Genomic DNA, 54,682 nt, shown 5'->3' on the forward strand with positions numbered 1-54,682 from the left:
CCCCCCACTCCCGCTCCAGGGAATCGACCTTGCTCTCCGCCGCGGCGCGGGCCTGGCGGTTGGTCCACCAGAGCTGGTGGACGACGAGGAGGAGCAGGACGAGGCCGAGGGTGAGGGTGGCTTCGGCGGCGTACCAGAGGAGGCGGGTGAGGGGGCGGCGGCGGGTGGGGCGCCCGTGGGCGAGGACGGGGACGCGTGTCCGGGCTGGACGCGCGCGTGGACGTAGCGCTGGACGTACCACTGGACCGCCTCCCTCCGGGCCGGGCAGCGGCAAGATAAGGGCGCGGCCCTCAACAGACCAGACACGCGCAGGAGGGGACCCGCGTCGGAGGGGGCCCGTGCCGGAGGGGACCCGCCCCGAAGGGGACCCGCACCGAAGGGACCCACGCCGAAGGGGACCCGCACCGAAGGGACCCACGCCGAAGGGGACCCGCACCGAAGGGACCCACGCCGAAGGGGACCCGCGCCGAAGGGGACCCGCGCCGAACCGGAGGCGCGATGACGCGACCGGGCCGCACCCCATACACCCCACCCCGGGAACGGCAGTACGGTGTCACCCATGCGCCCCGACACGCCTGCCGACCACGTCGACCACATCGCCGAAGCGGAGCGCCTGGAGCGCACCGCGGGCCTCTACCCGGAGGACGCGGAACACCTGCTGCTGCAGGCCGCGGCCCACCTGGAGCTGGCCGACGCCCGCGACCGCGCGACGACGCTCTACGACAGCCTGCTCTCACCGTCGGCGTCGCACCCGCCGGAGAACCCGACCCTGATCCGCGCGCTGAAGGCGGCGAACCTCTGGGAGTACGGCCACGAGGCGGAGGCGCGGGCGATCATCGACGGCGTGCGCGGCACGGCGCCGGCGGACGCGGCGCCCTGGGTGATCGTCGCGGAGGCGCTGGAGGCGCACGACGAGCTGGACCAGGCGCACGAGACGTTCACGCAGGCGCTGACGCGGCTGCTGCGCGCGACGCCGGACGCGGAGGCCCCCGCCGAGCCCCCCTACCCGACCCACCCCCTCCTCTTCGGCCGCCACCGCGTACGCCGCCTGCTCGGCGCGGAGCACGACGGCTGGGACGGCCTGGCGGACCGGGTCCACCGCACGCGCGCGTCGGCGTCGGGCCGCACGCCGGTGCCGCTGGACGAACTCCACGACCCGAAGCGCGTCTGGGCCCTCGGCTCCGAGAACCCCGAGGACCTGCGAGCCGAAATCGCCCGCCTCCAGTCGGAGTTGGGCTCCTACCGCGAAGCCCTCTCCCGCCCCTTCCCGGTGGCGGTCCTGCACTGGCCGTCCACAGAACTCACCGAACTCCTCACGGCGTACCCGTCCCTCTCGACGGAATACCCCTCCCACGAGGCCCACTTGGCGACCATAGAGTCCTCCCTCCGCGAACTCTCCACCTCCGGCACCCCGAACCTGGGCATCGTGACGGGAACGGTCCCCTCCTACGAGGCCTTCGCAGCCTCAGAGGGCACCTCCGCGGACGACCCGTCCCTGCTCCCGCAGTACGCGACGACGCTGGCCGCGCGGGGGCGGGCGGAGGGGTGGCCGCCGGAGGCGGGAGCCGCATGCTGGTGTGGGACAGGAAGGCCGTACGCGGAGTGTCATGGCGCGGGTTAGCGCTGAGTTCGCAAAGCTCACGCTCCATTTCGTCGAGCCCCCGTGCGCGCTCGCTGTAGAACGGTCAAAATCGGTTGGTTGACCCACATGGCTGTGGTTCTCACCACGGCCATGTCCGCATATGACCGAGGATGTTCATGCGCAGCAGCACACTCACCGGCATAGGCTTCACCCCGTTTCCTCACCAGAAGGACATGCTGGAGCGCTTGGAGGTCGAGCGCGCAGTCCGTGGCCGTCGCCACAACCTTCTCGTCGCTGCGACAGGGACAGGCAAGACGGTGATGGCTGCGCTCGACTACGAGCAGTTGTCGCGCAAGGCAGGCCGCAAGCTGCGGCTACTCTTCGTCGCGCATCGCAGGGAGATCCTGGATCAGTCACGGAACACCTACCGACGCGTCCTGAACGACACGGCCTTCGGCGAGGCATTCCACAGCAGCGAACGTCCCAAGCAGTGGGACCACGTCTTCGCCAGCGTGCAGGCGCTCACTTCCCGCACGCTGGAGCAGTTCTCTCCTGACCACTTCGACGTCATCGTCATCGACGAATTTCATCACGGTACGTCCCCTACGTACCGAAAAATTCTTGACCACTTCACACCCACGGAACTCCTCGCGCTCACCGCGACACCCGAGCGCATGGACGGAAAGAACATCCAGGACGAGTTCTTCGAGGGGCACATCACCGCAGAGATGCGCCTGTGGGAGGCCCTGGAGAACGAACTACTCAGCCCCTTTCGGTACTTCGGGATCAGCGACGAGACCGACTTGAGCACGGTGGAGTGGAAGCGCGGAGCATACGACTCCGGGCAGCTCAGCAATGTACTCACCGGAAACGACGCACGCGCCCGACTGATCGTGAAGTCTGTACGCGACAAGGTCACGCATCCGAGGTCCATGCGGGCACTCGGGTTCTGTGTGTCCGTATCGCATGCCCACTTCATGGCAGAGCGCTTCACCAGAGACGAGATCGCCGCCGTCGCCCTCTCCGGCGAGAATCGCCGCGATGAGCGCAAGCAAGCCCTCGACGATCTCAGGGACGGGAAGATCCAAGTCATCTTCTCTGTCGATCTGTTCAACGAGGGACTCGACATCCCCGACGTCGATACGCTGCTCCTACTCCGCCCCACCGAGAGTGCCACGCTCTTCTTGCAGCAGCTCGGCCGAGGCCTGCGACGAACACCGGACAAGGACGTACTCACAGTCCTCGACTTCATCGGCCAGCACCGCAAGGAGTTCCGCTTCGAGAATCAGTTCCGGGCGCTGACGAACCTGACGAGGAAACGCCTGCTGAACAGCCTTGAGCAGGGGTTCCCCATGTTGCCGTCCCGCTGTCAGATCATCTTGGAGCCCAAGGCCAAGCAGGCCATCATCGGCAATATCAAGGCGCAGCTCAAGGTCAACTCAACCGCTCTCGTCCGCGAAGTTTCCACGTACGGCGAGTCGCGGCTGGCTACCTACCTGGAAGAGAGCGGTCGGGAGATCAAGGAGATCTACCGCGGCAATGGCAACTCGTGGACCAAGCTCCTACGTGGCGCCAAGCTCCTCAAAGGCACTGCACCTGAAGGTGAGTTGGACCTGCTGAAGCGCGTCCCTTCCTTTCTTCACGTCGATGACAAGGAACGCATCGAGGCCTACCAGCGGCTGCTCACTGACGATGCTCCCGCGTACGACGCCTTGCCCCCGCGGGAGCAGGCTTACGCCCGCATGCTCTTCTTCAACCTCTGGGACAAGGCCGGTGGCCACTCCACCTACCAGGCGGGGCTCTCCTACCTTCTCAAGCACAAGCCCGTTCGCGAAGAACTCCGCCAGGTCCTTGAGCACTGCCTCGCCCACGCGGATCACTTCCCCTTGCCTCTTGCGGGGGCGCACAGCGACCTCCCCTTGAAGGTGCACAGCTCGTACAACCGATCCGAAATCCTCGCCGCCCTCGGCGTGGCGCGCTTCGGCGGCCAGATGCCAGGCTCCTTCGCCCAAGGGGTAGTTGAGGTGAAGGACATCAGCACCGACGCCTTGCTCATCACCTTGGAGAAGGACGAGAAGGAGTTCTCGCCCACGACGCGATATCAGGACTACGCGATGAGTCCGACCCGGTTCCACTGGGAATCGCAGAACGCGACCGCCGAAGACTCCGCCCCGGGGCGCCGCTACCGCGAGCACGTCCAGCGCGGAAGCCACATTCTGCTCTTCGTCCGCCGCTACAAGAACACCGACATCGGCGGCGCCGAGCCGTGGATGCTCTTGGGACCCGCGCGCTACGTCGCACATGAGGGCAGCAAGCCCATGGCGATCACTTGGGAACTTGAGCACGAGATGCCCGCGGACGTCTGGACGTACTCGTCGATCCCATCGAGCTGACCAGCCGGAGTGGCCACTCCGTCAGCTCTCCGCCTCCAGTTCCGCCTCGAAGTGCATCTGTGCTCGATCTAGCGCTTCGTCGGGGTCACAGCCATGAGCTTGGAGCCAGTGGAGGAGGTCGGCGATCAGATCGATCGCCGCTTCCTCCGCCACGGCTACGCCGAGACGCCCTGAGCGGAAAACCAGCCCAGAGCGTTCTGCGCCATACAGCGCAAGATGCCCTTCCACCCGCGCCCCCCGAGGACCTGCGGGGTCGCTAGCCGAGGGGACAAGGTCCGTCGCCAGCTCGCACCACACCACCTTGGATGCGTCACGAAGGACGACGCCCCAGCGATGGTCAGTCATCGCATCGACGAGGGCCATGCCTCGCCCCGATTCCGCATCGCACTCAGGGGCGAGGAGCGTCGGTAGGGCCCGTGCATCAGGGTCGAGCATCTCGATGCGGACGAAGGTGCCAGCCATGGAGAGCGTGAGCGTTACTGGCGTACCGAGACCCACATGCTTGATGACGTTCGAGGTCAATTCCGTGACACACATTTGAGCTGCCTCAACGGCTTCCGGCAGCCCCCACAGAGTCAGCTTCATCCACACCGCTCGGCGCAGGACTGCAACTTCAGATGGGTCTGCAGTGAAGGACCGACCCCAGGGGTCCCGCCTGCCGAATTCGCTGGCATTGATCATCGCCTCTACCTCCTGCGCACCACATCGTGCACTGCGTGACCATCGATCACTCCTAGTGACAGATTCGCAGCGCCCATCCCGCCATGCAACATGCATAAAGAGATTCCCCCGATGGGGTGATTGGCCTTTCACGCCACTTCCGATGGGATGGAACACCCGCTACAGCACCAGGAGTTGACATGGCAGGCTCCCCCACCGCACGCCGCCGCCGATTGGCCATCGAGCTCAAGAGGCTCCGCGAAGAGAACGGCTTCACCTGCAGCCAGGTGGGCAAGGAGCTGGACTGGAGCAGCTCGAAGGTCAACCGCATGGAGACGGGGCAGGGCCGGGTCCAACCGTCCGACGTCGAAGCCCTATGCCGCTTCTACGCCACCTCCGACGAACTGCGCGATCTCCTCAAGTCCTTGGCTAAGGAGTCAAAGACGAAGGGATGGTGGCACGCCCACGGGGACGCCGTACCCTCCTGGTTCTCCGTCTACGTAGGCCTGGAACAGGCAGCATCAAGCCTGCGCACCTACCAAGGCGAGTTCATCCCGGGGCTACTCCAGACGCCCGCGTACGCATCGGAGCTGAGCCGCGCCTGGGTCGACCACACGCCTGAAGACGTACAGCGCATGGTCGATGTACGGATGCGACGTCAGGAGCTACTCCTGAGCGACAACGCGCCGGACCTGTGGATCGTCGTGCACCAGAGCGCGCTCATGCACATCATCGGCTCCCGTCAGGTCATGGCCGGCCAACTCGAACGTATGCTGGAAATGGCGGAGCTGAGGACAGTTACGGTCCAGGTCCTGCCGTTCGACGCGGGCGCTTACCCCACCGCGGGATCGTTCACGGTCCTCGGCTTCCCAGAGCAGGAGGACCCGGACGTGGTGTATCGGGAAGGGCTGACAGACTCCGTGTACCTCGAACAACCTCAAGACGTAGGCCTCTACGCGAAGGCGTTCGACCACCTCAGGGCGCTGGCCCTGAGTCCACAACGGTCAGCCCTGCTGACCAAGAGAACTCTGGAGGATCACTCCCGATGACGCTGCCTCCAACTATCCGCTGGCGCAGGAGTAGTTACAGCAATGGCATGGGCGGAGAGTGCGTGGAGGTCGCTTCGCTCCTTGGCGACATAGCCGTGCGGGACTCCAAAGCTGCGCTGGGGCCCTGGTTCACGGTTGGCACTGGCGCCTGGAAATCCTTCGTGGGCGCCCTCCGAGAGGAGAACCCCACAGGAAGCACGACCGAGTAGCGAGTCGCAACTTCTAGACGACAGGCTGGTTGGGGTCACGAAGCACCTCGCCCGCCCGGTCAAGGAACTGCGTACGCACGTCAGTTACGTGCTCACTCTTTTCCAACCAGTCCCGCCATCGGGCCTCCGCTTCCGCAGCCCTTTGGCTCGCACCCTGCTCCGCGAGCTTCAGCGCTTGTGCCGCATCAGCCGTCGCCGCCCTCAGCACCTGAGCCAAGAGCACTACGGCTTCCGGCCCCCAGAGGGCGAGTTGGCTCGTACACGACTGCATGGCGGAGACCTGGCCTCGGAAGGCATCCCGTTCAGCAACAGGGAACTCCTCACCTCGGCGTATGGCAACGGCCGCCCGCTTTAGAGTGTCCTCGGCCGCCGAGTGAACATCGAGTAGCTTGGCACAAGCCTGCTGCCGCTGCTCCTTGACCCACTGCTGGTGTCCCGTTGCAGCTTGCCGATCCACTTGAGCTAGCGCCGCTTCCACACCCTTCTCACCGCCGATGCGCGCACCTCGCACACTAGCGAGCCCGCCTACCGCCGCTCCGCCCAGCGCACCGGCCACCCCGATAGCTGCGGCAACTATCGCCGCCGTTCCTCCATCCATGCAGCCATCATCCCGCAGGCCCTGCTGCTTCACGGGCAACCGCTGAAGAGTCTCAGGCGCTTCAGGCGAGTTGAGGTGCTACGTGTCAACGCCGCCTACTAGCCTGTGCACATGTCAACTGTTGCTCCTTCCTTCCAACCTGGTGACATCCTCACGCGAGCGGACATCCGCAAGGAGTTGGGAGGAAGCCCGCAGGGCGGCATCTGCCCATCTGTGGAGAAGAAGACGGTGGTCCTCTACTCCGACATCAAGTCAGGTGAGCAGTACGGCTACCGCGACGGATGGCTTCGAGAAGAGGATCGGCTGGGTCCCATCTTCGAGTACACCGGAGCCGGGACCGAGGGGAACCAGACGTTCACCGGGGCCACCGGTACGGGAAACGCCGCGATACTCCAGCACGCCCTTGACGACCGCACTCTCCATGTTTTCATCGGGCACGGGAAAGTACCTGGCACGGACACTAGGACGCATCGATATATCGGCGCGTTCGAGGTAGATCAAGAACGCCCCTACGTCATAAGGCAAGCACGCGACAAGTCCCAGCAGGATCGCGACGTCATCGTCTTTCGACTGCGCCCACTCGGAATATACGAGCGGGCTGACAGTGACGTGATACCGCCGGTCACCCAGTCCAGAGTCAAGTTTGTTCGGACGGGAACCAGACGGCGCCCGGAGGCCCCACCCCGCCTCCGGGAAGCCTGGGAACGAGATCGGTCGGCGGCAAGGGCGACCTACCAGCGCGAGAAGATAGCTACCGAGTTCAGCGACGTCCTCATCAACCGCCAACACCGTGTCGGACGACTGGAAGTGCACGTCAGAGGCGTAGAGGAGGCGATGGAAGCCACCCTCTTCGACGAGAACGAACGCACCATCTATGAGCCAGCAGACAGCAACTCGCGGCAAGCTCTGCGGGACGCCCTGATCCACCTCATGGACCTCAGAATGCACTTGAGCAGGATCGAGAACGGCATGCCGATCCGCTGCATGGTGCTCGCGCCGGGAATACCAAGCGAGGACACACGCCAACTACTGACGGAATACGGCGTGGGCATCGTCTACCGCAATGCGAATGGCGAATTCAGCGAACTGCCAAGCGACGGGCAAATCCCTCCGACAGGCGGTTTTCCGGGCACCTTCCCTTGTGTTGCCTGCCCTACGCGCTCGATCTAACCGAGTAGTCCGACCCCTGTGGAAAACCCTCGATCAGTCGCGGCGTAGCCTCAGACGCGATCGCACTCACGACGGAGGTTTTGACGCCATGGCCCGTACGCGACGCATTCCCAGCGCCCCCCTGGCCGCCGCCGGGCTCGTCGGCGGGTACGCCGTAGCCCGGTTCACCAAGAAGCGGCCCCTCGGCGGAGCCGTCCTCGCCGTGGCCGGGGCCGTCGCCGCGCAGCAGTGGCGGCGGCAGGCCGGGGCGAAGGCCGCCGCCGCGCTGAGTGTCGCGTACGTCGCCGGGTTCGCCGGGTCGCATCCGCTTGCTAAGAAGGTCGGGGCGTGGCCCGCCGTGTTCGGGGTCGCGGGGAGCGTGGCGCTGGCGTCCTGGGTGGTCGTCGACCGGCGCGGTTGATTCCGGTCCCGGGCATCGCTCGGGGGGAGGCGGCCGCCTAGGAGGAGACCCCGTCGCCCCGGAACTGCCGCGCGAACCCCGCCACCGCAAGCACCACACCACTCCCCGCCATCACCATGGCCAGCCACGCCACCGGCCACATCGAGGCGTCCGGTGACTCGTGCGTGGCGAGGGAGACGTAGAGGAGGGCGGCGGGCGGGGCGGCCACCACGGGGAGGGTCCAGCGCATGCGGTCGCGGAAGCCGAAGTAGGCGGCCAGGGCCAGGACGGTGGCCACGACGAGCGTGATGCCCGTGTCCGTCACCGGTGAGGTCTCGTTGATCGCGCCCGGCGTCTCGGCGCGGTTGCGCAGGTCCCAGGGGATGAAGAGGAGGTACGCGGCGGCGGCCAGGCCCGCGCCGAGCAGGCGTGTCGCCCAGCGCTCGGCGAACGGCCGGTCACGCAGCGGGCGAAGGGCGTTTCGCACCGGGCGCGGCGCGTTCCGGAGCGGGCGAAGGGCGTTTCGCACCAGGCGCGGCGCGTTCCGCAGCGGGCGCGGCGCGTTCCGGCGCGCAGTCGGTGTGTTCCGGCGCGCAGTCGGTACGTTCAGGAGCGGGCTCGGTGCGTTCATGTGTACGAGAGTGGCGGTCCTGGCGCGGCCGGGCCTGAGTACGCGTACTCAACTGTCCGCACCCTCGCCTCCGTCCCGCCCCCGAAACGTCGCCCGGTACGTCCCCGGCGACACCCCCACCCCCGCCTGGAAGTGCGCCCGCAGCGACGCCCCCGTCCCGAAGCCGCACTCCGCCGCGATGCGGTCGACCGTGTGGTCGGTCTCCTCCAGGAGTTGGCGGGCGCGGTCCACACGGCGCTGGGTGAGCCACTGGACCGGGGTCAGGCCCGTCTCGTCGCGGAAGCGGCGGCTGAAGGTGCGGACGCTCATCGAGGCCTGGGCGGCCAGTTCGGCGAGGGTCAGGGGTTCGGCGATGCGGGTCAGGGCCCAGGCCCGCGCCGCGCCCGTCGACGTCGACTCGGGCTCGGCGACCGGGCGTTGGATGTACTGGGCCTGGCCGCCCTCCCGGTGCGGCGGCACCACCGTGCGGCGCGCCACGGCCGCCGCCACCGCCGCCCCGTGGTCGCGACGGATCAGGTGCAGGCACAGGTCCACCCCGGCCGCCTCGCCCGCCGAGGTCAGCACGGCGCCCTCGTCGACGTACAGCACATCCGGATCGACCGTGACGGCGGGGAACGCGCGGGCGAAGAGGTCCGCCGACAGCCAGTGCGTCGTCGCCCTGCGCCCGTCCAGGAGGCCTCCGGCGGCCAGGACGAACGCCCCCGTGCAGATCGAGGCGATTCGGCGGGCGGAGGAAGCCAGGGTCAGGGCCTCGGCCAGGGGGGCGGGCAGGGTCCCGGGGCGCAGCGACTCGTCCTCGCGGTGCGACGCCGGCACGATCACCGTGTCCGCGGTCGCCAGGGCCTCCGGGCCGTGCGGCGCGCGGATCGGGAAGTCGGCGTCCGTGTCGACCATTCCGGGGCGCAGGGCGCAGGTCAGGGGCGTGTAGAGGGGGTTGCCCGCCGCGTCGCGCGCGCTGCCGAACAGCTGGTGGACCAGGCCCAGTTCCATCGGCAGGACGCCGTCGCGGACGAGGACGGCGACGGTTCGGCGGCGCCCGTCGTCCGGGCTCGCCGGATCGGTCCCCTGTGTCGTACCTCGCGTCGCCATGGCCAGATCCTTGCACACCCTGGCCATCTGGCCACTCGTCGCGCTCACCCCGCCGGACGGACGCTCGGTTCATGAGTACGTCGTCGAGTACGCCACCACGCAAGTCCAGTACGTCCATGTCCCCGCGCAAGCCGCCCTCCGCCCCCGTCCCGAGCAGTCCCCGCCTCCCCCTCGGCCCCTGGACCATCGCCGCCACCGCCGCCCTCGCCATCGTCACGGCGGGCACCTTCACCACCCTCGCGGGCCTGCTCGTCGGGCCGCTGCACGCCGAACTCGGCTGGTCGCGCGGCGCAATCGGGGTGGGCAGCGCGGTGAACATGGTCGTCTACGGGGCCACCGCGCCCTTCGCCGCCGCGCTGATGGACCGCTACGGGATGCGGTACGTGGCGACGGGCGCCCTCGGCCTCGTCGGCGTCGGGGCCGTGCTCACCGCCACCGCGATGACGGCGGCCTGGCAGTTCGCGCTCTACTGGGGCGTCCTGGTGGGGCTCGGCACCGGCGCCACGGCGATGGCGTTCGCGGCGACCGTCACCGAGCGGTGGTTCGTGGCGCGGCGGGGCCTGGTCACGGGGCTGCTCACGGCGGCCGGCGTGGTGGGGCAGTTCGTCTTCCTGCCGGTGCTTTCGGAGGTGGTGGGGCGGTACGGGTGGCGGGCGGCGGCGCTGGCGCTCGCGGGCGCGGCCGTGCTCGCCGCGCCGCTGGTGTGGCTGACGCTGCGGGACCATCCGGCGGACGTGGGGCTACGGCCTTACGGGGCCGGGGAGTTCGTGCCGCGGCCCGCGCCGGTCCGGGGAGCGGCGCGGCGCGCCGTGCGCGTCCTGGTCCGGTCGGCCCGCACCGGCCCCTTCTGGCTGCTCGCCGGGACCTTCGCGATCTGCGGGGCGTCGACGAACGGCGTGATGTGGACGCACTTCGCGCCCGCCGCGCACGACCACGGCATGCCGATGACGGCCGCCGCCTCGCTCCTGGCTCTGATCGGGATCTTCAACGTGGCGGGCACGGTGGCCTCCGGCTGGCTGACCGACCGCGGGGACGCGCGGCGGCTGCTCGCCGCGTACTTCGCCCTGCGCGGCCTCGCGCTCCTCGCGCTGCCGCTGCTGCTCAGCGCGACCGTGCGGCCGCCGCTGGTCGCCTTCGTGGTCGTGTTCGGGCTGCTCGACGTGGCGACGGTGCCGCCGACGATCGCGCTGTGCCGCGCGTACTTCGGCGCCGACGCGGCCGTCGTGTTCGGCTGGGTCAACTCCGCGCACCAGGTGGGCGCGGGAGCCGTCGCGTTCCTCGGCGGCGCGGCCCGGGACGCGTTCGGGTCGTACGACCTGGTGTGGGTGGGGACGGCGGCGCTGTGCGCGACGGCGGCGCTGCTCGCGCTGGCGAGCCCCCGGGCCGGACGGCCTCAGCCGCCCAGCGCCCGCGACACCGTATAGATCAAGAGCCCCGCCAGCGACCCCACCACCGTGCCGTTGATCCTGATGAACTGCAGGTCGCGGCCGATGTGGGCCTCGATCTTCTTCGAGGTGTGCTCGGCGTCCCAGCTCGCGACGGTGTCCGTGATGAGGGACGTGATCTCGTCGCGGTACGTCGTCACGACGTACACCGCCGCGCCCTCGACCCAGCCGTCGACCTTCTCCTGGAGGCGGGCGTCGGTGGCCATGCGCTGGCCGAGGGAGAGCAGGGCGGCGCGGACGCGCAGGCGCAGTTCGCTGCGCTCGTCCTCGGCTGCGGCCACGATCATCTGGCGGACCGCGGACCAGGCGGAGGCGATCAGGTCCTGCACCTCGTCGCGGGCGAGGACCTCGCGCTTGAGGTGCTCGACGCGGGCGCGGGTGTCCGTGTCGGACTGGAGGTCGGCGGCGAAGTCGGTGAGGAAGCGGTCGAGGGCGCCGCGGGCCGGGTGTCCTGGCATGTCGCGCATCTCGGTGACGAAGCGCAGGAGTTCCTTGTAGACCCGCTCGCCGACCTTCTTGTCGACGAAGCGCGGGGTCCAGCCGGGGGCGCCGCCCTCGACGGCGTCCATCACCGAGTCGGCGTGCGCCACCAGCCAGTCGTGGGCGCGCACGCACACCAGGTCCACGACCCGCTTGTGGCCGCCGTCGGTGACGACCTTCTCCAGCATCTTGCCGATGCCGGGCGCGATCTCCTGGGCGTCGGCGCGGCGCGTGATGGCCTCGCCGACGACGGCCTGCACGTCCGAGTCGCGCAGGACGGTGAGGGCGCCGCGCAGCGCGGTGGCCAGCTCGGCGGTGACGCGGTCGGCGTGCTCCGGCTCGGCGAGCCAGGTGCCGAGACGGCTGCCGATGCCGACGGCGCGCAGGCGCTGGCGCACCACCGTGCGGGAGAGGAAGTTCTCGCCGACGAAGTCTCCGAGGGAGGCGCCGAGCTGGTCCTTCTTCTTCGGGATGATCGCCGTGTGCGGGATGGGGATGCCGAGGGGGTGCCGGAACAGGGCCGTCACCGCGAACCAGTCGGCGAGCGCGCCGACCATGCCCGCCTCGGCGGCCGCCGCGACATATCCGGCCCAGGGCCCGGCGCCCGTGTTCTGCGCCCACTTCGCGAGCACGTACACGACGGCGACGAACAGCAGCAGGCCCGTCGCGGTCAGCTTCATCCGGCGGACGCCGCGCTGCTTCTCCTCGTCGGCCTCGCTGAAGGCGCCCGGCCCGCCGGGTCCCGTGGGTCCGGCGCCCGTGCTTGGGACACGGCCGCCGCGGGCATGCTGTTCCCTGCCCGCCTCGGCCGCTTCCTCCGTGTTCGTACCTTGCATCCCTGGAGCCCCGTTTTCGCGTCGCTGTTCCTGCGCGTGCCTGGTGGTGCGTACGTCAGTGGTGCGTACGTCAGTCGTACGCCGTCGTCGTACCCGTTCGCATTGTTCCTTCCAGTCCGACTCCTGGAACGAACCACAAGTTCCCGGCGTCTGAGTGAGCGGAGGGGGGCAGTGTCGGCCCTCTCGCGACCCATGACGCATCATGGGGTGTTCACACCGGAGCCTCGGGCTCCCCCTGCCCGAGGAGAAACAGCCCGCATGACCAAGCGTCACGGTTATGCACTGCTGGCCGCCGTGCTCACGATCGTCGTGGTCGTGTCGGCGGCCATATACATCGGCGTCACCGGCGCCGACGACGACGCGTCGGACCAGCTCAGCGCCTCCCCGCGCGGGCCGCGCAACTCCGCGGCGCCGGCGTCGGCGGGCACCTGGGTGGGCACCTGGTCCGCCTCCCCCGCGGGCGCCGAACCCGGCACCGAGGCGCGCGGCATGGCCGGTCGTTCGGTACGCAACGTGGTGCACACCAGCGTCGGCGGCGAGAGCGCCCGCATCACCCTGTCGAACCTGTACGGCACCCAGCCGCTCACCGTCACGCACGCCTCCGTCGCCGTGGCCACCGCCTCGAACAACCCGACCGCCGCGGCCGGGACGCTGCGGCGGCTGACCTTCCGCGGTGACACGTCCGTGGTGATCCAGCCCGGGCAGCAGATCGTCAGCGACGCCGTCCGGCTGCGCGTGCCGCACGACTCGGACCTGCTCGTCACGACGTTCTCGCCGACCGCGTCGGGTCCGGTGACGTACCACCCGCACGCGCGTCAGATCTCGTACGTCGCCGACGGTGACCACACCGAGGACCCGAGCGGGTCGGCGTACCACGAGCAGAGCCCGTACTGGCGCTACCTCTCGGCCGTCGACGTGCTCAGCAACGAGACCGACGGCACCGTCGTCGTCATCGGTGACTCCATCACCGACGGCATCACCTCCACCATGGGTGCCAACCGGCGCTGGACCGACGTCCTCGCCGACCGGCTGCGCCAGGAGGCCGGCGCGCCGCGCTACAGCGTCGTGAACCAGGGCATCAGCGGCAACCGTGTCCTGTCGGACGGGAGGCCCGGTGCGCGGGGTGGGCCCGGTGCCAACCCCAGTGGGCTCGCCCGCTTCGGGCGTGACGTCCTCGGGCGCACCGGTGTCAAGGCCGTCGTCATCGCCCTCGGCATCAACGACATCCTGCGCAATCCGCAGGAGACCGATCCTCGGCGCATCACCGACGGGCTGCGGGAGCTGACCCGGCAGGCGCATGCCCGCGGGCTGCGGGTCGTCGGGGCGACGCTCATGCCCTTCGGGGGGCACCGGGGGTACACGCCCGCCCTTGAGGGGGTGCGGCAGGCCGTCAACAAGGAGATCCGCGGCGGGAAGGTGTTCGACGCGGTCGTCGACTTCGACAAGGCGCTGCGGGATCCGTACGACCCCCGGGCTCTGCTCGACCGGTACGACTCCGGGGACAACCTGCACCCCAGCGACGAGGGGTTCCGCCGGATGGGCCAGTCCTTCGACCCTGCCGACCTGAAGGGCTCCTCGGCCGCGGAGCTCTAGCCCGCCGGGGCCCGCACCGGACGGCCCGTGCGGGTGGGCCTGTCCTCCCCCGATCGGCGCTCCGCGCCTCGTCCTCAATCGCCGGACGGGCTCTCTCCCACCCACCCGCCCCCACCAGTACTTCGGCTGAGCAGCAGCCCGGCACCTTCAGCCCCGCAACGGCTCACGCCGCAGCACCTCCCCGGCCCGCTCCACGGCACCCTTCCAGCCCGCCCCGGCTGTATTCCAGCCCGTCCGGCGATTGAGGACGAGGCGCGGAGCGCCGATAGCGGGGGAGGACCGTCCCACCCGCCACGGGACACCCACCCCCCGGGGTCCAGGGGCGCAGCCCCGGTTTCGGAGAAGGGGTGGGACCGGGGCGCCCCGCGAGGGTCAGTCCCGCCGACGTTCCTCCCTGCGCCGCTCATGCAGCGCATGCCGTTCCTCCCGGCGCCGCGCCTGCAGCTCGCGCCGCTCCGCCTTCAGGCGGGCCCGCTCCTGCTTGCGGAGCTTGCGTTCGACGGCGACCCCGCCCATGAGGGCGAAGCCGGTGACGACGACGCGCGGCGACCCCGGCGTGCCGGGCCCCGTGGCGTCGTCCCCGAAGCCGCCCATGATCCCGAACCCCTTGACGGTGACGTTCAGCTCGGGCGGCACGGTGACCTGGATGCCGCCCATGAGGGCGAAGCAGCGGATGACGACGTCCCGCTCGGCGAACCGCGCCTCGCGCAGGTCGATCTCCCCACCACCCCACATCGCGAAGGACGTGAAGAGCCGCCCGATCGTCCACCCGCCCTTGCGGTTGAACCCGCCCCAGAGCGCGAAGGCCCCACTGGACGAGGGCTCACCCCCGACGACCCGCTCGTCCCAGTCGATCTCGCCGCTGTCCTCGCCGCCGCCCCGCTTGACCATGGACACCTTGGGCCCGGGCACGACGGCGGACGGCAGATCCCGGGTGAGGGGGGCGAGTTCGCCGTACGTACGGGCGCGGTAGGCCACGTCGAGGCGTTCGCCGAACTCCTCCATGTCGAGCCGCCCCTCGGCCAGCGCCTCGCGCAGCGCGTCGGCGACCTTCTCCCGGTCGGCGTCGGAGGCCCGCAGCTCGGCGGGGCTCAGCTCTGCGGGGCTCAGCTCTGCGCTGCTCGCCTCGGCGCGCGTCTCCCGGGCAGCCGGCGGCTGAGCGGCAGGAGGTGAAGCGGAAGCATCCCTTCCGGCCGCGGGCGACTCGTCCGGCGATGGCGTGGGCTCGGCGTCCGTCATGCTGAGGTTCACCTCATGATGTCCGTGCCGGTCGATCCGGCCGACCTGCTTGTCCTGCTGAGGGGTCCGGGAGGGCGTCCCCCGGAAGAGTGCAGTACCCCGAAGCCTACGAGGTCCCCCGGTCCGCGTACATCTTGGCGATCACGGCCTCGATGTCGGGCTCGCGCACGGAGAGGTCGACGAGGGGATAGCGGGCCGCCACGGCGGCCACCAGCGGCGCGGCCGACGCGGCGGCCGGGAACGCCAGCCACTGCCGGGGCCCCTCCACCTTCACGACCCGGGCCGACTCGACCTCCAGGGGCGGAAGTTCGCGCTCCAGGTCGACCACGAGGGTGCGCTCGCTCGCGCCCACCTCGTGCAGCCCGGCGAGCGGCCCGTCGTACATCAGACGCCCGTGGTCGATGACCATGACGCGCTTGCACAACTGCTCGATGTCGGTGAGGTCGTGGGTGGTCAGGAGCACGGTGGTGCCGGACTCGGTGTTCAGGTCGCGCAGGAAGGCGCGCACCTTCGCCTTGCTGACGACGTCGAGGCCGATGGTCGGCTCGTCCAGGTAGAGGACCTCGGGGTCGTGCAGGAGCGCCGCCGCGATGTCGCCGCGCATCCGCTGCCCGAGCGAGAGCTGACGCACGGGCACGTCCAGGAGCTCGCCCAGGTCGAGGAGTTGGACGCAGCGGTCGAGGTTCTCGGCGTAGCGTCGGTCGGGGATGCGGTACATGCGGTGCATCAGGCGGTACGAGTCGATGAGCGGCAGGTCCCACCACAGGGTGGTGCGCTGGCCGAAGACCACGCCGATGCGGCGGGCGAGCCGGGTGCGCTCGCGGGCCGGGTCGATGCCCGCGACCCGGAGGCGGCCGCCGCTCGGCGTGAGGATGCCGGTGAGCATCTTGATGGTGGTGGACTTGCCCGCGCCGTTGGGCCCGATGTAGCCGACCATCTCGCCGCGCGGCACCCGGAAGGTGATGCCGTCGACGGCCCGCACCTGGTGTCGCTCGCGGCGCAGGAAGCCGGTCTTGCGGCGGACGTCGAAGATCTTCTCGATCCCGTCGAGCGCGATGAAGTCGGCGTCCGGGTCGCGGTCCGAGGCCGTGTCCATGACGTATCAGCTCCCTGTGCTGCGGTACGAGCGGAGTCCCGCGCGCCACGCGAGGCCCGCGAGCGCGCAGCACGCCGCGGCCACCAGCGGCGGCGTGAAGGCGGCCCAGGAGGGCAGGCCGAGCGGATAGGGGCGGCCGAGGACGTACAGGCCGGGCAGCCAGTTCACGAAGGCGATGGGCACCAGGAAGGTGGCGCCGCGCACCAGGTCCTTGCCGAAGACCGACGGCGGGTACTGCAGGAGCGTGTTGCCGCCGTAGGTGAAGGCGTTCTGCACCTCGGAGGCGTCCTGCGCGACGAACTGGAAGGCCGCGCCCGCCACGAAGACCGCCATGAAGATCCCCGCGCCGCTGACCAGCATCAGCGGGACGAGCAGCACCTTCAGGGGCGTCCAGGCGATGTCGAGGGCGACGCAGGCGTACCCGAGGATCAGCAGCCCCTGCACCACCCGCCCCATCCTGCGCAGCGCGAACTGGTCCGCCGCGACCTGCGCGAGCACCGGCGCGGGCCGCACCAGGAGCGTGTCGAGGGTGCCGTCGCGGACCCGTCTGCCGAGCCGGTCCATGGAGCCGATGGAGAGGTCGGCGAGGCCGAAGGCGCAGGACGCGGCGCCGTAGAGGAAGGCGACCTCGGGGAGCCGGTAGCCGCCGAGCTCGTCGACCTGGGAGAACATCAGCAGGATCGCGGCGAAGTCGAGGGCGGTCGCGGTGAGGTTGCCGAGGGCCGTCATGACGAAGGACGCGCGGTAGGCGAGGGTGGAGCGGATCCACATGGCGGTGATCATCCGGTAGGCGCGCAGCCCGTCCCTGGCCCGGTCGAGCGGCCCGTCGGCGGCGCCGTCCCGCAGCTCGGAGGGCCACTCCTCCCCGCGCCCGACGAGCCCGCCCTGCCGACCCGGCCCGCCCAGGCCGCCCTGCTCGCCCAGCCCGCCCTGCTTGAGCCCCTCAGCCACCCTGCACCACCACCCGCCGCGTCGCCACGGCCTGCAGCAGCCGCCCCGCCGCGAGCAGCGCGACGGCCCACCCGGCCTGGAAGGCGAACGCCGCCGGAAGATCCGCGCCCGAGCGCTCGCCGAGCAGCACGTCGGCGGGCACCTGGATCAGCGCCGACCAGGGCAGCGCGCGGGCGATCTCGCCGAGGGCGCCGGGGAAGACGTTCAGGGGCAGCAGCATCCCGGAGAAGAAGGTACTCGCGAGCCACGCGATCTGGGCGACCCCCGTGCCGTCGAGCAGCCAGAAGGCGCTGAGCGCCACCAAGAAGCGCAGCGCGAAGCTGACCACCACCCCGAGCAGCACGGCGAGCGCCGCGGCGAGCCACGTCAACACGTCGCCCGGAAGAGCCAGTTGAAAGACGAACGCGCCGAACAGCATCGGCGCCACACCGCGCGCGAGCAGCTGGAACAGCGCCCGGCCCAGGTCGCCCGCGAGCCACCAGGCCTGGAGGTCGGCCGGGCGGTACAGGTCGACGGCGATGTCGCCGGTGCGGATGCGCCGCATCAGCTCGTCCTCGAAGCCGCCGCCCATCACCGCGACGGTCGTCAGGAGCGCCTGCCCGAGCCACACGTACGTGAGAGCCTGCGCCTGGTCGTATCCTCCAAGTCCAGGCTTCTCGTCCCACAGGGCAATATAGGTGTAGGTCAGGATCACTCCGAAGACCGTGTTGGTGAAGACACCGGCCATGGTCGCGATCCGGTACGTGGCGAACCGCCGGAAGCTGCCGGCGGCGACGGCCGCGTACAGGCGGAACCGTCCTGATCTCACGAACATCCCTTTCAGAGAGCCTCGTACCGCTCCAGGCCACCGCGCCCGGGCCCGTGCCCGGACCGAAGCGCAGGAGCCTAGTGCGGTCGGGGCCGACCGTGCCAGGCAATTTCGCTCCGCGGAGCGTGCCTGGCCTGAAAGGCATGCGGCGACAGTGTGCAATGGGTCGTACGAGGCGTACTGGATGTATGAGGCGTACGAGATGTACGACGCGAACCGGGAGTTCCGCGAGACATGAGCAGCGACGAGCCACAGCGGCAGCCGGGCGACGGGCCGGAGGAGCCCACCGCCCGGCCGAGCGAACCCGCTGCCCGGCAGGACGGGCCCGCCGAGGGACCGGCCGAGCGGGCCTCCCGGCCGAGCGACCCGGCGCCGGGCGGCGAGCCGGGCGACCGCGCTCCGGGCGGCGCCCCGACACCGCCGAAGGGCACACCCGGCGCTCCCGGTACTCCCGGCGCTCCCGGCGCTCCCGGCGCTCCCGGCCGCGGCACACCCGGCCCCGGCGCTCCCGACGGCGGCCCCTCCACCCAGCAGCTCCGCCCGCTCGGCCGACCCAAGGGCGCCGCGCCGCAGGGCTCGCCGCAAGGTTCGCCGCAGGGCGCCCCTGACCCGTCCACCCAGCAGCTGCGGGCCATCCCCCCGGGACCGGGACCGCGACCGGGCCAGGGGCAGACCCAGGGCCAGCAGCAGCACCAGGGCTGGGCCCCGCGCGAGCCCGAGCAGGGTGCCGCCGGGGCCGCCGCCGCGTCCGTGGCCGCCGCGCCCGGTGACGGCGCCCCCGGCAAGGCCGCCAAGAGCGGCAAGAAGAAGCGGCCCAAGCGCAAGGGCTGGCGGCGCCTCTTCCCGACCTGGCGGATGGTGCTCGCCGGGTTCATCTTCGTGGTCCTGCTGTGCGTGGGCGGCTTCACCGCGGGCTATCTGCTGATCGACATCCCGCCCGCGAACGCCACGGCCACCAAGCAGGCCAACGTCTACCTGTACGCCGACGGCACCGAGCTGGCCCGCGACGACAGCAGGGGCATGAACCGCGAGAACGTCCCGCTGTCCAAGGTCCCCAAGCACGTGCAGCACGCCGTGCTCGCGGCCGAGGACCGGGACTTCTACGGCGAGTCCGCCGTCGACCCGAAGGCGATGCTCCGCGCGGCCTGGAACACGGTCACCGGCAAGGGCAAGCAGTCCGGCTCCACGATCACCCAGCAGTACGTGAAGAACTACTACCTGGGCCAGGAGCAGACGGTCACCCGCAAGGTGAAGGAGTTCTTCATCTCGATCAAGCTGGACCGCGAGGTGAGCAAGGACGACATCCTCCAGGGCTATCTGAACACCAGCTACTTCGGCCGCAACGCGTACGGCGTGCAGGCCGCCGCGCAGGCGTACTACGGCAAGGACGTCGAGGACCTCACCGTCGGCCAGGGCGCGTACCTCGCGACGCTCGTGAACGCCCCGAACGCCTACGACGTGGCGGCGCACCCGGAGAACAAGCCCAACGCGGTGGGCCGCTGGAACTACGTCCTGAACGGCATGGTCAAGGAGGGCTGGCTGTCCTCCGCCGACCGCGAGAAGCAGAAGTTCCCGGCGCCGGAGCAGGCCAGGGGCAACCAGGACCTGTCCGGGCAGCGCGGCTATGTGGTCAAGGCCGTCGAGGACTACCTCATCGAGAACAAGATCGTCGAGGAGGACGCCCTGCACCGGGGCGGCTACCGCATCACGACCACCCTGCAGAAGCCGCGGCAGGACGCGTTCGTGAAGGCCGTCGACGACCAGGTGATGTCGAAGCTCGACAAGAAGGCCCGCAAGATCGACCGGAACGTGCGGGTCGGCGGCGCGTCCGTGGACCCGAAGACCGGCAAGGTCGTCGCGATGTACGGCGGCATCGACTACACCAAGCAGTTCGTCAACAACGCCACCCGACGGGACTACCAGGTCGGTTCGACCTTCAAGCCGTTCGTGTTCACCTCGGCCGTGCAGAACGGCTCGACCACGCAGTCCGGCACCCCGATCACGCCGAACACGGTCTACGACGGCAACAACCGGCGTCCGGTGCAGGGCTGGGACGGCGGCCAGTACGCCCCCGCCAACGAGGACGACGGCCAGTACGGCGACATCACGGTGCGCGAGGCCACGGACAAGTCCGTGAACTCCGTGTACGCGCAGATGGCCGTCGACGTGGGCTCCGACCGGGTCAAGGACACCGCGGTCGCGCTCGGCGTGCCGGAGAAGACCCCGGACCTCACGGCGTCCCCGTCCATCGCGCTGGGCCCGTCCACGGCGTCCGTGCTCGACATGACGGAGGCGTACGCGACGCTCGCGAACCACGGCCAGCACGGCTCGTACACGCTCGTCGAGAAGATCACCAAGGACGGCCAGGACGTCGCGCTGCCGGAGCGGGGCGAGAAGACGGCGGTGAGCCGCGAGGCCGCGGACACCACCACGTCGATCCTGCGCAGCGTCGTCGACTCCGGCACCGGCACGGCGGCGCTCGCCGCGGGCCGTCCGGCGGCGGGCAAGACGGGCACGGCCGAGGAGGACAAGGCGGCCTGGTTCGCGGGCTACACGCCGGACCTGGCGACGGTCGTGGCCGTGATGGGCCAGGACCCGAAGACGGCCGTGCAGACGCCGCTGTACGGCGCGCTCGGCGAGCGGCGCATCAACGGCGGCGGCTATCCGGCGCGGGTCTGGGCGCAGTTCACCAAGGACGCCCTGGAGGGCAAGTCGGTGAAGGAGTTCGACCTGGAGCTGGAGCCGGGCGCGGACGTGCCGGTGCAGCCCGACCCGTCGGAGGGCGCCGGGGAGCCGGACCCGGACGAGGACACGGGCGGCGCGAACGACGGGGCCACCGACGGCGCCACCGGCGGCACGGCCGACGGGGGTGCCGCGGACGGCGGCGGCGACCAGGGCGGCCAGAACCAGGGGCAGAACCAGGGCCAGAACCAGGGGCCGACCGGCGGTCAGGACCAGGGCGGCCAGAACCAGGGCCCGACCGGGGGTCAGGACCAGGGCGGCCAGACGCAGGGCCAGGACCAGGGCCAGACGCAGGGGCAGAACCAGGGGCCGACCGGAGGCGGCGCCGACGGGGGTGCCGCGGACGGCGGCGCCCAGGGCGGCCAGCAGGGCGCCCTGGGCGGGCTCACGCAGGGGACGACCACGGGGCCGCGGGGGCGCGGCGACTGACGCCGCCGGGCCCCCGGGGCCCCACCGGGCCGTGGACCGGGCCGGGCCTCAGTGGCCGCTCGTCGCCTTCAGGCCCACGACGGCGACGAGCAGCAGGCAGACGAAGAAGATCCGGGCGGCGGTGGCGGGCTCGCCGAGCGCGAGCATGCCGACCACCGCGGCTCCGGCGGCCCCGATGCCGACCCACACGCCGTAGGCCGTGCCGATGGGCAGGGTCTTGGCGGCGTAGGACAGCAGGAACATGCTGGCGACGATGCCCGCGCCGGTGAACACACTCGGCCACAGACGGGTGAAACCCTCGGTGAACTTCATGCCGATCGACCAGCCGACCTCGAGCAGACCGGCGACGATGAGCAGGACCCAGGCCATGACGGCACCTCCGAAAAGGGGACTTCAGGGGTGCGTCGTCTTTGCGGATCCCGGTACGGCGCGTCTCGTCGGGGTCCTTCCAAGGTAGCAAAGGGCGCGCAAAAGGGGCTGGTGACGATGGTCACCAGCCCCTTCTCGACTGCGGCGGGCCGGGGCGCCGGGCCCCGGGGTGTTACAGGTACAGGCCGGTGGAGTCCTCGGACCCCTCGAAGCGGTCCGCGGCCACGGCGTGCAGATCGCGCTCGCGCATCAGGACGTACGCCACGCCCCGCACCTCGACCTCGGCGCGGTCCTCGGGGTCGTACAGGACCCGGTCGCCGGGCTCCACCGTGCGCACGTTCTGCCCCACGGCGACGACCTCGGCCCAGGCCAGGCGCTTGCCGACGGCCGCGGTGGCGGGGATCAGGATGCCGCCGCCGGAGCGCCGCTCGCCCTCCGCGGTGTCCTGACGCACGAGCACGCGGTCGTGCAGCATCCGGATCGGCAGCTTGTCGTCGTGGGTGCTTGGTTCAGATGTCTTGGCGCTCACGCCCCGAACCTACCTGCCCCCGCGCGCCTTGTACGCCTCCGGGTCAGCCCTTGCGGCGCCTGGAGCCCGCCGCGAGGAGCCCCACCAGGCCCACCACGACCAGGGCCACCGGCACGATCCGCTCCACGCGGGGAGCGCCGTCCTCCGCGACGAACTGCGCCTTCACGTCGGAGACGAGGCGGTTCGCGCTGACGTAGGCGCGCCCGAGCGACTGGTCGACGCTCGAAGAGATCTTGGCCTTGGCGTCCCCGACGATCGTCTTCGGGTGGACCCGCACCCCGATCTCGTCGAGGGTCTCGGCGAGCTGGTCGCGCCGGCGCTTGATGTCCGCCTCGATCTGCGCAGGGGTCCTGGCATCCGCATCCGACACCGCGCTGCCTCCGTGGGTGTGTGCTGTTTCCGGTCGTTCCGGTCGTTCCACAGTCTGTCAGCTTCGCCCCCGTCGCACCCCATGGCACCCCCATTACGCTCGACTCCGTCACCACCCCTGATGCGTGCGCGCCCGCGCGTGCTGCCCACGAGGAGACCGGAAATGAGCGAGCGACTTCAGCCCGGGGACACCGCCCCCGCCTTCACCCTGCCCGACGCCGACGGCAAGGACGTCTCCCTCGCGGACCACAAGGGCCGCAAGGTCATCGTGTACTTCTACCCGGCCGCCCTGACCCCCGGCTGCACCAAGCAGGCCTGCGACTTCACCGACAACCTGGACGTGCTCGCGGCCGCGGGCTACGACGTCATCGGCGTCTCCCCCGACAAGCCGGAGAAGCTCGCCAAGTTCCGCGAGAAGGAGAACCTGAAGGTCACGCTGGTCGGCGACCCGTCCAAGGAGACCCTGGAGGCGTACGGTGCCTTCGGTGAGAAGAAGCTGTACGGCAAGACGGTGACCGGCGTGATCCGCTCGACGGTCGTCGTGGACGAGGCGGGCAAGGTCGAGCACGCCTTCTACAACGTGAAGGCGACCGGCCACGTCGCCAAGATCATCAGGGACCTGGGGGTCTGATCCCCCTGGCCCGGCGCCGGTCTCCCGGCCACCCGCGCATGTGACGAAGCCCCCCTCACGGGGGGCTTTCGTTTGCGATCGCGGCGTGCGAGCAAGTGATCCCGTGGACCACTGTCAGCGAAAGGATCACTCCATGGCGGCCAGCCAGCACCCGGCCGACCCCGAGGCCGATGTCCTGCCAGGCACCGACCCGGCGGCGGTGAAACGTCACCGCACGCTGTTCCGGGCCATCAGACGGCGCCGGAACCCGCCCCTGCGGCGCACCGACATCACGGTGACCGACGAGGCGGCCGTGCGGCGCGCGGTGAAAGCGGCCTCGCTCGGCAATGCCATGGAGTGGTTCGACTTCGGCATCTACAGCTATCTGGCCGTGACCATCGGGCATGTCTTCTTCCCGTCCGGGAACGACACCGCCCAGCTGATCTCGTCGTTCGCGACCTTCGCCGTGTCGTTCCTGGTGCGGCCGCTCGGCGGCATGGTGTTCGGGCCCATGGGCGACAAGATCGGCCGCAAGAAGGTCCTCGCCCTGACGATGATCCTGATGGCGGTCGGCACCTTCGCCATCGGCCTGATCCCGAGCTACGCCGCCATCGGCTTCTGGGCCCCGGTGCTGCTGATCTTCTTCCGGCTCGTGCAGGGCTTCTCCACGGGCGGCGAGTACGGCGGCGCCTCCACGTTCATCGCCGAGTACGCGCCGGACAAGCGGCGCGGCTACTTCGGCAGCTTCCTGGAGTTCGGCACCCTCGCCGGGTACGTGGGCGCGGCAGGACTGGTCACGATCCTGACCACGACGCTGGACAGCGGCGCCATGGAGGCCTGGGGCTGGCGGATCCCGTTCCTGGTCGCGGGCCCGCTCGGCCTGGTCGGCCTGTACTTGCGGCTGCGCCTGGACGAGACCCCGGCGTTCCAGAAGCTGGAGGACCAGACGTACCACTCGGCGACCGAGGCGGCCTCCGCCGTCGAGACCTCCGCCAAGGGCGACCTCGCGAAGATCTTCCGCCAGTACTGGCCGACGCTGATCCTGTGCGTCGCCCTGGTCGGCGCGTACAACGTCACCGACTACATGCTCCTGTCGTACATGCCGACGTACCTGACCGACGAGCTCGGCTACGACGACACGCACGGGCTGCTGATCCTCATCGCCACGATGGTGGTCCTGATGCTGGTGATCAACCGGATCGGCGTCCTGTCGGACCGCTACGGCCGCAAGCCGCTCCTGATGGCGGGCATGGTGGGCTTCCTCGTCCTGTCGATCCCGGCCTTCCTCCTGATCAAGCAGGGCGCGCTGGTCGCCGTCTCGGCGGGCATGCTGATGCTCGGCCTGTCCCTGGTGTGTCTGCTCGGCACGATGTCGGCGACGCTGCCCGCGCTGTTCCCGACCCCCGTGCGCTACGGCTCCCTGTCGGTGGGCTACAACCTGTCCGCCTCGCTGTTCGGCGGCACCGCGCCGCTGGTGATCACCGCGCTGATCAGCGTCACGGGCACGGACATGATGCCCGCGTACTACGCGATGGCCGCAGCCGTCGTCGGCATCATCGCGGTGGCCTGCATGAAGGAGACCGCGCAGCAGCCCCTCAGCGGCTCGCCGCCGTCGGTGGAGAGCAAGGAGGAGGCCGCCGAGCTGGTCGCCGCGCAGGCCACGGCGCCCAAGTTCTGACTCCCCCGGCAGCTCCGGCCGGGCGGCGATTACGATGGGCGCGGCACGCGGCCGTGGTGGAACTGGCAGTCACGCTGGGTTTAGGTCCCAGTGGGGTAACACCCGTGAGGGTTCGAGTCCCTCCGGCCGCACGCGCACGAAGGGCGCCCCCGACGGGGCGCCCTTCCCCGTGTCCGGTCCGGGTCCGACCGAGTCCAGGACAGGTTCCGTCCTGGTCAGCCGAGCAGTTCGCGCACCACCGGCACCAGCGCGCGGAACGCCTTGCCGCGGTGGCTGATCGCGTTCTTCTCGTCGGCCGTCAGCTCGGCGCAGGTGCGGGTCTCGCCCTCGGGCTGGAGCACCGGGTCGTAGCCGAAGCCGCCCGTGCCCGCCGGGGTGTGCCGCAGGGTGCCGAGCAGCCGCCCCTCGACCACCCGCTCCGTGCCGTCGGGAAGGGCGAGGGCCGCCGCGCACGCGAAGTGGGCGCCGCGGTGCGGGTCGTCGATGTCGCCGAGCTGGGCAAGGAGCAGGTCCAGGTTGGCGCGGTCGTCGCCGTGGCGGCCCGCCCAGCGCGCGGAGAAGATGCCCGGGGCGCCGCCGAGCACGTCGACGCAGAGACCCGAGTCGTCGGCGACGGCGGGCAGGCCGGTGGCCTTGGCCAGGGCGTGCGCCTTCAGGAGGGCGTTCTCGGCGAAGGTGACGCCGGTCTCCTTGACGTCGGGGACGTCCGGGTAGGCGTCCGCGCCGACCAGCTCGTGGTCGAGCCGGGCGGCGGCGAGGATCGCCGTCAGCTCGGTGAGCTTGCCGGCGTTGCGGGTGGCGAGGATGAGGCGGGTCATGGGACCAGTATCGCGGCCCCGTGACCGGCCGCTCCGGCGCGCCCCCGTCCCGTCGGCGTGACACTCGCCGGGTGTCGTCGGGCACGGGGCGCGCCGCCCGCCCAGGTCAGTCGGTGCAGACCTTCGTCAGTTCCTTGGCCGCGTCGACGGCCGGGCTGAGGTCGGGCGACTTGTCGCCGCCGTCCTTGGAGGCGTCGCGGATGTTGTCGACGGCCTTGTCCAGGTGGTCCAGGGCCTTGTCCACGTCGGCGTCGTCGGACTTGTCGCGGATGTCGTCGAGGTTGTCCTCGATGTCGTCCAGGGAGTCGTCGGCCTTGCCGGGGTTCAGCGCGGCGTCCTGGGCGGCCTCCTGCATGTCCTGGACGTTGTCGTGGATCGCGTCGGCCGTCTTCACGCAGTCGACGGCCTTGTCGACGGGGTCGCAGGCCACGAGGCCGGAGACCGCCGGAACTGCGATCAGAGCGGTGATGATGGCGGTAGCGGTACGGCGGTGGCGCGCGGCCATGCGGAATTCCCTCCCCGTTTCGGGCGGGCGTACGGCTTGGCCCGTACGCCCGCATCCGTAAGAACGCCCGTCCGGGCCCCGAGGGTTGCTTCCCACGCCGGGCGGGCCGAACCGCGACCCGCCTTCATCCTTGACGCAACTCGCCCGCACCGCACGCCACTTGGGCCGCGCCCGGCGTTTTGCCCTACTTGACCGCTTCGAGCGCTTCGCGCTGGTACGCGGCGAGGTCGACGCAGCCGCCGACGGCGAGGTCGAGCAGCGCGTTCAGCTCCTCGCGGGCGAACGGCTCGGCCTCCGCGGTGCCCTGGACCTCGACGAAGCGGCCGTCGCCGGTGCACACGACGTTCATGTCGGTGTCGGCCTTCACGTCCTCCTCGTAGCAGAGGTCGAGCAGCGGTACGCCGCCGACGATGCCGACGGAGACCGCGCTGACCGTGCCGGTGAGCGGCTTGCGCCCGGCCTTGATCAGCTTCTTGCCCTGGGCCCAGGCGACGGCGTCGGCGAGGGCGACGTAGGCGCCGGTGATGGCGGCGGTGCGGGTGCCGCCGTCGGCCTGGAGGACGTCGCAGTCCAGGACGATGGTGTTCTCGCCGAGGGCCTTGTAGTCGATGACGGCGCGCAGCGAGCGGCCGATGAGACGGCTGATCTCGTGCGTGCGGCCGCCGATCTTGCCGCGTACGGACTCGCGGTCGCCGCGGGTGTTCGTGGAGCGCGGGAGCATCGAGTACTCGGCGGTGACCCAGCCCTCGCCGCTGCCCTTGCGCCAGCGGGGCACGCCCTCCGTGACGGAGGCCGTGCAGAAGACCTTGGTGTCACCGAAGGAAACGAGGACGGAGCCCTCGGCGTGCTTGCTCCACCCGCGTTCGATGGTGACGGGACGGAGCTGTTCGGGGGTACGGCCGTCGATACGAGACATGGCCCGAGCCTATCGGGACGGGGCACCCCCGATCGGCCTGCGGCCTCGTCCTCAAGCGCCGGACGGGCTTTCTCCCACCCACCCGCCCAAACTTGCATCAGCCGGGCAACAGCCCGGCACCATCAGCCCGTCCGGCACTTGAGGACGAGGCGCGGAGCGCCGACTCGGGGGCACCCCCGCACGCGGCGAGGGCCCGCTCCGGCAAGTGGAACGGACCCTCACCCACGCTCAGCTCAGCGCGAGCGTCACATCATGTCCTCGATGTCGGCGGCGATCGGGTCCGCGTCGGTCCCGATGACGACCTGGACGGCCGTCCCCATCTTCACGACCCCGTGCGCCCCCGCGGCCTTCAGCGCGGCGTCGTCGACGAGACCCGGGTCCTTGACCTCCGTGCGGAGGCGCGTGATGCAGCCCTCGACCTCTTCGATGTTGTCGATGCCGCCGAGCCCGGCAACGATCTTCTCAGCCTTGCTGGCCATGGTGTTCTCCCTGCTCTGAAAAGGACGCGGCCACGACACCGTAGGTCCGCTTTGTCACGGTAACGCACGGTTGGCCCATCTTCGCGGGCGGTCACGGCACTCGTACCCAATCATGACGATCAAGGTGTCACCCCTAGTGGGGGCGGTGCCGACCACCGTCCACAACTGGTCTACACCAGTTTTCAACGACCGCCAAACCTGGCCGGTTCCGGGAGGAACGCCGATGAGTTCCACTGCCGCCGCGATACCCCAGAAGAAGTGGTGGAACGGCCTTTTCCAGGGCCTGCAGAAGATGGGCCGCAGCCTGCAACTGCCCATCGCCGTCCTGCCCGCAGCGGGCATCCTCAACCGGCTCGGCCAGCCGGACGTCTTCGGCGACGACGGCCTCGGCTGGACCAACGTGGCCAAGGTCTTCGCGGCCGCGGGCGGCGCCCTGCTCGACTCCTCGCTCGGCCTGCCCCTCCTCTTCTGCATCGGCGTCGCGATCGGCATGGCGAAGAAGTCGGACGGCTCCACCGCGCTCGCCGCGGTCGCCGGCTTCCTCGTCTACTACGCGGTCCTGCGCGCCTTCCCCGACGACTGCCCGGCGGGCGCCGACTTCGCGGGCGCCGGGATGTGGAGCGGGGTCTGCGTCGCCGAGGACGGCACCTCCGCGCAGGCCGCGTACCAGAATCCAGGGGTGTTCGGCGGCATCGTGATGGGCCTGCTCGCCGCCTGGTTCTGGCAGCGCTACCACCGCGTGAAGCTGGTCGACTGGCTCGGCTTCTTCAACGGCCGCCGCCTGGTCCCGATCATCATGGCGTTCGTCGGCCTGGTCTTCGCGGGCCTGTGCGTCTGGGTCTGGCCGCCCATCGGCGACGGCCTCACCAGCTTCTCCAAGTGGCTGGTCGACCTCGGCTGGCTGGGCTCGGGCATCTTCGGCGTGGCCAACCGCGCGCTGCTCACCGTCGGCCTGCACCAGTTCCTGAACACCTTCGTCTGGTTCCAGTTCGGCGACTACACCAAGGCCGACGGCACGGTCGTCCACGGCGACATCAACCGCTTCCTCGCGGGCGACCCGACCGCGGGCCAGTTCACCTCGGGCTTCTTCCCGATCATGATGTTCGCGCTGCCCGCGGCGGCCCTCGCGATCACGCACGCGGCCCGCCCGGAGCGGCGCAAGGTGGTCGGCGGCATGATGCTCTCGGTCGGCCTGACGTCCTTCGTCACCGGCATCACCGAGCCGATCGAGTACTCCTTCCTGTTCATCGCGCCCGCGCTGTACGCGATCCACGCGCTGCTCACCGGCGTCTCGATGGCAGTCACCTGGGGGCTCGGCGTCAAGGACGGCTTCAGCTTCTCCGCCGGCCTCATCGACTACGTCATCAACTGGAGCCTGGCCACGAAACCCTGGCTGATCATCCCGATCGGACTGTGCTTCGCGGTGGTCTACTACTTCCTGTTCCTCTTCGTGATCAAGAAGTTCGACCTGGCCACTCCGGGACGCGAACCGGAAGAGGAGGCAAAGGCGTTGGACGAGGAGCAGACCAAGGCATAGGCAGGCGTACGCACGGAAGCGGAACCTGCCGCGATACCCTTTGCCAGGCCCTCGGACCCTATGGTCCGGGGGCCTTTCGCCGTGGATGCGGTGTTATGGCCGACCCCACAGGAATCGCGGGTTCCTTATGTCGCCTTGACCGTGTTACAACAGGTCTACACCACTGAGTGGTGTAGACCACCTGGATGCTGTCGCACCCCCTGAACTGTCCCCTGACAGCACCCGCACATGGAGGAAGTCATGAGTACGGCCACCGCGAAGGCGGCGCCCGCGAAGAAGCGGGGCTCAAGTGTGTTGCAGGGTCTGCAGAAGGTGGGTCGCAGCCTGCAGCTGCCCATCGCTGTCCTGCCCGCGGCGGGCATCCTGCTGCGCCTCGGCCAGCCGGACGTGTTCGGCGCCGACGGCCTCGGCTGGGGCAAGGTCGCCACGGTCTTCGCCACCGCCGGTGACGCCGTCTTCGCGAACATGCCGCTGCTGTTCTGCATCGGTGTCGCGATCGGCTTCGCCAAGAAGGCGGACGGCTCGACCGCGCTGGCCGCGCTCGTCGGCTTCCTGGTCTACAAGAACGTCCTGACCGCGTTCCCGGTCACCGAGGCGAAGATCACCAAGGGTGCGGACGTCGCCGCGACGTACAACGACCCGAAGGTCTTCGGCGGCATCATCATGGGCCTCATATCCGCCGTGGTCTGGCAGCGGTTCCACCGCACCAAGCTGGTGGACTGGCTCGGCTTCTTCAACGGCCGCCGCCTGGTCCCGATCCTGATGGCCTTCATCGGCACCGCCCTGGGTGTCGTCTTCGGCCTCGCCTGGGGCCCGGTCGGCGACGCCATCACCAACTTCGGCGAGTGGATGACCGACCTCGGCTCGGTCGGCGCCGGCATCTTCGGCGTGGTCAACCGCGCGCTCCTGCCGGTCGGCATGCACCAGTTCGTGAACACCGTCGCCTGGCAGGAGATCGGCTCCTTCACCGACTCCGCCGGCGCCGTCTGGCACGGCGACATCCAGCGCTTCATGCACGGCGACCCGACCGCGGGTCAGTTCATGTCCGGCTTCTTCCCGATCATGATGTTCGCGCTGCCGGCCGTGGCCCTGGCCATCACCCACACCGCCCGCCCCGAGCGCCGCAAGGTCGTCGGCGGCATGATGATGTCCCTCGCGCTGACCTCGTTCGTCACCGGCATCACCGAGCCGATCGAGTTCGCCTTCATGTTCATCGCGCCGGTCCTGTACGTGATCCACGCGATCCTCACGGCCGTCGCCATGACCGTCACCTGGGCCCTGGGCGTGCACCACGGCTTCACGTTCTCGGCGGGCGCCATCGACTACGTCCTGAACTGGAAGTTCGCCGAGAAGCCCTGGCTGATCATCCCCATCGGCCTCGTGTTCGCGGCGGTCTACTACGTCGTCTTCCGCTTCGCGATCGTCAAGTTCAACCTGCCGACCCCGGGCCGCGAGCCCGAGGAGGAGGTCGAGGACCTCACCAAGGCGTGAGCCTCACCCCGCACCAGGACGTGGGCCCCGGAACCGTACGGTTCCGGGGCCCACGTCGTCGTACTCGCCTGACAACCCTCAGATCTCGTACGTGGCCCCTGCCGCCGCCAGCTCCGTCGGGCCGCCGGTGAAGACCTCCCGGGCGTCGGCGAGGTTCACGGCCGGGTCCGTCCACGGCGGGATGTGGGTGAGCACCAGGCGCCGCGCGCCCGCGCGCAGGGCGGACTCCCCGGCCTCGCGGCCGTTGAGGTGCAGGTCCGGGATGTTCTCCTTGCCGTGCGTGAACGCGGCCTCGCAGAGGAACAGATCGGTGTCGGCCGCGAGTTCGTCGAGGGCCGCGCAGGTGCCGGTGTCCCCGGAGTACGTCAGCGACCGGCCGTCGTGCTCGACCCGGATCGCGTACGCCTCGACGGGGTGGCACACCTTCTCCGTACGCACCGAGAACGGGCCGATCTCGAAGGCCCCGGGCTTGACCGTGTGGAAGTCGAAGACCTCGCTCATCGACGACGCGGAGGGCGTGTCGGCGTACGCCGTGGTCAGGCGCTGCTCGGTGCCCTCGGGGCCGTAGACCGGGATGGGGGCGCAGCGGCCGCCGTCGTGGCGGTAGTAGCGGGCCACGAAGTACGCGCACATGTCAATGCAGTGATCGGCGTGCAGATGACTGAGGAAGATCGCGTCGAGGTCGTACAGACCGATGTGGCGCTGCAGCTCGCCCAGGGCGCCGTTGCCCATGTCGAGCAGCAGCCGGAAGCCGTCGGCCTCGACGAGGTAGCTCGAGCAGGCCGAGTCCGCGGACGGAAACGACCCCGAGCAGCCGACGACGGTGAGCTTCATAGAGCTGGAACCTCCACGCTGGCGATCGGGGGAAACGGGGGCGTGCGGTCCGTCGAGCGTAAAGCGCGAAAGGGCGGCTCGCTCCTCCGTCGTGGGCCGTTGTGGGCGAAGTCACCGGTCACGTCACTCTTCCCCCGTAGTTCCGGGGGTGGGTCCGGCTCCGCGGAGGCGTGCTCCAGAAGCCGCAGAAATACCCCCAGAGGGGGCCCGATACGGGTAAGACAGTGAGTGAGTGGAGGCCTGGCGCTCGGCCTGGGGGGATCCGTGACAAGGGACGACGCAAGTCGGCGGGTGAGGCTGCGGTTGGCGCGACAGCGTCCTCGGCCTGGTGCGGTGCGAGCGCGGGAAGCGCGTGATCTACAGCCCCAGGCGTCGGAGCGCGGACGGTGGCGACGCCTCAACTGGTGGGTCCAGGCCGGCACCGCCCTTGCGGGCGTCGCAGCGGTCGGAGGCATCGTGGTCACCGGCATCGCCACCTATTACAGCGCCCGGACTGCGGAAGACCAGCTCAAACAGTCCCAAGAAGACACTGATGAATCTATACGCGCTCAGGCATCCAAAGTCGCATTTTACTCCGACGTGGAAAACAACTCGAGCAGCCGTCACTACTACCTCGTCAACCGATCGGCAGACCCGATCTCAAGAATGCATGTGATGATTTCGTCCGATGTCGAGCGGAAGAAGAAGGGGACTGAACCGCGTCGGCAGAAAAGCCAGTTGATCCTGTGGATCGGGAGCGTCCCGCCTTGCTCTCGCATCGTCCTGCAGAGCCGGAACATGGCTTTCGACCCGAAGGCGAAGGCGAACAGGAAGATCCCTCACGGCACGGTGATCACTCTCGACCAGTACTTCACGATCGACTCCATATTCTTCAATGACAGTGGAGGGCGACGCTGGAAGCGAACCCTTGATGAACTGACGCACTGGATGCGGCCAGCCGATGAATTCCGCGCTCCGTCACAACCGGTCACGGACGTCTCCATCGTCCAGGTCAGGTTGGCAAAGAGCCAAAAGGTCCTCCTGGAGCCGCTGAAGCCCTGCGGTGGCACTTAGTCCTTGCCCAGCCCTTCCCGCGACACCGGTAGCGGACCCGATGGCGCAACCGAATCGGAGTGACCGCCGTCGGAATCGCTGCGCTTCGTCCATGGGCTTGAGGTGGGCGTAGACGTGCGCCACGACGTCCTGGTCGTCGTCGCCGCCGGTGGCACGGGCCAGGTCCCAGGTGTGGATGAGGACGTCCTCGGGGAGGGCTTCCACGGTGTCGGCGAACGGCATGGGCCCCGCGAAGGTGTGTGGGCGTCCAGGCCGCAGGCTGCTCCGGCGCCCCCGGCTGGCTGCGAGCCGGGCCCCTCTCGGAGGTCGACGCCTGACCGGCCCCCTGCCGGGACTACTGGAGGAAGGCGGCGCCGGAGAGGCGACGCTGGGCAGTACTCCCAACAGCCTGACTGACCTGGGGTGTCACCGGTTCGGAGGCCCCGGAGTGCCGTGGCGGGCCGGTGGGGCGGCGGTACCGTCGTGGCCATGGACACGTCGTGGTGGATCGCGTTGGTCGCCGTGGTGGTGCTCGCTTTCGGCGTTGCCCTCGTGGACGGGTGGGCGCGGTCCGGGCGGCCGGCGCGGCGGCGGGGAGTACGACGGCCTCCCCGGCGGGAGCGGGGTGGGCGGCCGCGGCCCCGGGCCGGGGAGATCTGGTGGGCGCGGGTGCCCTATGAGGGTGGGAGTGGGGGGAAGGACCGGCCCTGTCTCGTGCTGGGCGTCCGCGGGGACAGCGTGCGGGTCGCGAAGATCACCAGTAAGTACCGGGACGAGCGGGCCGGGGTGATTCCGTTGCCGCCCGGGGCCGTCGGGGACGCGCACGGGCGGGCCAGTTTCCTGGAGACCGATGAGTTGCGGGAGGTTCCGGTGTGGGACTTCCGGCGGCGGGCGGGGGTGGTGGATCCGGTCCTTTGGGATCAGGTGCGGCATCTGGCCGGGTAGGCCTTGCGGGGCGCTCCCCAGTCCCGCCCCTTCCCCGAAACCGGGGCGTAGCCCCTGGACCCCAGGGGTGGGTGTCGCGTGGCGAGCGGGACAGGACCCCGCCGAATCGGCGCTTCGCGCCTCGTCCTCAAACGCCGGACGGGCTAGAAAATGTGCCGTGCAGCAAAGTCTCAGCCCCTCCGGCGATTGAGGAGCCGGGTCGGGGAGCTCCCAGCCGGGCTACGCCCACAGTTGCCCCTGCACCGTCGCGATCGCCTCCTCGTCCGTCGGCGCCGTGTAGACGCCGGTGGAGAGGTACTTCCAGCCGCCGTCGGCCACGACGAAGACGATGTCGGCGGGGGTGCCCGCCTTGACGGCCTTGCGGCCGACGCCGATCGCGGCGTGGAGCGCGGCGCCCGTGGAGACGCCGGCGAAGATGCCCTCCTCGCGCAGGAGCTCGCGGGTCCGGGTCACCGCGTCGGCGGAGCCGACGGAGAAGCGGGTGGTCAGGACGGACTCGTCGTACAGCTCGGGGACGAAGCCCTCGTCGAGGTTGCGCAGGCCGTAGACGAGGTCGTCGTAACGGGGCTCCGCTGCGACGATCTTGATGTCGGGCCGCTGCTCGCGGAGGAAGCGGCCGACGCCCATGAGCGTGCCGGTGGTGCCGAGGCCCGCCACGAAGTGGGTGATGGAGGGCAGGTCGGCGAGGATCTCGGGGCCGGTGGTGGCGTAGTGGGCGCCCGCGTTGTCCGGATTGCCGTACTGGTACAGCATCACCCAGTCCGGATGCTCGGCCGCGAGGTCCTTGGCGACGCGTACGGCCGTGTTGGAACCCCCCGCCGCGGGTGAGGAGATGATCTCCGCGCCCCACATCGCCAGCAGGTCGCGCCGCTCCTGGGAGGTGTTCTCCGGCATGACGCACACGATCCGGTAGCCCTTGAGCCGGGCCGCCATGGCCAGGGAGATGCCGGTGTTGCCGGAGGTCGGCTCCAGGATGGTGCAGCCGGGCGTCAACCGGCCGTCCTTCTCGGCCTGTTCGACCATGTGCAGCGCGGGGCGGTCCTTCACGGAGCCGGTCGGGTTGCGGTCCTCCAGCTTGGCCCAGATCCGGACCTCGGCGGACGGCGACAGACGCGGGAGGCGGACCAGCGGCGTGTTGCCGACGGCCGCGAGCGGGGAGTCGTAACGCATCGGGGAGCCGGGGCCCTCAGGCCATGCCGCCGGCGACGGCCGGCAGGATCGTGACGCTGTCGCCGTCGGTGAGCTTGGTGGAGATGCCGTCGAGGAAGCGGACGTCCTCGTCGTTGAGGTAGACGTTCACGAAGCGGCGCAGGCTGTTGCCCTTGTCCTTGTCGATCAGACGGTCCTGGATGCCCGCGTGCCGCGACTCGAGGTCGGCGAAGAGCGCGGCGATGGTGTCGCCGCTGCCCTGGACGGCCTTCTCGCCGTCGGTGTAGGTGCGGAGGATGGTCGGGATGCGGACCTCGATGGCCATGCGGAGGGCTCCTGTCGGGAGTGGATCCGAAGATCGGGAGATCGGGAGATCAGGTGTGGTGCGGGGTGGCTGCGCGGGTGGTTCGGGGTCGTGCCGTGCTGGGTGGGGCGCGCCGCGCGCTGCGGGGCGGCGGGTACGGCGCCGTGGCTCACCGCCGCGCTCGCGGCGGGCGGGGCGGCGCCCGTCAGGGCCGACAGATGGCGCTGGCGAGACGGCACAGGTCGACGTGCAGCCGGCCGACGAGCAGGGCGCCCGGCGTCGTATCGATGCTCACGTCGTTCGAAACCATGCGGTCATCGTAACGATTCCCGGTCCGGGACCCGGAATGTGATCTCGGATGCCGGACGGATCGCGTTCGGTGGCCGGACGGGGTGGGGTGTTCCGGCCGTCGGAGGCGGGGCGTCCGTCGCCAGGGGCGGGGCGTCCGCCGTCGGGGGCACGGCGTTCCGGCCGTCGGGAGGCGGGGTGCCGCGGGCTCAGGCCCGGGGCTCCCCCACCGTCCCGGGCAGGTACGTCACCGTCGGCGCCCCCGTCGCCGGATGCACCGCCACCTCCGCCGCGACCCCGTACACCTTCGCCAGGAGCTCGCCGGTGAGGACGTCCCCGGGCGGCCCGGACGCGACGACCCGGCCCGCGTCGAGGACGTACAGGCGGTCGCAGTAGTACGCGGCGAGGGTCAGGTCGTGCAGGGCGAGCAGGTTGGCCGTGCCGAGGCCGCGGACCAGGCCGAGGATCTCCAGCTGGTAGCGGATGTCCAGGTGGTTCGTGGGCTCGTCGAGGACGAGGACGGCCGGTTCCTGGACCAACGCCCGTGCGGTCAGGACGCGTTGGCGTTCGCCGCCGGAGAGCCGCGCGAAGGCGCGTCCGGCCAGGGCGGCGCCGCCGACCCGCTCCAGGGCGTCGCGGACCAGGTCCTCGTCGGCGGCCGTGTCGCCCTCCCAGAAGCGTTTGTGCGGGGAGCGGCCCATGGCGACGATCTGGCGGACGGTGAGCTCGAAGCCCGTCTGGCCGTCCTGCGGGACCGTGGCGACGCGGCGGGCGCGGGCCTTGACCCCGGCGTCCGCCAGGTCGTCGCCGTCGAGCAGGACCCGGCCGCCGGTGGGCTTGAGCGCCCCGTACACACAGCGGAGCAGTGTCGTCTTGCCGCTGCCGTTGGGGCCGACCAGGCCCACTGTCTCGCCTGCGGAGACGGCGAGTGAGACGGCGTCCACCAGGCGGCGGCCCGACGGGGTCTCGTACGTGAGGTTCTCGGTGCGCAGCAGGGGCCCGGGGCCCGGCGCTTCCGTACGTGGATTCATGCCTCCGCCCCCTCCCGCGTCCGCCCCCGCCGCAGCAGCCACAAGAAGAACGGGCCGCCCGTGAGCGCCGTGAGCACGCCCACCGGGATGTCCTGCGGCGCCGCCACCGTGCGGGCCGCGAGGTCCGCCACCACCAGGAACACCGCCCCCATCAGCGCCGCCACCGGAAGCAGCACCCGGTGCGCCGCGCCCACCAGCATCCGGGCCGCGTGCGGAACCATCAGGCCGACGAAGCCGATGGCCCCGCTGTGCGCGACGAGTACGCCGGTCACCAGCGAGGTCAGGACGAAGACGCCCGCGCGGAACCTGGCCGTGTCCAGGCCGAGGACCGTCGCGCCCTCCTCGCCGACCAGGAGCAGGTCCAGGGGGCGGGCCAGGGCGATCAGCAGCGCCGTGCCGACGGCCAGGACCGTCACCGGCAGCGCGAGCATGTCCCAGCGGGCGCTGCCGAGGCCGCCCAGGGTCCAGTACAGGACTTCCTTCAGGTGGTCGGCGCGGGCCGAGACGACCAGGATCAGGCTGGTCAGGGCCGCCAGGACGTACGAGACGGCCACGCCCGCGAGGATCAGGCGGGTCGTCGTGAAGCCGCCGCCCGGCTCCCTGGCCAGGGCGTACACCACCAGCAGCGCAAGGAACGCGCCCGCGAAGGACGCCGACGGGATCGTCACCGTGGTCGCCATGCCCGCGCCCAGGCCGAGCACGATCACCGAGACCGCCGCCGCGGAGGCGCCCGAGGAGACGCCCAGGAGGAAGGGGTCCGCGAGGGGGTTGCGGACGAGGGCCTGGAGGGTGGTGCCGACCACCGCCAGGCCCGCGCCCACGGCCGCGCCGAGGATGACCCGTGGGAGGCGGACGTCGAGGACGATCGTGCGGAACGGGGAGGGGTCGGCGTTGCCCGTGAGGATCTGGACCACGTCGGCCGTGGGGATTCTGACGGAGCCCAGGGCCAGGGCGGCGAGGCTCGCTGCCGCGAGGGCGAGGGTGAGCGCGGCTATGACGGCGGTGAAGCGGAGGCCGGTGCGTCCCTCGGGTGGGACGGGTGCCCGCCGATCGGCCTTCGGCCTCGTCCTCAAACGCCGGACGGGCTGAAACTCGCCGCCCCGAGACCGCAGCCTGCTCACCGCAACTGCTCCGCCAGCTTCCGCACCGCCCCCGGCGCCCGCACCCCAAGGACCACGTCCGACAGCGGCAGCACCGCGAACCGCTTGTTCTTGATGGCCGGGACGTCCTTGAGGGCCGGGTCGTCCAGGAGGCGCTTCTTCTTCTGGGCGACCGTGGACGCGCCGTAGTCGTAGATGACGATGACGTCGGGGCGGCGCTCGACGACCGTCTCCCAGGAGGCGTCGCCGAAGGACTTGTCGAGGTCGGACATCACGTTGCGGCCGCCCGCGCGCTCGATGATGTCGTTGCCGATGCCGCGGCCGCCCGCGGTGAACGCCGTCTTGTCGCCGCTGTCGTAGACGAAGACGGCGGGCTTCTTGCCGCCGTCGGCGGACTGCTTCGCGGTGGCGGCGAGTTCGGCCTTCGCGTCGCGCACCCACTTGTCCGCCCGGTCCCGGACTCCGAACGTCGCGCCCGCCTCGCGCACCTCGCGGTACACGTCGTCCATCGTGACGGGCTTCTTGGCGCAGCCCTCGATGTTCAGGCGGGACTTGATGCCGGACTTGGCGAGGGCGTCGCGGGAGCGGCCGTCGCCCGCCGCGAAGGCGCTCGCGTAACCGCCGTACACGAAGTCGGGGTTGGCGGCGAGCAGCTTCTCGTAGGAGGGGTACTCCTTGGCGATGACGGGCGTCGCCTCGTACGCCTTCTTGTACTTGGGGAGCACCTTGTCGTCGAGGTAGGCGGTGCCGGCGATGCGGTCCTTGAGGCCCAGTTCGAGGAGGATCTCCGTCACGTGCTGGTTCATGGTGACCGCGCGCTTCGGTGGTGCGTCGAAGGTCGTCTTCGTCCCGCAGTTGGTGACGGTGTACGGGAATCCGGCGGCCTTGCCGTCGGCCTTCCCGGAGTCGTCGTCGCCGGAGGACGAGGCCGACGGGGACGCTGAGCACGCGGTGAGCGGCAGCAGGATCGCCGCCGTGGCGAGCAGGGCGCGGGTACGCATGGGGTGCGGGCCTCCTCCAGGGGATTTCCGCGTCCCCTGAGTGCATGTGGAGGAGGCGGCAGGTCAGTTCCTGACTCCCGGGCGCGCGGGGCGCGGCCGGTCACAGTGGCGGGACCGCGCCGGATTTCCACCGGCTTCCTGGGTCCTGCCGCCTCGAGGGTCGTAAAGCTCGCGCTCAGTATGCCTGGACGACCCTGACGTCCTCCTCCTCGACCTCGCCCTCGACGATCCGGAACGAGCGGAACTGGAAGGGGCCCGCGTCGTCGGTGTCGGCGGTGGAGACGAGGACGTAGTGGGCACCCGGCTCGTTGGCGTACGAGATGTCGGTGCGGGAGGGGTAGGCCTCGGTCGCGGTGTGCGAGTGGTAGATGATCACCGGCTCCTCGTCGCGGTCGTCCAGATCGCGGTAGAGCTTGAGCAGGTCGGTCGAGTCGAACTCGTAGAACGTGGGCGAGCGGGCCGCGTTGAGCATCGGGACGAAGCGCTCGGGGCGGTCGCTGCCCGCCGGGCCCGCGACGACGCCGCACGCCTCGTCGGGGTGGTCCTGGCGCGCGTGCGCGACGATCTGGTCGTGGAGGGCCTGGGTGATGGTCAGCATGTCGGCCAGGATAAGCAGCGGGGCGGCCCCGTACCGAAGTGTGGTACGGGGCCGCCCGCATGCTGGACAGATGGTGTCCGGGGTCAGTCCTTGGTGACCGGTGCGGCATCCGTGGCGCCCTCGACGCCCTGGCCGGTGTGCACGCGCTTCTTGAAGGCCGCGGCCTCCGGGTTGCGGCTCTTGAGGACCAGGTAGGACACGCACAGGATCGCGGCCCAGATGGGGGCGCAGTACAGCGAGATCCGGGCGTCCTTGTCGATGCCCATCATCACGATGACCATGCCGATGAAGGCGAGGGCGAACCAGCTCGTGTACGGGGCGCCCGGCGCGCGGAAGGTGGACTGCGGGACGAGACCGCGGTCGGCCTTGCGGCGGTAGTTGATCTGGGAGACCAGGATCATGATCCAGGCCCACATGCCGGAGATGGTCGCGAAGGAGACGACGTAGTTGAACGCCTCGCCCGGCCACTGGTAGTTGATCCACACGCCGACGAGCATCAGCGCGGCGGAGGCGGTGGTGCCGACCAGCGGCAGGCCGTTCTTGGTGAGCTTGGTGAAGAACTTCGGGCCCTGGCCGTTGAGCGCGAGGTCGCGCAGCATGCGGCCGGTGGAGTACATGCCCGAGTTGCAGGAGGAGAGGGCGGCGGTCAGGACCACGAAGTTCACGATCGCGGCGCCGACGCCGAGGCCCATCTTCTCGAAGGCGGCGACGAACGGCGAGACGCCCGGCTGGAAGTGCGTCCACGGCACGACCGAGAGGATCATGATCAGGGCGCCGACGTAGAAGACGGCGATGCGCCACGGCACGGTGTTGATCGCCTTGGGCAGGGTCTTCTTCGGGTCCTTGGACTCGCCCGCGGTGACGCCGACCAGCTCGACGGCGAGGAAGGCGAACATCACGATCTGCAGCGTCATCAGCGTGTTGCCGATGCCGTTGGGGAAGAAGCCGCCGTTGTCCCACAGGTGCGAGACGGACGCGGAGTCACCGGCGTCGGAGAAGCCGATGGTGAGGATGCCGGCACAGATCAGGATCATGCCGATGATCGCGGTGACCTTGACCATCGAGAACCAGAACTCCAGCTCACCGAAGAGCTTCACGGAGATCAGGTTGGCGCCGTACAGAATGACCGTGAAGATCAGCGCGTACGCCCATTGTGGAATGGAGTCGTGCGTCCAGTACTGCATGTACTGGGCCGCCGCGGTGACTTCCGTGATGCCGGTGACGACCCAGAAGAGCCAGTACGTCCAGCCGGTCACGAACCCGAAGAACGGGCTGACGAACTCACGGGCGTACTCCGAGAACGAGCCCGAGACGGGCCGGTACATCAGGAGCTCGCCGAGCGCGCGCATGATGAAGAAGATGACGAGGCCCGCGATCGCGTACGCGAGGATGAGGCTGGGCCCGGCCTTGTGAATGGCCTTGCCCGCGCCGAGGAACAGGCCGGTGCCGATGGCACCGCCGATCGCGATCATCTGGATCTGCCGGGCGCCGAGCCCGCGCTGATAGCCCTCGTTGTCGCCGGACGCGCCCTCTGTGGCCGCCGCGGCCTCATTGCCGTCGTGGTGTTCTTCGACCTGCACTGAGGTCATGGTGACGCCTTTCTCCATGCTGATCCGCGCCGCGAACTGCGGTTTCGCCGCGGACCAGGTCCTGATCCCCCCGGATGGTGATGGAGTGCCGCCGACGGTCTGCCGGCCTAGAGCGCCCCCGGTGACATGGGTGGCGTCACCGAGCGGTCGTGAAGATTTATCACGACCGTCACAGTGATCGAATGAGCCATATGTGGCATACGGCACAGGAAGAAGCGGACAAAGAAGTCTCGGCGCCCCAAAGGGGGCGCCGAGGTGACAGGATCGTTATCCGGATTTGAGCGTCCGTTGAGCGAACGCCCGCGATCTTCAAACCGACGTCACGTGAGCGTCGGGAAACCGTCACGACTTCGGCGTCGGGCCGTCACGGCGCCGACGTCACAGCATCACGGCTTCACGGCATCAAGGTCTCGACGAGCGTCTCCTGGAGTCCGCCGAGCCAGAGATAGGCCATCACCATCGGCTTGCGCGGGTCGGAGTCCGGCAGCCGGTAGAGGAGGTCGGTGTCCTCCTCGTCGGTCACGTCGAGCCGGGCGCCGATCGCGAGCCGCAGGTCGTTGAGCGCGCCGAGCCAGCTGCGCGACTCCTCCGCGGACAGCTTCAGGACGGCGCCGCCCTCGCCCGCGACGGTGAGCGCGTCCAGGGAGCGGATCACGGCGAGCGCGTCGTCCCGCTTGCGGGCCCGCAGGTCGTTCTCGGTGAAGCGGCGGAACTCGGCGGAGTACGCCCGCAGTTCGTCGGCCTTCTCCAGGGAGGCGGACTCGGTGCCGGGGCCGCCGTACGCGTCCGGGAGCAGCCTTTTGAGGACCGGGTCGGTGGGCGGCTCGCTCGGACCCTCGGCGAACAGCTCCGCGAACGGGTCGCCGTCGGCGCCCGCGGGCTCCTCGCCCGGGCCGATCAGCTCGAGGAGCTGCACCGCGAGCGAGCGGATGATCGAGATCTCGACCTCGTCGAGGGCGACGGCCGCGCCGCCGCCCGGGATCGGTTCGAAGTGTCCAGGCATCAGTCGCGTCGCTACTTCCGGTCCTGCTGGAGCGTTGCCCACAGCCCGTATCCGTGCATCGCCTGCACGTCGCGTTCCATCTCCTCGCGGCTGCCGCTGGAGACGACGGCCCGGCCCTTGTGGTGCACGTCCATCATGAGCTTGGTGGCCTTGTCCTTCGAGTACCCGAAGTACGTCTGGAAGACATAGGTCACATAGCTCATCAGATTGACCGGGTCGTTGTGCACGAGCGTGATCCACGGAACGTCCGGCTCCGGGACCGCGAAGGTCTCCTCTTCCGCGTCCGGGCGTGTGATCTCTACGGGAGCAGCGCTACTCACCTGCCCCATGCTGCCACCCGGGGCGGCCTGCCGCACAAACGGACCCCCGAAATCGTCAGAGTGACGAGATGCGGGGTAGCATCCTTGTCATGAACTCTGGGGAGCATGACCTGGGGCTGCCGGTGGATGTCCCTTCCACCGCGCTCTTCACGGATCACTACGAGTTGACGATGCTGCAGGGCGCGCTGAAGTCGGGCACCGCCGACCGGCGCTCGGTCTTCGAGGTGTTCACCCGCAGACTGCCCGAGGGCCGCCGCTACGGCGTCGTGGCCGGGACCGGGCGGGTCCTGGACGCGGTCGAGAACTTCCGCTTCGACGCCGGTGTGCTCGCCTTCCTGCGCGAGCGCGGCGTCGTGGACGCGCCGACGCTCGACTGGCTGGCCTCGTACCGCTTCAGCGGGGACATCTGGGGCTACCCGGAGGGCGAGACGTACTTCCCGGGCTCCCCGATCCTGCGGGTCGAGGGCTCCTTCGCGGAGTGCGTGCTCCTGGAGACGGTGATCCTCTCCATCCTCAACCACGACTCGGCCATCGCCGCCGCGGCCTCCCGCATGGCCTCCGCCGCGGGCGGCCGGCCGCTGATCGAGATGGGCGCCCGCCGCACCCACGAGCTGGCCGCCGTCGCCGCCGCCCGCGCCGCCTACGTCGGCGGCTTCACCACCACCTCCGACCTCGCGGCCGGGTTCCGCTACGGCATCCCGACCGTCGGCACGTCCGCGCACTCCTTCACCCTCGTCCACGACAGCGAGCGGGACGCCTTCCGCGCCCAGGTCGACGCCCTCGGCCGGGGCACCACGCTGCTCGTCGACACCTACGACGTCGGCGAGGCCGTCCGGATGGCCGTCGAGATCGCCGGGCCCGACCTCGGCGCCGTCCGCATCGACTCCGGCGACCTGCTGCTCGTCGCCCATCGGGTACGGCAGCAGCTCGACGAGCTGGGCGCCACCAACACCAAGATCGTGGTCACCTCCGACCTCGACGAGTACGCCATCGCCTCGCTCGCCGCGGCGCCCGTGGACGCGTACGGCGTGGGCACCCAGCTGGTCACCGGATCCGGGCACCCCACCTGCTCCATGGTCTACAAGCTCGTCGCCCGCGCCCGCTCCGCCGACCCCAAGGCCCCCCTCGAACCCGTCGCCAAGAAGTCCCTCGGCGGGAAGTCGTCCCTCGGCGGCCGCAAGTGGGCCGCACGCCGCGTCGACGCGCAGGGGGTCGCCGAGGCCGAGGTCATCGGGACCGGGCCGGTGCCCGGCGACCTCGCCGACCGGCAGCTTCTCGTCGAGCTGGTCAAGGGCGGGGACGTCGTCGCCCGCGAGCCCCTCGACAGCGTCCGGGAGCGGCACGCGGCCGCGCGGGGGCGGCTGCCGCTCTCCGCCACCCAGCTGTCGCGCGGGGAGGCGGTCATTCCCACCGAGTACCTGGCCTGAGTGCGTCGCCCGCCCTCTCCCGCAACGGAGTGGAAGTCTCTACGCTCGGTTCATCCAGCTAGCCGAAGGAAACCCGCCATGCGTCGCGCCCTGATCGTCGTCGATGTACAGAACGACTTCTGCGAAGGGGGCAGTCTCGCGGTGTCCGGCGGCGCGGACGTGGCTGCCGCCATCACCGAGCTCATCGGGCAGGCCGCCCCCTGCTACCGGCATGTGGTGGCCACCCGTGACCACCACATCGACCCCGGTGACCACTTCTCCGACCGGCCCGACTTCGTCGACTCGTGGCCGCCGCACTGTGTCGCCGGGACGGAGGGGGTGGGGTTCCATCCGAACTTCGCGCCCGCCGTGGCGTCCGGGGCGATCGACGCCGTCTTCGACAAGGGGGCGCACTCGGCCGCCTACAGCGGGTTCGAGGGGGTCGACGAGAACGGGACCTCTCTGGCCCAGTGGCTGCGGGACCGGCAGATCCGGGAGGTCGACGTCGTCGGGATCGCCACGGATCACTGTGTGCGGGCCACGGCTCTCGACGCCGTCCGCGAGGGCTTCCGCACCCACGTCCTCCTCGACCTCACGGCCGGGGTGGCCGAGGAGACCACCCAGCGCGCCCTGGACGACCTCCGCGAAGCGGGCGCGGAACTCACCGGCAAGCCGGTGGTGTGACCTTCGCGGGGCGCCCCAGGCCCGCCCCTTCACCGAACCCGGGGCTCCGCCCCGGACCCCGCTCCTCAAACGCCGGAGGGGCTATTCATAGCCCGCCCCGGCCAGGGGCTACGCAGCCGCGCCCCGCCTCAGCAGCGCCCGGATCGGATGCCACAGCTCCGCCGCCCCGTCCGGCGCCGTGCGCCATATGAGGCCGTCGGGGTGGTGCAGCACCGCGGTGACCTCGTCCGGGGTGGGAGGCTCCGTGTTGCCGCGGAGGTAGACCGCCCGGAGGCCGAGATTGCGGAGCCGGGTCAGGGCCCGCGCCCGGTTCGCCGCGCGGACGAGGACGCGCACGCTGCCACCCCCGGGCCCGGGACTCGGCAGGGTCATCGCCACCACCACACTGCCGTTGGGCAGCTTGCAGAAGCCTCCTGCGGCCATGGTCTGTCACACCCCCGTGAGACGTCGTGTCAATAAGAGAACCACAGCACGCACTCAAACACGATCGGCCGCCGCCCGCTAGAGGGCGACGGCCGATCGGCCAGAAACAGGCGTTTGACCTGCGGAGATGAGATTTACTTGGAGGACTTGCCCACCTGGAGCGTGATCGTCGAGCCGTCCTTGGGCTGCTTGAGGATCTTTATCCGGGTGTTGGTGTCAGTGACCTTGACACTTCCCGTGGGGTTCTCCGCGTACCAGTAGGTGCCCTTGCGGTCGTCGAAGACGGAGACGCCCTTCTTCGACTTGATCTTGAGGGCGACGTCGGCGTTGTGAAGCGTGAACGCGTCCGTGGCGTACTTCGAGAACGGCGCGTCGAACGGCTGGATCTTGTTCCGCAGGAGCGTGCCGTCCTTCCACTTCATCGGCTTGGCGTGGGCGTCGATCGGGAGGATCAGGCCCTTGCCGGGGTGCTGGCTGACGTTGTTGTCCTTCTGGGAGGTGTCCCACTGCCAGATCATCAGGCCGGTCTGGTAGGGGTAGTGCTCGACCCAGTCGGGACGGGACTTGGAGAAGCCGAAGTTGTACGGGCCGACCTTGAGGGTCTTGTCGTACGACACGTACTGGCGGTTCTCCGCGAGGTAGTACTGCTCGTACTCCTTGGTGAAGGACTCGCCGATGCGCGAGAAGCCCTTCGTCTTCCAGCCGTTGTCGTCGCCCTCGGCGCCGTCCTCGACGAGCTTGGCGCCGTCCGCGGTCAGCGTGATCGCGTCGGCCGTGAAGCCCTTGAGCGCGGTGCCGCCGTCGGTGGCGTAGCGGAAGCGGACGTCGATCTTCTTGCCGGCGTAGGCGTCCAGCGGGAAGACCAGCTTCTGGTACTTCTTCGAGGAGCCGGTCAGGGCCGGCTTGTCGCCCGCGTCACGGGTGATCGGCTTGCCGTCGGCGGTGCCGTCGACGGGCGTCCAGTTGGCGCCGGAGTCCGTGGACACCTCGGTGTAGAGGTAGTCGTAGTTGGACTCGATGTCCCACCAACCCTGCAGGGAAAGATCGGCCTTGGACTTGCCGGTGAGGTCGACGCTGCGCGTGAGCGTGTTGCGCAGGTCGTCGTCCTGGCCGCTCCACCACTGCTTGGTGCCCTCGGCGGGCTTCACGACGGTCGTGGTGACCGGCTTCTTGGGCAGGTCGACGAGGAGCGCCTGGCGGTGCCGGGTGTTGTACTCGGACACGCCGAGCTTGTGCTCGGAGGTCGTCGCGGCCTTCGCCCGGTCGTAGTTGAGCCAGCCCAGCTGGAACTTGTCCCAGGCGGTCATGTCGCCGGGCAGGTCGCCGATCGAGCCCTTGCCGGTGCCGAGCCAGGAGCCGGCCGACATCAGCGACCAGAAGCCGACCGAGTTCTCGGCCTTGCCGGTGGTGTCGTACAGGTCGGGCAGACCCAGGTCGTGGCCGTACTCGTGGGCGAAGACGCCGAGGCCGCCGTTCTCGGGCTGCATCGTGTAGTCGCCGACCCAGATGCCGGAGTCGCCGATCTGGGTGCCGCCCGACTTGTTGTCGGCGGGGCCGGTCTTGCCCGCGTCGTTGCCGTACGCGTACCAGCGGTGCGCCCACAGGGCGTTGGGGCCCTCGGCGCCGCCGCCCGCGGACTCGTCCTCGCCCGCGTGCACGATCTGGAAGTGGTCGATGTACCCGTCGGGCTCGTTGAAGTTGCCGTCGCCGTCGAAGTCGTAGCGGTCCCACAGGTCGTACTTGGCGAGGTCCGCCTTGATCTGCGCGTCCGTGCGGCCCTTGGCCTTCTGGTCCTTGACCCAGGCCGTGGTGCCGTCGCGGACGGCGTCCCAGACGTTGGCGCAGTTGGAGTCGCCGCACCAGTTGGAGCCGTAGCGGGCCTCGTTGTAGTCGACCTTGACCCAGTCCGAGACCTCGCCGTCGACCGAGTAGCGGCCGGACGACGTCTTCTCGTAGTAGGTCTTCAGCGAGTGCTTGGGCTTGCCCTTGGCGTCCTTGCCCTCACCGAAGTAGAGGTCCTGGAAGTGCTTCCTGTTGTAATCCGCCTGCCAGGCCGTGCTGTTGTCCTTCGCACGGTCCGGCTTGGCTATCTTGTTGTGCGCGGGGCCGGGTGTGCCGCCGTACTTCTTGATCGGCTTCTCGGGCCCTTCGGGACCGTCGGGGTCGTACATGGTGGTGTCGTCCACCTTGTCCCCGAACTCCACCAGAATCGTGAAGATCTTGTCGGTCTTCTCCCGGCCCAGCTCGACGTACTTCTTGTCGTCGAGCTTCACCACGTTCGACCCGCCGCGCTTCTGCACCTTGGCGTCGCCGGAGACGACCTGCTCCAGGGCCGCCTTGCGCTGCTGGGCCTGCTGCTTGCTGAACGGGCCCTCGAGGTCGTGGTCGACGTGGGCCTTGGCGTCCGCCGGGTCCCGGCGGTCGATGGCTGCTGCCTTGCCGGTCGCGGACGCCTTGTCGCCGCTCCCGCCGTCGTCGGCCGCCGCCACGGAATAAGCGGAGAACGTCGCGGTCGCCGCCGCGAGAGCCACCGCTGCCGCGGTCGCTCTGAACGTTCGTCTCTTGATGGTCACTTGATGCTGTCCTCCCCCGCGCCCGCATCACGGACCGAAATTCCCGGTCGAGGAGGTCCGCGCGCGATATGCGCGTCACAAGTGACGACATTCGACCGGAGAGAGGGAAGAAAAGACAGACCTTGACTTGAACAGGCCAAGTGCTCTATGCAGACCCGACCGACCGTTATCCGAACATGATCAAGCGGGATCGCGGCGGCGCACGCGGGGCATTCCCCGTCCCCTCAACAGGCGCGCCTCGCCGTCCAATTGGCGGGACGCATGAATCCATGCGCCCCCTGTGCACCGGCACCGTGGGTTAGGTCACGCTTACCGCACGTTCCCGTCGGGCATGCAGGCGAATAGAGTCATTTCGACGGTGCGCACGGGTACTCGGCGAAGCTTCCAAGTCGCCACCTTTGAGCACCCTTTGATTCGTATACGTCCACATCGTCTTGATCTATCCCCCGCATCCGCTGTCCCGAGGACGGATCACGCCATGCCTCGCCCCATGCCTCGTCCGACCGTCGCACAGCTCACCTACGGTTCCGCGACCGTCATCTGTTCCGCGCTCGCCATGCTGCTGCTCTCCCAGGCGAGTTCGGTGCCGGGAGTCGCGGTCATCACCTTCGCCGCGCTCGGCCTCGGCCTGCTCGTGGCCATGACGGTGCCCCTGCCCAAGCCCGCCCCGGAGCCGACCGAGGCCCTGGCCGCCACCGCGGTCCCGGTCCCCGCCGCGGTGTCCGTGCCCTCGTCGCCCTCGTCGCCCTCGTCCTTCGAGGAGCGGATCCCGGTGCAGCGCACCGTGCTCGCCACCGACTCCACCGCCCCGCAGCACACCACGCTGCCCGTACGCGAACCAGCGGGCCCCTGAGCGTCACCTGCCCGCGCAGGTGACGCCCACGGACCCGCCGCGGCCACCGCCCGGCGCCGCCGCAGCGCCGGGCCTTCGCTGTGCCCTCGTGCCGCTCAGCCCACGCCGACCACCACGGTCTTGGCCGCCTTGTCGTGCAGCCCCTGCTTGTAGGGCTTGTCGAAGAAGCTCCAGCCGCCGCAGATCGCCGTCCAGATGCAGGCGCAGCAGAACGCGAACGGGATCCACAGCACCGCCGAGCGCACGAGCGCCGTCTGCAGCGTCGGGTTCGCCCCGTCGTTGAGGTTCGCCACCCGCATGCCGAGCCACTTCTTGCCGAGCGTCTGACCCGTCTTCGAGATCAGATAGCTGTCGTACGCCATGTACAGCACGGCGGCGAGCAGCGACTGGCCGAACGACCTGCCTGCGTCCACCTTGTCCGGGTCCCAGTCGTACTCGTTCGTCCCGAAAAGGAGGGACAGCAGGACGGCGACCACGCCGACGAGGACCATGTCGATGATGCGGGCCAGGACGCGTTTGCCGCTGTCGGCGAGCGGAGGCATGCCCGCGAGGGGGTCCTGCCCGCCGAATCCGCCGCCGTAGGGGTCGCCTCCGTACGGGGGCGGCGGGGTGCCGCCGGGGCCGCCGGGGCCGCCGCCGAAGGGTGCGCCGCCGCCCGCGCCCGGCGGGGGCGGGTCGTACGGGGAGCCTCCGCCGGGGGGCGGGGTGCCGTCGGACGGCGGGGGCGGGGTGCCGTCGGAGGCCGGGGGCGGCTGCTTCCTGAAGGGGTCGTTGTCGTCGGGGTCCGGAGCGTTGGGGTATTGCGGCGGTTCGGTGCTCATGGGGTGAGTGCACCTCGAAGTGGAGTGCGCCGCATGCGACGGGCGGCTGTCCGGGTTACGACCCCCCGCGGGGGCCTCTACCGAAAGTAGGCCCGCGCCCGGCCCGGCGACACCCCGCCGACGGGCCGCTCAGCCCGCCACGAACGTCCCGGCCGCCTTGTCGTGCCAGCACTGGCGCCAGGGGCGGTCGAACAGGCACCACAGCACCCCGACGACCCCGACCACGAGGACCCCCGGCACGCTGTACACCAGCCAGCGCCGCAGCGCCGCCCCGAACGACGGCGCCCCGTGCTCCTCGATGTCCCTGACCTCGACGCCGCACACCTTCTTGCCGAGGGTGCGGCCCCACTTGGCCGTGGGCAGCGCCTCGTAGAGCACCCCGAAGAGCAGGAGCACGCCGAGGACGACGCCGAGGTACCCGGCCGTCGTGCCGTCGAGCAGCCACACCGTGACCTTCTCGCCCGACAGCTTCGCCGCGTCGATCTTGCTGTCGATGTGGTCCGCGGCCCGGGTGCCGAGCGGCAGCGCCGCCCCCGCGGTCACGGCGGCGAGCACCACCGTGTCGATGAGCCGCGCGGCGAGCCGCCTGCCGAGCCCGGCGGGACGCGCCTCCGCCTGCGCCTGCGCCACCGCGGCGAACGGGTCCGCGGCCACCGGCTTCCACGGCAGGACGGGCCCTTCGCCCTGGCCCGGCTGCCCCTGCCCGGGCGACTGCGCGAGCTGGTGCACCTGCTGGGCCCAGGACGCCGAACCGCCGCCGGGTCCGGACGTCACCGGCGAGGCGACCCCGCCCTGGGCACCGGCCTGCGGGGGCACGCTCTGCTGCGGGGTGCCTGCCTGCGGGGCCCCGGCCTGCGGGGCCCGTTCCTGCTGCTGCGGGACAGCGGCCTGCTGCGGGGCCGCGGTCTGCTGCGGCACGACCGGCGCCTGCGCGGCGCCGGAAGCGGGCCCCTTCTGCCCCGACTTGGGGCGCAGGGCCCGGATCGCCATCGTCCCCTCGGTCCCGCCGTCCGCGTCCGGCGTCCCGGCCCCCGCCGGCTTCACCGGGCCCGTGGGCCGCCGGAAGGTGACCGTTCCCTCGGTGGTGGCGGGCTGCGGCACACCGGGCTTGACGGGCCGGAAGGTCATCGTGCCCGGCCCTTCGGCCTCCGCGTCCTCGGTTCGACCGACGGCCGCCGGAGCCTGCTCCCGCTGCCCCGGCTCCTGCCGCGCACCGGGTTGCTGTTGCGCGGGCACGCGCCGCGCGCCGCCCTCGGCCGCGCTCCCTCGGGCCGCCCCCGCCGATGCCGACGCGCCGGGCGCCGCCCCCTCGCTCCGCACGCGCGGGTCCCGCGGGTCCGACGGGCCGTGCGCACCCGGCGCACCGGTCGCCCCGGCCGCACCTGCCGCACCCGCCGCACCCCACGAGACCCGCTGGTCCTGCTCGCCGCCGAGCCCCGTCTGCCGGGCCGCGTCCGCCTGCCAGGCCGAAGCGGGCTCGGGCTTGACCCCGTGCTGCCCATCCCCGGCACCAGCACCAGCACCAGCACCAGCACCACCGTCGACGTCAGACCCCGCGCCCAGACCGAGGCCGAAGCCGACGCCGAGGCCGATGTTCGTGTCCGTGTCGGGGCCGGTCTGCGTCACCCCTCCCGGCTCCTCGTCGAAGAACACCGGCCCGGTCTCCTCCGCGGGGGTGGCCGCGGGCGCCGGAGCAGGGGGCGTGGTGGCCGAGCGGGGCGGCGCGGGCAGGGGTTCGCCGTCGGACGGTGCGGGACGGCTCGTACCGGGCACCCAGGCCGCCCCGTTCCAGTACCGGACATATCCCGGAATGGACGGATCGGGGTAGTAGCCTTCGCGCGGCCTGTCGTCGCCGGGGGCCGGAGTTGGGGCGCTCATGTCCGTCGTCCCGTATCTGCTCGGGGGTCTTGTGAGGCTCCACATCTATCAGACCCGCGCGCCGCGTCGGGCGGCTCCCGCCGCACCGCCCCCTTCCGTGCACGGTTCCTCCCCGCCGTCCGAACACGCCCGCACACCCCGTGTCGTACCCGGCGAAAAAAATCTTCCCGAAGTCGCGTAATGCCTGGCCGTCCCCGCGCTCTCACTCTCTGCGGGCCCGAAACGGGTCCGGTGCGCGGGCCCTCACCGCAGGGCCGCGCACGCCGCGAGAGAAAGGAAGCGCACGAGCTATGCACACCGTGGTGGAACGCGAGCTGGAGCTGAAACTCGTCCTCTCGCCGGAACGGGCGATCCCCGTCCCGGCCCGGCTCACCTACCGCACCGACGATCCGTACGCCGTCCACATCGCCTTTCACATCGGCTCCGAGAACCCGGTGAACTGGACGTTCGCCCGGGAGCTCCTGGTGGAGGGGGTGTTCAGGCCGTGCGGCCACGGCGACGTGCGGGTGTGGCCGACGAAGGTCGAGGGACGCTCCGTGGTCCTGATGGCGCTCAGCTCGCCCGACGGCGACGCGCTCCTGGAAGCGCCGGCGCCCGCCGTGTCCGCCTGGCTGGAGCGCACCCTGCGGGTGGTCCCTCCGGGCTCTGAGGCCGAGCGGCTCGGCATCGACGACGGCCTGGCCGAGCTGCTCGCCCCCACCCCTGGCCGCGCGGACGAGCTGTGGCTGCGCGACCCGTGGCCGAGTGACGAGTCGAAGGACGGTGAGTGAGCACTGAACTCACGGGGGGTCAGAAGAGCTTGCCGGGGTTGAGGAGGTGGTGCGGGTCGAACGCCGTCTTGACGGCGCGCTGCATCTCCACGCCCACCGGTCCCAGCTCACGCGCCAGCCACTCCTTCTTCAGGACGCCGACGCCGTGTTCACCGGTGATGGTGCCGCCGAGTTCGAGGCCGAGGGCCATGATCTCGTCGAAGGACTCGCGGGCGCGCCGTGACTCGTCGGGGTCTGCCGCGTCGAAGCAGACGGTGGGGTGGGTGTTGCCGTCGCCCGCGTGCGCGCAGACCCCGATGGTCAGTCCGTACTTGTCGGCGATCCGCTCGACCCCGTCGAGCATGTCGCCGAGCCGGGAGCGCGGTACGCACACGTCGTCGATCATCGTCGTGCCCTTCACCGCTTCGAGTGCGGTGAGGGACAACCGGCGTGCCTGGAGGAGGAGTTCGGACTCGGCCGCGTCCTCGGCCGGGACGACCTGGGTCGCGCCCGCGGCCTCGCACAGGGCGCCGACGGCGGCGAGGTCGGCGGCCGGGTCCGGGGTGTCGAAGGCGGCGAGGAGCAGCGCCTCGGTGGTCTCGGGCAGGCCCATGTTGCCGAGGGCGTTGACGGCGCGGATCGTCGTGCGGTCCATCAGCTCCAGGAGCGACGGCACATGGCCGCCCTCCATGATCTTGCAGACGGCCGCGCAGGCGTCGGCGGCCGAGCCGAACTCGGCGGCGAGGACGAGCTGCCGGGGCGGCTGCGGCTTGAGGGCGAGGACGGCGCGGACGACGATGCCGAGGCTGCCCTCGGAGCCGACGAACAGGCGTGTCAGGTCGTATCCGGCGACGCCCTTGGCGGTACGACGTCCGGTGCTGAGCAGGCGCCCGTCGGCGAGGACGACGTCGAGGCCGAGGACGTACTCCGCCGTCACGCCGTACTTCACGCAGCACAGTCCGCCGGAGGCCGTGCCGATGTTGCCGCCGATGGTGCACATCTCCCAACTGGAGGGATCCGGCGGGTAGAAGAGGCCGTGCTCGGCCACCGCGCGGGAGAGCGTGGCGTTGATGACGCCGGGCTCGACGACGGCGATCCGGTCGACGGGGCTGATCTCGATGATCCGGTCCATCTTGACGAGCGAGAGGACGACGCAGCCCTCGCTCGCGTTGGCCGCGCCGGACAGGCCGGTGCGGGCGCCCTGCGGGACGACCGGGACCTTCAGCTCGGTGGCGGTCCGCATCACGTGCTGGACCTCTTCGACGGTGCGCGGCAGGACCACGACGGCGGGCGTTCCCGCCTCGCAGAAGCTCGCCATGTCGTTGGCGTACGAGGCCGTGACGTCCGGGTCGGTGAGGAGCGCGTCGGCGGGGAGTCCGGCGCGGAGGCGGTCCAGGAGGTCGGCGGGTGCGGCGGGGGTGCCCGGCGTGCTGTGCGTGCCACTGCTCATGATCACAGCCTCGCACTCGGGGCCATCGGTGTGAACCCGTGTGCGACGCCGTTCGCGTGCCGGGATGTGCTCTTCGTATTGACGCACAGTGAGCGCCATGGAGACCGAGGAGACCCCCCAGACCCCGCCCGAGGGCTCACCGCAGGGCGCACCCGGGACCGAGTCCGCGTCGGCTCCGGCGGTGCAGAGCTCGGACGCCGTCCGGATCCCGCGGCACGCGCGCACGTCGCTGATGACCTCGGCGACCGCGCGCGGCCCGCTCGACGGCGGCGGCCCCGGCCGCCGCCGCTCCCCCGCCCTGCGCCGCGCCCTCGTCGCCGCCGTCGCGGGCTGTGCCGTGCTCGGCGGGGTCCTGGTCCTCCTGCCCGACCGGGGCGAGGACTCCGCGCCGCCCGCGCTGGGGCCCGCCGGGCGGGCGGCGGCCGCGGTGGGGGCCGGGGCGCCGGCCGCGGTGCCCGATCTGGCGGTGCTCATCGGTGAGCGCGAGGCGCAGGTGCGGGCGCGTCCCGGGGACGACCAGTCCTGGGCGGTACTCGGGTCCGCGTACGTCGAACGCGGCCTGAGGACCGCCGACTCCGCGTACTACCCGAAGGCCGAGCGTGCCCTGCGCACCTCCCTGCGCGCCCGGCCCGAGCGGAACGTGGCCGCCCTCACCGGCCTCGCCGCCCTCGCCAACGCCCGGCACGACTTCCGGGACGCGCGGAAGTGGGGCGAACAGGCGGTGCGGATCGCGCCGCGGCGGTGGGCGGCGCACGCGGCACTCCTCGACGCCTACCGGGGGCTCGGCGACGCCAAGGGGGTCGGGCGGGCGCTTGAGAAGGTACGCAAGCTGGGTCCCGGCACCGCCGCCGCCCGGGTCCGTTCCGGGGCGGTCTACCGGGACCGGGGCTGGCGCGAGGACGCGGCCGCGGCGCTCTCGGACGCGGCGGCGCTCGCCCGCACGCCCGCCGAGCGGGCGGCCTGCCTGTACCGGGTCGGGGAGCTCGCCTGGGAGCGGGGCGAGCCCGGCGACGCGCTGCGCCACTACGACGCGGCGCTCGCGGCCGACCCCGACCATCACCCCTCGCTCGCGGCGAAGGGGCGCGCCCTCGCCGCGGTCGGCCGGACGTCGGACGCCCTGCACGCGTACCGGGCCGCGCTCGTCCGGCGGCCCGCCCCGGAATACGCCCTCGAACTGGGCGAGTTGTACGAGTCCCTCAAGCTGCGGCCCGCCGCTTCCGCGCAGTACGACCTGCTGCGGGCGCGGGTGCGGCAGGGAGGTCTCGGCGGGGTGAACGACGAGCGGGTGCTCGGGGTGTTCGAGGCGGAGCACGGGGATGTGGGGGCGGCGGTGCGGAGGCTGTCCGCGGAGTTCAAGCGGCACGGGTCGCCGGAGAACGAGGACGCCCTCGGCTGGGCGCTGCACCGCTCCGGCAAGTCCAAGGAGGGCCTGAAACACGTCGAGTCGGCCGTGAAGAAGGGCCCGCGCAGCGCGCTGTTCGCCTACCACCGCGGGGCGATCGAGCGCGCCCTCGGCCACTACGGCGCAGCCCGCCGCCACCTCTCCGAGGCCCTCCGCATCAACCCCCACTTCTCGCCCCTGGCAGCACCGGCGGCCCACACGGCCCTGAAGTCCCTGGGCGACCCCCCGGACGGCGGCCCGGCCCAGGTGTACGCCCCGCGCGGCGCCCCCATCCCGAAGCTTCCCCGCCCCACGAAGCCCTCCAGGCAGTCCGACTGACCCCTCACATAACGGTCACCGTGGGCCGGGGCTGTGCCCACCCGTCCCGCCCTGCGGGACGATTGCCCACAGAGGCGGGGGCAGCGGTCTCGGCGGCGTCGGCCGGGGCTGCGCACACAGCGGTGGGGGGAGCGGTCGCAGCGGCGTCGGCCCGGGCTGTGCCCGCAGGGTGGGACGGCAGCAACGGCAACTCCCACGCACCTCAGCGACGCCGGAGCACCCGTCGCGGCACCGGCGCCCCCGGGCAACCC

At 70.6% G+C, this 54,682-nt stretch carries 51 protein-coding genes, 1 tRNA gene, 1 pseudogene and 2 riboswitches (1 of these 55 running past the window's edge); of the genes and pseudogenes, 21 read left to right on the forward strand and 32 right to left on the reverse strand.

What is annotated here, in order from left to right; all coding sequences use genetic code 11:
• Positions 1–241 carry the 5' end (the start) of a class E sortase gene (locus AB6L24_RS39265; protein ID WP_405664273.1) on the reverse strand. The gene continues 599 nt to the left of window position 1, outside the view, so 241 of the gene's 840 nt are visible here — the first part of the coding sequence; the start codon lies at positions 239–241; the stop codon falls past the left edge of the window.
• A 318-nt stretch (positions 242–559) separates the two neighbouring features.
• Between AB6L24_RS39265 and AB6L24_RS39270 the strand changes: the two genes are divergently transcribed.
• Entirely contained in the window at positions 560–1,621 is a 1,062-nt protein-coding gene (locus AB6L24_RS39270; RefSeq protein WP_405664275.1) for an SEC-C metal-binding domain-containing protein, read from the forward strand.
• Positions 1,622–1,764: 143 nt separating this feature from the next.
• A pseudogene (locus AB6L24_RS39275) lies at positions 1,765–3,975 on the forward strand (DUF3427 domain-containing protein); the annotation flags it as partial.
• Between the two features lie 21 nt (positions 3,976–3,996).
• Here AB6L24_RS39275 and AB6L24_RS39280 read toward each other — a convergent pair.
• Positions 3,997–4,656 (reverse strand): ATP-binding protein, encoded by a 660-nt coding sequence (locus AB6L24_RS39280; protein ID WP_405664277.1) that lies wholly within the window; start codon positions 4,654–4,656, stop codon positions 3,997–3,999.
• Between the two features lie 179 nt (positions 4,657–4,835).
• Here AB6L24_RS39280 and AB6L24_RS39285 point away from each other — a divergent pair, with 179 nt between their 5' ends.
• The 4 genes from AB6L24_RS39285 to AB6L24_RS39300 all read left to right on the forward strand — a co-directional run bounded on the left by AB6L24_RS39285 (position 4,836) and on the right by AB6L24_RS39300 (position 8,061).
• Complete coding sequence (locus AB6L24_RS39285; protein WP_405664279.1) at positions 4,836–5,684, forward strand: helix-turn-helix domain-containing protein; 849 nt, start codon at positions 4,836–4,838, stop codon at positions 5,682–5,684.
• Positions 5,681–5,893: a DUF397 domain-containing protein gene (locus AB6L24_RS39290; protein ID WP_405664281.1), complete on the forward strand. Its 213-nt coding sequence runs from the start codon at positions 5,681–5,683 to the stop codon at positions 5,891–5,893. The genes AB6L24_RS39285 and AB6L24_RS39290 overlap by 4 nt, the downstream gene beginning before the upstream one ends.
• 709 nt (positions 5,894–6,602) lie before the next feature.
• Complete coding sequence (locus AB6L24_RS39295; RefSeq protein ID WP_405664283.1) at positions 6,603–7,661, forward strand: hypothetical protein; 1,059 nt, start codon at positions 6,603–6,605, stop codon at positions 7,659–7,661.
• 88 nt (positions 7,662–7,749) lie between these two features.
• Complete coding sequence (locus AB6L24_RS39300) at positions 7,750–8,061, forward strand: hypothetical protein (RefSeq protein WP_405664285.1); 312 nt, start codon at positions 7,750–7,752, stop codon at positions 8,059–8,061.
• Between the two features lie 37 nt (positions 8,062–8,098).
• On the opposite strand, the gene AB6L24_RS39305 is transcribed toward AB6L24_RS39300, so the two are convergent.
• Both AB6L24_RS39305 and AB6L24_RS39310 read right to left on the reverse strand, forming a co-directional pair.
• Positions 8,099–8,527, reverse strand: coding sequence for a hypothetical protein (locus AB6L24_RS39305; protein ID WP_405664287.1), 429 nt, complete (start codon positions 8,525–8,527; stop codon positions 8,099–8,101).
• A 192-nt stretch (positions 8,528–8,719) separates the two neighbouring features.
• Positions 8,720–9,787 (reverse strand): GlxA family transcriptional regulator, encoded by a 1,068-nt coding sequence (locus tag AB6L24_RS39310; RefSeq protein ID WP_405664533.1) that lies wholly within the window; start codon positions 9,785–9,787, stop codon positions 8,720–8,722.
• A gap of 89 nt (positions 9,788–9,876) precedes the next feature.
• Between AB6L24_RS39310 and AB6L24_RS39315 the strand changes: the two genes are divergently transcribed.
• Positions 9,877–11,184 (forward strand): MFS transporter, encoded by a 1,308-nt coding sequence (locus tag AB6L24_RS39315; protein WP_405664289.1) that lies wholly within the window; start codon positions 9,877–9,879, stop codon positions 11,182–11,184.
• Here the strand turns inward: AB6L24_RS39315 and AB6L24_RS39320 are convergent.
• The gene (locus tag AB6L24_RS39320; RefSeq protein WP_405664291.1) at positions 11,154–12,521 is read right to left on the reverse strand and encodes a DUF445 domain-containing protein; all 1,368 of its coding nucleotides are present in this window, start codon (positions 12,519–12,521) and stop codon (positions 11,154–11,156) included. The two genes, AB6L24_RS39315 and AB6L24_RS39320, sit on opposite strands and share 31 nt — an antisense overlap.
• 258 nt (positions 12,522–12,779) lie before the next feature.
• Between AB6L24_RS39320 and AB6L24_RS39325 the strand changes: the two genes are divergently transcribed.
• Positions 12,780–14,114 carry an SGNH/GDSL hydrolase family protein gene (locus AB6L24_RS39325; RefSeq protein ID WP_405664293.1) on the forward strand — a complete coding sequence of 445 codons (1,335 nt, stop codon included), beginning with the start codon at positions 12,780–12,782 and terminating at the stop codon, positions 14,112–14,114.
• 372 nt (positions 14,115–14,486) lie between these two features.
• Here the strand turns inward: AB6L24_RS39325 and AB6L24_RS39330 are convergent, their stop codons facing one another.
• From AB6L24_RS39330 to AB6L24_RS39345, 4 genes are all read right to left on the reverse strand, one after another.
• Entirely contained in the window at positions 14,487–15,353 is an 867-nt protein-coding gene (locus tag AB6L24_RS39330) for a DUF1707 domain-containing protein (RefSeq protein ID WP_405664295.1), read from the reverse strand.
• A gap of 106 nt (positions 15,354–15,459) precedes the next feature.
• Complete coding sequence (locus tag AB6L24_RS39335) at positions 15,460–16,449, reverse strand: ATP-binding cassette domain-containing protein (protein ID WP_405664297.1); 990 nt, start codon at positions 16,447–16,449, stop codon at positions 15,460–15,462.
• 6 nt (positions 16,450–16,455) lie between these two features.
• Positions 16,456–17,400, reverse strand: coding sequence for an ABC transporter permease (locus AB6L24_RS39340; RefSeq protein WP_405664299.1), 945 nt, complete (start codon positions 17,398–17,400; stop codon positions 16,456–16,458).
• On the reverse strand, positions 17,393–18,214 hold the full coding sequence (locus AB6L24_RS39345) for an ABC transporter permease (protein WP_405664301.1): 822 nt from the start codon (positions 18,212–18,214) through the stop codon (positions 17,393–17,395). Before AB6L24_RS39345 ends, AB6L24_RS39340 begins: the two co-directional genes overlap by 8 nt.
• 849 nt (positions 18,215–19,063) lie before the next feature.
• Between AB6L24_RS39345 and AB6L24_RS39350 the strand changes: the two genes are divergently transcribed.
• Positions 19,064–21,379 (forward strand): transglycosylase domain-containing protein, encoded by a 2,316-nt coding sequence (locus AB6L24_RS39350; protein ID WP_405664535.1) that lies wholly within the window; start codon positions 19,064–19,066, stop codon positions 21,377–21,379.
• Positions 21,380–21,427: 48 nt separating this feature from the next.
• On the opposite strand, the gene AB6L24_RS39355 is transcribed toward AB6L24_RS39350, so the two are convergent.
• The 3 genes from AB6L24_RS39355 to AB6L24_RS39365 form a co-directional block, all read right to left on the reverse strand.
• Positions 21,428–21,748: a DMT family transporter gene (locus AB6L24_RS39355; protein WP_405664303.1), complete on the reverse strand. Its 321-nt coding sequence runs from the start codon at positions 21,746–21,748 to the stop codon at positions 21,428–21,430.
• Positions 21,749–21,777: 29 nt separating this feature from the next.
• Positions 21,778–21,847: riboswitch (guanidine-III (ykkC-III) riboswitch) on the reverse strand.
• Between the two features lie 73 nt (positions 21,848–21,920).
• On the reverse strand, positions 21,921–22,223 hold the full coding sequence (locus tag AB6L24_RS39360) for a co-chaperone GroES (protein ID WP_106967814.1): 303 nt from the start codon (positions 22,221–22,223) through the stop codon (positions 21,921–21,923).
• A 97-nt stretch (positions 22,224–22,320) separates the two neighbouring features.
• The gene (locus tag AB6L24_RS39365) at positions 22,321–22,647 is read right to left on the reverse strand and encodes a DUF3618 domain-containing protein (protein ID WP_030358327.1); all 327 of its coding nucleotides are present in this window, start codon (positions 22,645–22,647) and stop codon (positions 22,321–22,323) included.
• Between the two features lie 162 nt (positions 22,648–22,809).
• Here AB6L24_RS39365 and bcp point away from each other — a divergent pair, with 162 nt between their 5' ends.
• The 3 genes from bcp to AB6L24_RS39380 all read left to right on the forward strand — a co-directional run bounded on the left by bcp (position 22,810) and on the right by AB6L24_RS39380 (position 25,065).
• Entirely contained in the window at positions 22,810–23,277 is a 468-nt protein-coding gene (gene bcp / locus AB6L24_RS39370) for a thioredoxin-dependent thiol peroxidase (RefSeq protein WP_289950358.1), read from the forward strand.
• A gap of 133 nt (positions 23,278–23,410) precedes the next feature.
• Positions 23,411–24,934, forward strand: coding sequence for a glycine betaine/L-proline transporter ProP (gene proP / locus AB6L24_RS39375; protein ID WP_405664306.1), 1,524 nt, complete (start codon positions 23,411–23,413; stop codon positions 24,932–24,934).
• 47 nt (positions 24,935–24,981) lie between these two features.
• Positions 24,982–25,065, forward strand: a tRNA-Leu gene (locus AB6L24_RS39380).
• A gap of 84 nt (positions 25,066–25,149) precedes the next feature.
• Here AB6L24_RS39380 and rdgB read toward each other — a convergent pair.
• The 4 genes from rdgB to AB6L24_RS39400 all read right to left on the reverse strand — a co-directional run bounded on the left by rdgB (position 25,150) and on the right by AB6L24_RS39400 (position 27,652).
• The gene (rdgB, locus tag AB6L24_RS39385) at positions 25,150–25,752 is read right to left on the reverse strand and encodes an RdgB/HAM1 family non-canonical purine NTP pyrophosphatase (RefSeq protein ID WP_380854689.1); all 603 of its coding nucleotides are present in this window, start codon (positions 25,750–25,752) and stop codon (positions 25,150–25,152) included.
• Between the two features lie 106 nt (positions 25,753–25,858).
• Complete coding sequence (locus AB6L24_RS39390) at positions 25,859–26,257, reverse strand: hypothetical protein (protein ID WP_405664308.1); 399 nt, start codon at positions 26,255–26,257, stop codon at positions 25,859–25,861.
• 184 nt (positions 26,258–26,441) lie between these two features.
• Complete coding sequence (gene rph / locus AB6L24_RS39395) at positions 26,442–27,173, reverse strand: ribonuclease PH (RefSeq protein WP_030358332.1); 732 nt, start codon at positions 27,171–27,173, stop codon at positions 26,442–26,444.
• A gap of 245 nt (positions 27,174–27,418) precedes the next feature.
• Positions 27,419–27,652: a glucose PTS transporter subunit EIIB gene (locus tag AB6L24_RS39400; RefSeq protein ID WP_030358333.1), complete on the reverse strand. Its 234-nt coding sequence runs from the start codon at positions 27,650–27,652 to the stop codon at positions 27,419–27,421.
• A gap of 223 nt (positions 27,653–27,875) precedes the next feature.
• Here AB6L24_RS39400 and AB6L24_RS39405 point away from each other — a divergent pair, with 223 nt between their 5' ends.
• Together AB6L24_RS39405 and AB6L24_RS39410 are read left to right on the forward strand one after the other, a co-directional pair.
• Positions 27,876–29,189 (forward strand): PTS transporter subunit EIIC, encoded by a 1,314-nt coding sequence (locus AB6L24_RS39405; protein ID WP_405664311.1) that lies wholly within the window; start codon positions 27,876–27,878, stop codon positions 29,187–29,189.
• Between the two features lie 240 nt (positions 29,190–29,429).
• Positions 29,430–30,680, forward strand: coding sequence for a PTS transporter subunit EIIC (locus AB6L24_RS39410; protein ID WP_380854682.1), 1,251 nt, complete (start codon positions 29,430–29,432; stop codon positions 30,678–30,680).
• A 78-nt stretch (positions 30,681–30,758) separates the two neighbouring features.
• On the opposite strand, the gene AB6L24_RS39415 is transcribed toward AB6L24_RS39410, so the two are convergent.
• Positions 30,759–31,514, reverse strand: coding sequence for an MBL fold metallo-hydrolase (locus AB6L24_RS39415; protein ID WP_380839934.1), 756 nt, complete (start codon positions 31,512–31,514; stop codon positions 30,759–30,761).
• A gap of 456 nt (positions 31,515–31,970) precedes the next feature.
• On the opposite strand from AB6L24_RS39415, the gene AB6L24_RS39420 reads away from it, so the two are divergent.
• Together AB6L24_RS39420 and AB6L24_RS39425 are read left to right on the forward strand one after the other, a co-directional pair.
• Positions 31,971–32,567, forward strand: a complete 597-nt coding sequence (locus tag AB6L24_RS39420) for a hypothetical protein (protein WP_405664313.1) — start codon at positions 31,971–31,973, stop codon at positions 32,565–32,567.
• A gap of 468 nt (positions 32,568–33,035) precedes the next feature.
• Complete coding sequence (locus tag AB6L24_RS39425) at positions 33,036–33,491, forward strand: type II toxin-antitoxin system PemK/MazF family toxin (protein WP_405664315.1); 456 nt, start codon at positions 33,036–33,038, stop codon at positions 33,489–33,491.
• A gap of 219 nt (positions 33,492–33,710) precedes the next feature.
• On the opposite strand, the gene AB6L24_RS39430 is transcribed toward AB6L24_RS39425, so the two are convergent.
• From AB6L24_RS39430 to clpS, 10 genes are all read right to left on the reverse strand, one after another.
• Positions 33,711–34,661, reverse strand: coding sequence for a PLP-dependent cysteine synthase family protein (locus AB6L24_RS39430; RefSeq protein WP_405664317.1), 951 nt, complete (start codon positions 34,659–34,661; stop codon positions 33,711–33,713).
• A gap of 16 nt (positions 34,662–34,677) precedes the next feature.
• Positions 34,678–34,965, reverse strand: coding sequence for a MoaD/ThiS family protein (locus AB6L24_RS39435; protein WP_380854670.1), 288 nt, complete (start codon positions 34,963–34,965; stop codon positions 34,678–34,680).
• 184 nt (positions 34,966–35,149) lie between these two features.
• Positions 35,150–35,254, reverse strand: a complete 105-nt coding sequence (locus tag AB6L24_RS39440) for a putative leader peptide (protein WP_016638880.1) — start codon at positions 35,252–35,254, stop codon at positions 35,150–35,152.
• A 187-nt stretch (positions 35,255–35,441) separates the two neighbouring features.
• Entirely contained in the window at positions 35,442–36,263 is an 822-nt protein-coding gene (locus AB6L24_RS39445; protein WP_405664320.1) for an ABC transporter ATP-binding protein, read from the reverse strand.
• Positions 36,260–37,336 (reverse strand): FecCD family ABC transporter permease, encoded by a 1,077-nt coding sequence (locus tag AB6L24_RS39450; RefSeq protein ID WP_405664322.1) that lies wholly within the window; start codon positions 37,334–37,336, stop codon positions 36,260–36,262. The genes AB6L24_RS39445 and AB6L24_RS39450 overlap by 4 nt, the downstream gene beginning before the upstream one ends.
• Before the next feature lie 44 nt (positions 37,337–37,380).
• A complete protein-coding gene (locus tag AB6L24_RS39455; RefSeq protein WP_405664324.1) occupies positions 37,381–38,364 on the reverse strand; it encodes an ABC transporter substrate-binding protein in 984 nt (327 codons plus the stop codon).
• Positions 38,365–38,403: 39 nt separating this feature from the next.
• Positions 38,404–38,532: riboswitch (cobalamin riboswitch) on the reverse strand.
• A 7-nt stretch (positions 38,533–38,539) separates the two neighbouring features.
• Complete coding sequence (locus AB6L24_RS39460; protein WP_405664325.1) at positions 38,540–38,962, reverse strand: Mov34/MPN/PAD-1 family protein; 423 nt, start codon at positions 38,960–38,962, stop codon at positions 38,540–38,542.
• An 83-nt stretch (positions 38,963–39,045) separates the two neighbouring features.
• Positions 39,046–40,551 (reverse strand): amino acid permease, encoded by a 1,506-nt coding sequence (locus AB6L24_RS39465; protein WP_380854660.1) that lies wholly within the window; start codon positions 40,549–40,551, stop codon positions 39,046–39,048.
• A 394-nt stretch (positions 40,552–40,945) separates the two neighbouring features.
• Positions 40,946–41,554 carry a DUF2017 domain-containing protein gene (locus AB6L24_RS39470; RefSeq protein WP_405664327.1) on the reverse strand — a complete coding sequence of 203 codons (609 nt, stop codon included), beginning with the start codon at positions 41,552–41,554 and terminating at the stop codon, positions 40,946–40,948.
• Positions 41,555–41,565: 11 nt separating this feature from the next.
• The gene (clpS, locus tag AB6L24_RS39475; RefSeq protein ID WP_030358347.1) at positions 41,566–41,883 is read right to left on the reverse strand and encodes an ATP-dependent Clp protease adapter ClpS; all 318 of its coding nucleotides are present in this window, start codon (positions 41,881–41,883) and stop codon (positions 41,566–41,568) included.
• An 80-nt stretch (positions 41,884–41,963) separates the two neighbouring features.
• Here clpS and AB6L24_RS39480 point away from each other — a divergent pair, with 80 nt between their 5' ends.
• Both AB6L24_RS39480 and AB6L24_RS39485 read left to right on the forward strand, forming a co-directional pair.
• Complete coding sequence (locus AB6L24_RS39480) at positions 41,964–43,301, forward strand: nicotinate phosphoribosyltransferase (protein ID WP_405664330.1); 1,338 nt, start codon at positions 41,964–41,966, stop codon at positions 43,299–43,301.
• 78 nt (positions 43,302–43,379) lie between these two features.
• A complete protein-coding gene (locus AB6L24_RS39485) occupies positions 43,380–43,964 on the forward strand; it encodes a nicotinamidase (RefSeq protein ID WP_405664332.1) in 585 nt (194 codons plus the stop codon).
• Positions 43,965–44,072: 108 nt separating this feature from the next.
• Here the strand turns inward: AB6L24_RS39485 and AB6L24_RS39490 are convergent, their stop codons facing one another.
• Positions 44,073–44,387 carry a hypothetical protein gene (locus AB6L24_RS39490; RefSeq protein WP_405664334.1) on the reverse strand — a complete coding sequence of 105 codons (315 nt, stop codon included), beginning with the start codon at positions 44,385–44,387 and terminating at the stop codon, positions 44,073–44,075.
• Positions 44,388–44,521: 134 nt separating this feature from the next.
• On the reverse strand, positions 44,522–46,960 hold the full coding sequence (locus tag AB6L24_RS39495) for an immune inhibitor A domain-containing protein (protein WP_405664335.1): 2,439 nt from the start codon (positions 46,958–46,960) through the stop codon (positions 44,522–44,524).
• Positions 46,961–47,450: 490 nt separating this feature from the next.
• Between AB6L24_RS39495 and AB6L24_RS39500 the strand changes: the two genes are divergently transcribed.
• On the forward strand, positions 47,451–47,813 hold the full coding sequence (locus AB6L24_RS39500; RefSeq protein ID WP_405664337.1) for a hypothetical protein: 363 nt from the start codon (positions 47,451–47,453) through the stop codon (positions 47,811–47,813).
• 95 nt (positions 47,814–47,908) lie between these two features.
• Here the strand turns inward: AB6L24_RS39500 and AB6L24_RS39505 are convergent, their stop codons facing one another.
• A complete protein-coding gene (locus AB6L24_RS39505) occupies positions 47,909–48,634 on the reverse strand; it encodes an RDD family protein (RefSeq protein ID WP_405664339.1) in 726 nt (241 codons plus the stop codon).
• Positions 48,635–48,763: 129 nt separating this feature from the next.
• Positions 48,764–50,512, reverse strand: a complete 1,749-nt coding sequence (locus AB6L24_RS39510) for an RDD family protein (RefSeq protein ID WP_405664341.1) — start codon at positions 50,510–50,512, stop codon at positions 48,764–48,766.
• A 290-nt stretch (positions 50,513–50,802) separates the two neighbouring features.
• On the opposite strand from AB6L24_RS39510, the gene AB6L24_RS39515 reads away from it, so the two are divergent.
• Positions 50,803–51,282, forward strand: a complete 480-nt coding sequence (locus AB6L24_RS39515) for an SsgA family sporulation/cell division regulator (RefSeq protein WP_030358355.1) — start codon at positions 50,803–50,805, stop codon at positions 51,280–51,282.
• A gap of 19 nt (positions 51,283–51,301) precedes the next feature.
• Here the strand turns inward: AB6L24_RS39515 and AB6L24_RS39520 are convergent, their stop codons facing one another.
• Complete coding sequence (locus AB6L24_RS39520) at positions 51,302–52,711, reverse strand: FAD-binding oxidoreductase (protein WP_030358356.1); 1,410 nt, start codon at positions 52,709–52,711, stop codon at positions 51,302–51,304.
• Between the two features lie 97 nt (positions 52,712–52,808).
• On the opposite strand from AB6L24_RS39520, the gene AB6L24_RS39525 reads away from it, so the two are divergent.
• Positions 52,809–54,431 carry a tetratricopeptide repeat protein gene (locus tag AB6L24_RS39525; protein WP_405664344.1) on the forward strand — a complete coding sequence of 541 codons (1,623 nt, stop codon included), beginning with the start codon at positions 52,809–52,811 and terminating at the stop codon, positions 54,429–54,431.
• Positions 54,432–54,682 lie beyond the last annotated feature (251 nt).

The sequence above is a fragment of the Streptomyces sp. RK9 genome (assembly GCF_045070545.1).
Classification (GTDB): domain Bacteria; phylum Actinomycetota; class Actinomycetes; order Streptomycetales; family Streptomycetaceae; genus Streptomyces; species Streptomyces alboflavus.

Coding starts and splice junctions, on each gene's coding strand:
- AB6L24_RS39270 (WP_405664275.1), top strand. CDS start 560: ATGCGCCCCGACACGCCTGCCGACCACGTCGACCACATCGCCGAAGCG.
- AB6L24_RS39280 (WP_405664277.1), bottom strand. CDS start 4,656: ATGATCAATGCCAGCGAATTCGGCAGGCGGGACCCCTGGGGTCGGTCC.
- AB6L24_RS39285 (WP_405664279.1), top strand. CDS start 4,836: ATGGCAGGCTCCCCCACCGCACGCCGCCGCCGATTGGCCATCGAGCTC.
- AB6L24_RS39290 (WP_405664281.1), top strand. CDS start 5,681: ATGACGCTGCCTCCAACTATCCGCTGGCGCAGGAGTAGTTACAGCAAT.
- AB6L24_RS39295 (WP_405664283.1), top strand. CDS start 6,603: ATGTCAACTGTTGCTCCTTCCTTCCAACCTGGTGACATCCTCACGCGA.
- AB6L24_RS39300 (WP_405664285.1), top strand. CDS start 7,750: ATGGCCCGTACGCGACGCATTCCCAGCGCCCCCCTGGCCGCCGCCGGG.
- AB6L24_RS39310 (WP_405664533.1), bottom strand. CDS start 9,787: ATGGCCAGGGTGTGCAAGGATCTGGCCATGGCGACGCGAGGTACGACA.
- AB6L24_RS39315 (WP_405664289.1), top strand. CDS start 9,877: ATGTCCCCGCGCAAGCCGCCCTCCGCCCCCGTCCCGAGCAGTCCCCGC.
- AB6L24_RS39320 (WP_405664291.1), bottom strand. CDS start 12,521: ATGCAAGGTACGAACACGGAGGAAGCGGCCGAGGCGGGCAGGGAACAG.
- AB6L24_RS39325 (WP_405664293.1), top strand. CDS start 12,780: ATGACCAAGCGTCACGGTTATGCACTGCTGGCCGCCGTGCTCACGATC.
- AB6L24_RS39330 (WP_405664295.1), bottom strand. CDS start 15,353: ATGACGGACGCCGAGCCCACGCCATCGCCGGACGAGTCGCCCGCGGCC.
- AB6L24_RS39335 (WP_405664297.1), bottom strand. CDS start 16,449: ATGGACACGGCCTCGGACCGCGACCCGGACGCCGACTTCATCGCGCTC.
- AB6L24_RS39345 (WP_405664301.1), bottom strand. CDS start 18,214: ATGTTCGTGAGATCAGGACGGTTCCGCCTGTACGCGGCCGTCGCCGCC.
- AB6L24_RS39350 (WP_405664535.1), top strand. CDS start 19,064: ATGGTGCTCGCCGGGTTCATCTTCGTGGTCCTGCTGTGCGTGGGCGGC.
- AB6L24_RS39355 (WP_405664303.1), bottom strand. CDS start 21,748: ATGGCCTGGGTCCTGCTCATCGTCGCCGGTCTGCTCGAGGTCGGCTGG.
- AB6L24_RS39360 (WP_106967814.1), bottom strand. CDS start 22,223: ATGCTGCACGACCGCGTGCTCGTGCGTCAGGACACCGCGGAGGGCGAG.
- bcp (WP_289950358.1), top strand. CDS start 22,810: ATGAGCGAGCGACTTCAGCCCGGGGACACCGCCCCCGCCTTCACCCTG.
- proP (WP_405664306.1), top strand. CDS start 23,411: ATGGCGGCCAGCCAGCACCCGGCCGACCCCGAGGCCGATGTCCTGCCA.
- rdgB (WP_380854689.1), bottom strand. CDS start 25,752: ATGACCCGCCTCATCCTCGCCACCCGCAACGCCGGCAAGCTCACCGAG.
- AB6L24_RS39390 (WP_405664308.1), bottom strand. CDS start 26,257: ATGGCCGCGCGCCACCGCCGTACCGCTACCGCCATCATCACCGCTCTG.
- rph (WP_030358332.1), bottom strand. CDS start 27,173: ATGTCTCGTATCGACGGCCGTACCCCCGAACAGCTCCGTCCCGTCACC.
- AB6L24_RS39400 (WP_030358333.1), bottom strand. CDS start 27,652: ATGGCCAGCAAGGCTGAGAAGATCGTTGCCGGGCTCGGCGGCATCGAC.
- AB6L24_RS39405 (WP_405664311.1), top strand. CDS start 27,876: ATGAGTTCCACTGCCGCCGCGATACCCCAGAAGAAGTGGTGGAACGGC.
- AB6L24_RS39410 (WP_380854682.1), top strand. CDS start 29,430: ATGAGTACGGCCACCGCGAAGGCGGCGCCCGCGAAGAAGCGGGGCTCA.
- AB6L24_RS39415 (WP_380839934.1), bottom strand. CDS start 31,514: ATGAAGCTCACCGTCGTCGGCTGCTCGGGGTCGTTTCCGTCCGCGGAC.
- AB6L24_RS39425 (WP_405664315.1), top strand. CDS start 33,036: ATGGACACGTCGTGGTGGATCGCGTTGGTCGCCGTGGTGGTGCTCGCT.
- AB6L24_RS39430 (WP_405664317.1), bottom strand. CDS start 34,661: ATGCGTTACGACTCCCCGCTCGCGGCCGTCGGCAACACGCCGCTGGTC.
- AB6L24_RS39435 (WP_380854670.1), bottom strand. CDS start 34,965: ATGGCCATCGAGGTCCGCATCCCGACCATCCTCCGCACCTACACCGAC.
- AB6L24_RS39440 (WP_016638880.1), bottom strand. CDS start 35,254: ATGGTTTCGAACGACGTGAGCATCGATACGACGCCGGGCGCCCTGCTC.
- AB6L24_RS39445 (WP_405664320.1), bottom strand. CDS start 36,263: ATGAATCCACGTACGGAAGCGCCGGGCCCCGGGCCCCTGCTGCGCACC.
- AB6L24_RS39455 (WP_405664324.1), bottom strand. CDS start 38,364: ATGCGTACCCGCGCCCTGCTCGCCACGGCGGCGATCCTGCTGCCGCTC.
- AB6L24_RS39460 (WP_405664325.1), bottom strand. CDS start 38,962: ATGCTGACCATCACCCAGGCCCTCCACGACCAGATCGTCGCGCACGCG.
- AB6L24_RS39465 (WP_380854660.1), bottom strand. CDS start 40,551: ATGACCTCAGTGCAGGTCGAAGAACACCACGACGGCAATGAGGCCGCG.
- AB6L24_RS39470 (WP_405664327.1), bottom strand. CDS start 41,554: ATGCCTGGACACTTCGAACCGATCCCGGGCGGCGGCGCGGCCGTCGCC.
- clpS (WP_030358347.1), bottom strand. CDS start 41,883: ATGGGGCAGGTGAGTAGCGCTGCTCCCGTAGAGATCACACGCCCGGAC.
- AB6L24_RS39480 (WP_405664330.1), top strand. CDS start 41,964: ATGAACTCTGGGGAGCATGACCTGGGGCTGCCGGTGGATGTCCCTTCC.
- AB6L24_RS39485 (WP_405664332.1), top strand. CDS start 43,380: ATGCGTCGCGCCCTGATCGTCGTCGATGTACAGAACGACTTCTGCGAA.
- AB6L24_RS39490 (WP_405664334.1), bottom strand. CDS start 44,387: ATGGCCGCAGGAGGCTTCTGCAAGCTGCCCAACGGCAGTGTGGTGGTG.
- AB6L24_RS39500 (WP_405664337.1), top strand. CDS start 47,451: ATGCCTCGTCCGACCGTCGCACAGCTCACCTACGGTTCCGCGACCGTC.
- AB6L24_RS39505 (WP_405664339.1), bottom strand. CDS start 48,634: ATGAGCACCGAACCGCCGCAATACCCCAACGCTCCGGACCCCGACGAC.
- AB6L24_RS39510 (WP_405664341.1), bottom strand. CDS start 50,512: ATGAGCGCCCCAACTCCGGCCCCCGGCGACGACAGGCCGCGCGAAGGC.
- AB6L24_RS39515 (WP_030358355.1), top strand. CDS start 50,803: ATGCACACCGTGGTGGAACGCGAGCTGGAGCTGAAACTCGTCCTCTCG.
- AB6L24_RS39520 (WP_030358356.1), bottom strand. CDS start 52,711: ATGAGCAGTGGCACGCACAGCACGCCGGGCACCCCCGCCGCACCCGCC.
- AB6L24_RS39525 (WP_405664344.1), top strand. CDS start 52,809: ATGGAGACCGAGGAGACCCCCCAGACCCCGCCCGAGGGCTCACCGCAG.